Source organism: Corynebacterium sp. MSK310 (assembly GCF_030227355.1).
Classification (GTDB): domain Bacteria; phylum Actinomycetota; class Actinomycetes; order Mycobacteriales; family Mycobacteriaceae; genus Corynebacterium; species Corynebacterium rhinophilum.
The window spans coordinates 1-57140 of sequence record NZ_JASPFZ010000012.1 but is presented as its reverse complement, the minus strand read 5'-3'; the positions used below and the strand labels follow the sequence as shown (position 1 = coordinate 57140).

Here is a 57140-nt window from a genome sequence, read left to right as displayed (position 1 = left end):
ATCGCGCACCGGCAGCCCCATCTTGGCGCCGGCCCGCTTCGCATAGTTGAAGGAGGTGGGGCAGTTTTCCCCGATTACCCGCGTTGGATTGAAGCGGTCCTTCAAGTATTCCCCGCCGTTCGGATCCGCCATGACCGAGTCACCGAAGGAAACGAGATTGCGCTCTGCCGCGCTAGCCTGCGGCGCCGCTACCGCCACGCCCACCACCGCAATCGCGGAAGCGACGACCGAAAATGCCTTGAGTTTTATAGATTTCATTGAGAGACCTTTTCTTCACACCTTGTAACTTAAGTGTATATTAGTCACTCTGGTAACATTTTTCGAGTTAAAAGCAACACTATCTTTTCTTCTGACGATATCGTTCGTAGTTATATTTTCGTTATCTTCTCTTTTCGGAGCTTTCTCTTCCATGAAATTGTCTGATGTTCCCTTCCACGCCTCCGCGCTCAGCCAGTTCTTTCCTGCCCTCTTCAAGTCAGGGCTTATCACCCGGCAAGGCGGGCTTGGCGGGCAGCTCAAGCTCCTGCCCAACCTCGCGCGTTACCGCTTCACCACGGCGCGCGAAATCGAGCAGGCCTATTTAACCTGCCCCGATCGCCTCGCGCTTATCGATGACGATGGCACCCTCACCTACCACCAGCTGCGATCCCACGCGCAGAATTTCGCCCGCTACCTAGAGTCCTTGGAGCTGCCGGAAATCCGGCTCGGCGTCATGGCCCGCAACGGCCGCGGCATCATCATTCCTTTGGGCGCCAAGGGCTACGCCGGTGCCGGGATCTACCTACTCAATGTCGGTTCTTCCCCAGAGCAGCTCGCCGGCTGCATCGAAGAAAATGGCATTAACGTCCTCGTCATCGATGATGAATTCATCGATCGCGTCGATCCCAACCTCGATATTCCGGTCATTATCGCCCACGATACGGGGGCGAGCGATCTACCCACGCTCGATAAGATCGTGAAGAATCCCATGGATATCGTGCTGCCCGCCTTTCCCAAGCACGGCCCCATCGTGCTGATGTCCTCCGGCACGACCGGCATCCCCAAGGGCATCGTGCGCCCCGAGCCGACCTTGCCGGTCGTACTCGCCTCCATCGTGGGCAATATCCCGTGGCGCGCCGATCAGCGCGTGCAGATGACGGCCTCCATCTTCCACACCTGGGGCTGGGCCTGCATCAATATCGCCTTGGGGCTGCGCAATACCATCGTCACCCGCCGCGTTTTTGAACCGGAGCAGGTGCTTGATGATGTCCAACGCTACCGCCTCGACGGCATGCTCTCCTCCCCCATCTTTTTCAAGCGCTTGGTGGATCACGATCCCGAGGGCGCTTTCGATACCTCGAGCCTGAACTTCATAGCCTCTGCCGGCAATGCCCTTACCCCGCAGGTGGTCAAGGACACCAATGCGCGCTTCGGCCCCATCCTCTGCAATGTTTATGGTTCCACGGAGCTGGCGCTTGCCTCAACGGCCACGATGGAACAGGTCGCAGAAAACCCCGATGTGGTGGGCAAGGTGGCCAATGGCACCAAGCTGCGCATCCTCGATAAGGAGGGCCACCCCGTTCCCCGCGGCGAGGTGGGCGAAATCTACCTCACCAATTCCACCGCCATGACCGGCTATACCAACCCCAAGCTCAAGCTCAATCGGGTCGATGGGTTGCTGTCGATCGGCGATCTGGGGTACATCGACAAGCAGGGCTTCCTCCACGTCGTGGGCCGGGCCGATGACATGATCATCGTGGGCGGCGAGAATGTCCACCCCCAGTCCGTGACCGAGGTGCTCGAAGCCATGCCCGGCATCGATGAGGTGCATGCGTGTGGCGTGGAGGATAGCGAGACCTTCAGCCGCATCGCCGTCTGGGCGGTGCCTACTGCCGATGCCGCCGGCCGCGATCTGACTGCCGATGCCATCCGCGCCTGGGTGCACGATAAGCTCGCCGAGCACTCCGTGCCCCGCGACGTGCATTTCCTATCCAAGCTGCCGCGCAATGCCACCGGCAAGGTGGTTCCGCGCCTGCTTAAGCACGGCGACTAAATTTTTCAATGCCCCACCACATCGGTGGGGTAAAGAGCACGGCAACAAGCCAATAAATCAACCAGAAGCTGCCGTCTAGCCCTACCACCGCGATGCTAACTATAAGGATCGCAGCCGTCACCGCACTGGCATATACGGATTTTCTTAAATTATTATCGGACTGATTCCCAGACTCGGTTTTCGACTTCCCGCTGAGTTTCCGATCAACTGCGCGTATGATATCGCCGCCAAAGACCAGCGAAAATGCGATATAAAAAGCTGCGAAACCGTGCATGAATCCCGCTTCGCCATCATTATGCATGGTGAAAAATGAGAAAATTAACAGGACTATGTCAATAATTGGCGTAGCGATAAAAAATGCCAGTCCAATTCTTGGGGCCTTAACGATGTAGCGGAGAACACCACCCAGAATGAGGCACGCCCAAAAGAGAATTTCTGCTGCGACGGTAGCAATAAGCAATGTATCGTCTGCTCCCTCATCAAGGCCATATGGCCTGCTTCAATTGAAAGAGAGTTTACATTAAGGAAGAAACCCGCACAGATAAAAATGGAGCCGCCTGCGAGAATCGAACTCGCGACCTTTTCATTACGAGTGAAATGCTCTACCGACTGAGCTAAGGCGGCGCGCTACTTAAGCAGCACTGGCGATTCTATCGCAGGGGTGGCGCGGAAAAGAAATCGGTGCCTAGGCCTGGTTTTTGGCGGGCCGGTGTTAAACTCCGGCCCGATACTAGCGACGGTCCCGGTACTAGACAGCCCCCAGCGCTAAAGGCAGGCCCGCCGCAGCCTGCCCACCAAGCCGTCGAAGGCAATCTGCGTACCTACGTTCTGGGTCAGCTGCTCGCGGCAATAAGAAATGGCGGACTGGCATTCCAAGAGGCCCTCCTCGTTCACCCGCTGCGCCAGCTCGCCAGATAGCCCCGCGAAATCCGGGTGGGTCATCTCCACCTGCGCGCCCACCTTTGTCATCAGCGCGTCGCGGTAAATTCCGGAGAGATCGACGAGCACTAGGTCGAGGTTATCGATGACCCGTCGCTTCGCCCGCTTCTTGTGCTGTTCTTGTAGGTCCTTGATGGCGGAGCGGGCATCACGCTGCGCCTTCGCCGCGCCCTTGCCCTTCGCGCCCACGCCAAAGGTATTTTCCAGCTTGGCCAGCTCCGCTTCTTCTTCCTCCTTGTGCGATTCCTTCGCGTCCGCATCCACCAGCTTGAGAAGCGAGGTCACCGCCTGAAAGCCCTGGGATTCGTGGAAGATGTCCTCGGCCAGGTTGATGGCCACAGCGCGGCGTTTTTGCACCGTCGGCTCTGCCACCAAGTGGCGCGCCCTGCCCACGTGGCGCAGGGAAGTGACGGCGGCGAGGCGGGCATCGTGATCCGAGGCACCTTCGCTCACCAGCTGGGCAACGATATTGTCCACCGACGGCGAGGGGATGTACAGGTGCCGGCAGCGCGAGCGCAGGGTCTGGGAGAAATCCTCGGGGGCATCGGAAGGCGCGCACATGATAATCACGGTGCGCTCCGGCGGCTCCTCCACCGTCTTGAGCAGCGCGTTGGCACCATTATTGTTGAGGCGATCCGCGTTATTGAAGATCACCACGCGCCACGGGGCGACCGTGGGCAGGCTCGCGGCACGCCCGATGACCTCGCGCACCGTATCCACCGAGATGATGACCTCCTGCGGGTCCACCAAGACCAGGTCCGTGTGCTGCTTGGTGCCTAGCACGGCGCGGCAGGCCTCGCATTTTCCGCAGCCCGGTTCCTCCGGATCCGTGCACATGAGCGCGGCCGCGAAATCGATTGCGGCCAAGGAACGCCCCGAACCGGGCGGGCCGGTAAAGAGCCAGGAATGGCTCATCGCCCGCGGATCTGCCCCCGGCATCCCCCGCGCCGCCCGCGCGGCACCCAAGATAGTGCGGGCCACACCTGGGGTATCTGCCAATCGTTGCGCAACGCTTCCCGTATTCACTCGCTCTAGCCTACTGGTCTTACTACAGTAAGTAGTTATGAACAGACTATTGCGTGGCGCTCGTTGGCTTATGGGAACCCAATGGCCGGTATACGCTGCCTTGGTCTTGGGCGCCAATATCATCGGCGCCATCGCGATCATGACCTTCATCCTCTATTTCCTGCCCATGCCGGAAATTGACGACTTTGCCGCCGAGCTGCCCAACCTGAAGGGAGTGGCGGCGGTCTACCTCATCTTTGCCGTCATCATCGGCATCGCCGCTACCCTGCTGCTCTTCCGCCCCGTGCTGGACTGGCAGCGCAATCCCGATGCGCACGATCCAAATATGGTGCGCACCCTCGTACTGCGCATCCCCGTGTACCAATCCCTAGTCGCGGCCGCGGTCTGGCTCATCGGCATCATCTTGACGGTGGCTATCTCCAGCGGGCAATCCGGGCGGCTCGGGCTCGTCGTGGGCATCTCCACCACCCTGGCGGGCCTGGTGGTCATCATCTTGACCTACCTGCAGGCAGAGCGCCTCGTGCGGCCCGTCGCCGCGCAGGCCGTCGCCCGCCGCTTTGAAGATTCCACCGTCGAACCGCCCATCAAGTATCGCCTCTTTTCCACCTGGCTGATGACCTCCGGGGTGCCGCTACTCGGCATCGTGCTGGTGCTATTGGGGCAGCACACTGGGCTCTTTTCTGGCGATGCCAGCGAGATCATCCCGGCCATCGTGGCGCTCGCGCTTACCGCCCTGGCCACCGGGTTTATCGGCACCAGCTTCGCCATCATGAGCGTGGTCGATCCCATCGTGGAATTGCAGGATGCGATTAACCGCGTGCGCCGCGGCGAGGCCGATGCCGAGGTCGATATCTACGATGGTTCCGAGCTCGGCGTCCTCCAGGCTGGTTTCAATGAGATGATGCGCGGGCTGCGCGAGCGCCAGCGCGTCCGCGATATCTTCGGCCGCTACGTGGGCACCGAGGTGGCCCAGCGCGCCCTTGAAGAGCGCCCCGAATTGGGCGGCGAGGACCGCAAAGTCGCGGTGCTGTTTATCGATGTCATCGGTTCCACCACCTTCGCGGTCAACCACTCCCCCGAAGAAGTGGTCACGGAGCTCAATAAATTCTTCGAGCACGTCGTGACGGTGGTGCACCGCAATAAGGGCATCATTAACAAGTTCCAGGGCGATGCCGCCCTCGCCGTCTTTGGCGCGCCGCTCAACGTGTACGACTCGACTTCGATGGCGCTGCAGGCCGCCCGCGAGCTGCGCGGGGAATTGCGCGGGCTCGAGCTGCAGGCCGGCATCGGCGTCGCCTCCGGCCACGTGGTGGCAGGCCACATCGGCGGCGCGGATCGCTTCGAGTACACCGTCATCGGCGATGCCGTTAACGAGGCCGCCCGCCTGACCGAAATGGCCAAGGACACCCCCGGCCAGGTCCTGACCAACGCTGCTACCTTAAAGACCGCCAACGAGGCCGAGCAGGCCCGCTGGACCGTCATGAAATCCATCGAGCTGCGCGGGCGCCGCCGCATGACCCAGCTGGCGCGCCCCATCCGCGCCAGCCTGGCAGAAAGGTGCGAAATCTAATGGCCAGCACCCGCCTCATCGTGCCCGATGCTGCGCGCGGAATGGCGCTTTTAGGCATCGCGATAGCGAATATGACCACCGCGTGGATCATCACCGAGGACCGCCCGGGCGCGTATTTCGGCGGCATCCTCAATGACAGCGTGCTCGATAAAATCGCCGTCGTCTTCGGCGCTTTCTTCGTGCACAACCGCGGCCTACCCATGTTTTCGACCCTGCTGGGCTTCGGCGTGGGGCTTATTGCGATGAGCCTGTGGCGGCGGGGATTTCCGCTGGGGGAGGCAAGGAGGGTCATCGCCAAGCGCTATGGCTTCCTCGCGCTGTTGGGCGCGGTGCACATGGTGCTGCTGTTTTGGGGCGATATCATGTTTGTCTACGGCATTGCGGGCATAGTCATTGCCCTGCTGCTCACGCTGCATAATTCTACGCTGCGCAAGATTTCTTATATCGCGCTCGGGGTGCTGACGATGCTCGGCATCGCCGCGTTTATTTTCTCCGCGGTGGACGGCGGGCTCGATATCCCCGTCGATGCCATTGGCACGGTGAATTCCTACGGTGACCTGCTGCTCAGCCAGCTTCTCACCCTGGGCGCGCAGATCATCTCCGCCCCACTCATCGTGCTGATGTACCTGCCGGTCATGCTGGTGGGCTTTGTGTAGGCGCGCGAGGGCGTGCTTGCCGATGTCCCCTCTCACCGCCCCCAACTCCTGCGCTGGGTGGCCATCGCCGCCGCCGTAACGCTGGTCATTGGCACGCTGTGGTCTTTGGGCACCCTCGGGGTCATTGATGAGCGTTGGGCGAACGCCGCCAGTAGCGCCAATTCCACCCTCGGCGTGCTAACCGGGCCGGGAATCCTCGCCGGGCTCGCCCTTATCTTGCAGCCCGTGCAAGAGCGCCTAGCAACCGGTGCCTCCGTGCCCGCGCTCTTGTGGCCCTTCGTCGCGCTGGGGAAACGATCCATGAGTGGTTATGTGGGCCAGTCGATGCTGTTTTTCCTTATCGTGCACCCCTTCACGCTGGACTACGGCCACGACTTAGGAGCCTTCGGCCAAGCCGGGCTCGCCTGCGGCGTGTGGCTGGTCACCGTGATTGGCGCGTGCGTGCTCGAAGCGCTGGGCCTGCGCGGGCCCTTCGAGGTGGTGCACCGCCGGCTGTCTTATGGCCCGAGCATGCAGCCGGAGCGGAGCTTGCCTAGGCAGGGCCTTACCTAGACAGGGCATCGACTAGCAGGAAGTGCCCGAGGGCCAAGGCACCAGCCTCCGCCGCGCCCACTGCTCTGGCCGCCTTCGAGGGCTTGGCATGTTTCTTGTCCTTCTGAGACCCGGCTGCTGCTATTCGCGCTCGCAGCGCAGTCAGGCCTTCCGCCGCGACCAAGAGATTGGCGCCGTGGCTCAAGCCCTTCGTCGCATCGGTGCGCAGGCGCGGATCGCCCGCCAGCGCCGAGGTGGTCAGCACCGCCGCGCCGCCCACCGCTACCGCGGTCCGAGTGGGCTGCTTGCGCGTGGCGACGAGCGCCGCCGCCCACGCCATGGCGCGCAGGCCCCAACCGCGGGCATCGTTGCGCGCGCCGCGCCGATAAAGCACCCACGAATACGCCGCGTGGCTAGCGGTAACGCCTGCCACCCCAAGGAGGGAGGGGCGGTGCAAGCGGCGCGACTTTTCCACCTGGCCCACCGCGCCGGCCAGCAGTGCGGGGCTCAGGGTGGGGTTTTGCGCCTCCGCCGCCAAAAGGGGCAAAAGCGGCGCGCTTGTGATGGTGTGGGCCTTCTTCCAGCCAAAGAGGCGGGCCCATACCGTGGATTCACCAAGCGCCAGGTACGCGAAACGCCGCCAGCCCCGCGGCGTGCGCCGGGCTGGGTCGGTGACATCGGCAAAGGTTTCGGACACCGCGCGGGTCAAGGCCGCGGCGCCTTCCTCGGTGCGGGCAAGAAAATCATTCATGCCCGCCACCTTACTAATTTCTTCGCTTATTTCTTCCGCGAGCCGGCCTTCACCACGTTCTTCGTGCCGGGCGAAGGCTTCGAGCTGGATTTCTTAGCCGCCTTCTTCGCGCCCTTCTTAGTGGCCTTCTTGCTGGACTTCTTGGTCGCCTTCTTCGTCGATTTCTTGGTCGACTTCTTTGTGCTCTTCTTAGAAGACTTCTTCTTCGTCTCCCCAGAGGCCTCTTTGGCGCGGCGCTCGGAAAGGAGCTCGTTGGCGCGGGCATCGGTAAGCTGCTCCGGATCGTCGCCGCGGCGCAGGGACGCATTGGTGGTGCCGTCCGTAACGTACGGGCCGAAGCGGCCATCCTTAACGGTCATAGGCTTGCCCGAGACGTCATTATCGCCGAGTTGCTTGAGCGGCGGCTGTGCGGCCGCGCGGCCACGGCGCTTCGGCTCCGCATAAATGCGGCGGGCCTCATCCAAGGTGATGCTAAAGATCTGCTCTTCCTTAGCCAGCGAGCGCGAATCCGATCCCTTCTTCAGGTAGGGGCCGTAGCGGCCGTTTTGGGCAGTGATCATCTCCCCGTCGTCCACGCCCACCTCGCGCGGCAGGGACAGCAGCTCAAGGGCCTGTTCCAGCGTGACGGTCAGCGGCTCCATCGAGCTAAAGAGCGAGGCCGTGCCCGGCTTCAGCTTCTCATCAATGTAGTCATTGATGCGCTTTTCCTTTTGCTTCGCGGCCGTCTTGGTCTCCCAATTCTTGGCGCGCTTGCCTTCCTCGGCGCGCTGCTTATCCTCTTCTGCGCGCTCCTTCGCGACGATCTCCAAGGCCTCCGCCTCGGCCTTTTCCCGCTCATCATCGCGGACGACCTCGGTGACATAGGGGCCAAAGCGGCCTTCCTTCGCCACCACCATGCGGCCGTTTTCGGGATTCTCGCCCAGCTGGCGCCCGCCCTGCGAGGTGGCGAAGAGCTTTTCCGCCAGCTGTTCATTCAGCCCGTCCGGGGTCACGGTTTCAGAGAGGTTGGCGCGCTGATATTCCACGCTGCCGTCCTCGTTGGTGCCGATCGCGCGCTCGATATAGGGCCCGTAGCGGCCGACGCGCACGAAGACCTCGCGGCCCTCCGAATCGGTATAGAGCTTCAGCGAGTTGACCTTGCGGGCATCGATGGCCTCGAGGTTGACATCGATAAGCGATTTCAGCCCGCCATGCCGCGCGATGGAGGCCGCCTTGTGCTCGTTGGCCTCAGCGTTGCCAAAGTAAAAGCCGTTCAGCCAGTCCGTGCCATCCTCCGTTCCGGTGGCAATCGAGTCCAGCTCATCTTCCATGGACGAGGTGAAGTCATAATCCACCAGCTCGGTGAAGTTTTCTTCCAAGAGGCCCACGACGGCGAAGGCTACCCACGAAGGCACTAGGGCGTTGCCGCGCGAGACCACGTAACCGCGGTCTTGGATGGTCTTGATGATGGAGGCATACGTCGACGGGCGCCCGATGCCCAAGTCTTCCATCTTTTTCACCAGGCTCGCTTCTGTATAGCGCGCCGGCGGGTTGGTGGAGTGGCCTTCTGCCGATACCTCTTCGGCCTTCAGATCGCGGCCCTCCTCCAGGTGCGGCAGGCGGTTCTCGCTCTTCTTGCTCGTATCCTCGTCGGCGCCGTAAGCCTTCAAGAAACCCGGGAAGGTAATGGTGCGGCCGGTTGCGGAGAACTCGACGTCATAGGTGCCGTTATCCGTGGTCGCGGTGCCAGCCACGGCCACCTTCATGGAGGTGCCCTTAGCATCGGCCATCTGCGAGGCCACGGTGCGCTTCCAAATCAGGTCATAGAGCTTAAATTCCTCCGCATCCAGCTGGCTAGACAGCTGGCCCGGGGTGGCAAAGGACTCACCGGCCGGGCGGATAGCCTCGTGCGCCTCCTGCGAGTTCTTCACGCGGCGGTCATAGACGCGCGGCGAATCCGAGACGTATTCTTCGCCATAAATGCTGGTCGCGGAGCTACGCGCGGCGTTCAAGCCCTGCTGAGACAGCGAAGAGGAGTCCGTACGCATATACGTAATGTGGCCGTTTTCGTAGAGGCGCTGCGCAATGCGCATCGTGCGCTCAGAGGTAAAGTGCAGGCGCCGGCCCGCCTCCTGCTGCAGCGTCGAGGTCATAAACGGTGCATAAGGCTTGCGGGTATAAGGCTTGTGCTCTACCCCGGCCACTGTCATGCCCGCGCCCTGCAGGGCCTTTTCCAAGGCTTCTGCCTGCGGCTGGGTGATGACGATGACGTCCTTGGTCTTCACGTTTCCGCGATCGTCGAAATCGCGGCCCAAAGCCACGCGCTTGCCATTGACGGCGGTCAGGCGCGCGTCAAAGGCCGACGGGCCCTCGCCGCTGCCAGCGCCCGCGTCCAAGGTGGCGAGCAAATCCCAGTAATCGGCGGAGATAAATGCCATGCGCTCGCGCTCACGCTCGACGATGACCCGCGTGGCCACCGACTGCACGCGCCCGGCCGAAAGCCGCGGCATGACCTTCTTCCACAGCACGGGCGAGACTTCGTAGCCGTAGAGGCGGTCGAGGATGCGGCGGGTTTCTTGGGCATCAATAAGGTCATAGTCCAAGTCGCGGGTGTTTTCCGCCGCCTCCAAGATGGCGGACTTGGTGATCTCATTAAAGACCATGCGGCGCACCGGCACCTTCGGCTTTAAGACCTCCAACAGGTGCCAAGCAATGGCCTCGCCCTCGCGGTCCGGGTCTGTTGCCAGCAAGAGGTTATCGCACTGCTTCAGCTTGGATTTGAGGTCGGCGACCTTTTTCTTCTTATCCGGGCTAACGACGTAGAGCGGGGCGAAGTCATCTTCCGGGTTAACACCCAAGCGGGCCCAAGATTCTTTCTTGAACTTCGCCGGCACGTCGGCAGCTCCCCGCGGGAGATCGCGGATATGCCCCACGGAGGCCTCCACGATGTAGTTATCTCCCAGGTACGGCTGGATCTTTTTCGCCTTAGTTGCCGACTCCACAATCACTAAAGTTTTGCCCGGCTCGGCCGCTTCTGCCACTTCGACTTCATCCCTTTCGATGATGCGAACATTAAAATTTGTGCGCTTTCAGCAATCGCCCCTAGCGTACACAGGTGGTTTATACCGTTCTTCGCACCATATACTCGGTAAGACCAAAAGGCTGTGTAGGGGGCGCTTCGCACCCCCACCGAACCGGTCTATACTGACCTTTTTAGAAAGTCCAGCAGCTGTGAAAGCATTGTTGGGGACGATAGCACACCCACAACACACCCCGTGGAGGATTAGATGGTTGACACAGTAACCATGTGGATTGAAGCCATCATGGGCACGGAGTGGGTTTATCCCATCGTGGGCCTGCTCATTTTCGGGGACTGTTTCTTTCCAGTGCTCCCCTCTGAAATCCCGCTGAATATGGTCGGCGCTTGGTCCGGTTCGCAGGGATTTCCGCACCTGCCCACCATGTTCTTTGTGGCGCTCGTAGCAGCCATGTTGGGCGATAACCTGTGCTTTTTGCTGGGCACGCGGTTCATGCCGCTGCTTAACCGCATTCAAAAAGGAACAAAGGCCTACGAGGCCCTCTCCTGGGTAAAACGCAATGTGCGCCGCGGCGGTGGAGCGGCCATTATCATTGCCCGCTTTATCCCCTCGGCCAGGCTCTTTATGACCATTTTGCTAGGGTCAATGCGCTTTCCCTGGCCGGTCTTCCTCTTCTTCGACACCATTGGCGTGATGCTCTGGGTATTCCAGGCCCTGGCCATTGGTTATGTCGGCGGCATGGCGTTTTCCGATACCCCACTATTTGCGATGGTCATCAGCATTATCGCCGCCATCTTCATCGGCTTGGGACTGCAAAAGGCCCAAAACAGCATCATGGAGTGGTGGGATACCCGCCGCGGCTACGCCGAAACGCCCTACGGCGCTTAAAAACCCTAGAGAATTTTAGAGAATGGAAACGGCCTGCGCCTGGTCGCCCTTCGGGCCGGATCCAACCTCGAAGCTGACCTTCTGGTTTTCTTCCAAGGTGCGGAAACCGCTGCCCTGAATTTCGGAGTAATGCACGAAGATGTCTCCGCCGCCGTCCTCGCGCTCGATGAAGCCGTATCCCTTTTCGGAGTTAAACCACTTAACGGTTCCTTGTGTCATGGTGAACTGAGTTCCTTTTCTTAAAGAGGTAGCGCGGATTGCCGCGCCGGTAGTTATTCGGTAAATGGGTCCTCGAGCAGTACCGTGAAGTATAAAACCGCACCAAGACAACATTGGCCTGTCAACAGTGTGACACGTTCCACGCCAAAGCGATAGATTTAACTCACAAGGGGGTAAAAATTGTCTCACCCGGCTGGCGATAACCCCATTGGTGAAGAGCTCCTAGAACTCATCCAGCGGCGCCTTTCTGAGTCCACCCTGACGTTTCACACCACGCTCCCGGCAAAGCGGGCGCGCTACGCCGATTGGCCGGAGTGGGTGCTGCCGGGGTTGAAGGAGGAGGTGATGGATGGGGGCATCGGCAAGCTCTATGCGCACCAAGCCGAGCTCGCCGAATGCGCGTGGCAGGGCCGCGACGCCGTGATTTCTACCGGCACCTCGTCCGGCAAATCCTTGGGCTACCAGCTGCCCATCCTCACCCGGCTGGCAGAGGATCAGACCGCGTGCGCGCTCTACCTCACCCCCACCAAGGCCCTGGGATCGGACCAGCTGCAATCCGCAATCGAGCTGTGCCGAGGGATTCCGGAGCTCAAGAACGTGGTGCCCGCGCCCTATGACGGCGATACGCCCCAGGAGTCGCGGACGGGCGTGCGCGATCATTCGCGCCTGGTGTTTTCCAATCCCGATATGGTGCACATGTCCATGCTGGCCGCGCACGCGCGGTGGGCGCGGGTGCTGCGCCACCTGGAGTTCATCGTCATCGATGAATGCCACTCCTACCGGGGCGTATTCGGCGCCAATGTGGCCCTGGTTCTGCGCCGCTTGCTCCGCCTGTGCCGGCATTATGGATCGCGTCCCACCATCATTTATGCCTCCGCGACCATGAATGATCCGGCGCGGCATGCCGAGCGCCTCACCGGCCGCCCGGCGCACGCCATTACTGAAGATTCCGCCCCCACCGGCGCGCGCACGGTCGCGCTCTGGGAGCCTGGGTTCCTGGAGGGCGCGGAGGGCGAGCACGGCGCCCCCGTGCGGCGCGCGGCCACCACCGAGTCCGCCGAGATGATGGCGACCTTCATAGCGGAAGGCGCCCGGACCATGACTTTCGTGCGCTCCCGCCGCTCCGCCGAGGTCGTGGCGATGGTAGCCGCCGAGACCCTCTCCGGCAGCTTGGGCCGGCCTGATTTCGCGCAGCGCATCGCCGCCTACCGCGCCGGCTATCTGGCCGAGGACCGCCGCAGGTTGGAGCAGGCGCTTGACGATGCCTCCTTATTAGGCGTTGCCACCACCTCCGCCCTCGAGCTGGGCATCGACGTCGGCGGGCTCGATGCCGTGGTCACCGCAGGGTTTCCGGGCACCGTAGCCAGTTTTTGGCAGCAGGCCGGGCGCGCAGGCCGGCGCGGGCAAGGCTCGCTCGTAGTGCTCGTCGCCCGCGATGAACCCATGGACACCTACCTGGTGCACCACCCCGATGCGCTACTGGGAAAACCGGTGGAAGCAAGCGTCTTTAACCCCACGAACCCCTATATTCTCTTCGGTCACCTCTACTGCGCGGCGGTGGAAAAACCGCTGGATGATACCACCATTGCTGAGTGGGGTGCCAGCGAGGTCATCCACCAGCTTGCGGAGCAGGGCCTCGTGCGCCGCCGCGAGCGCGGGTGGTTTGCCGTACCCATTCCCGCCTCCAGCGCGGAAGAGCTCTCCCCGGAGACCGCCCACTCGGCGGTATCGCTGCGCGGCGGGGCGGGCGAGGAGGTCATGATCGTGGATGCCTCCGATGGGCGGCTACTGGGCACCATCGATGCAGCGCGCGCGACCAGCCAGGTCCACCCCGGCGCGGTCTACCTGCACCAGGGCGAAAGTTTTGTCATCGAGGAGCTCCTCCTATCCGATTATGTGGCACTCGCCCGCCCGGAGACCCCCGAGTATTCGACCACCCCGCGCTCTACTACGGATATTCGCATCGTGCGCGAGGCCGATAACCTGGTCAATTATTCCCCGGGCCTGTGGGTGGCGGACGTGGAGGTCGAGGTCACCGACCGCGTCACCGGGTACCAGGTGCGGCTTGCCAATGGCACCATCGGCGACGATATCCCCCTCGATCTCCCCGAACAGCGGCTGACCACCCGCGCCGTGGCTTATACCATCGACCCGCTGGCGCTTTCTGCGATGGGCATTACCGCCGCCGATATCCCCGGCACCCTCCATGCGGCCGAACACGCCGCCATTGGGCTGTTGCCGCTTATCGCTACCTGCGACCGCTGGGATATCGGCGGCGTATCCACCGCATTGCACGCGGATACGCAGCTTCCCACCGTCTTTGTCTACGACGGCCACCCCGGCGGCGCCGGGTTTGCCGAAGAAGGCTTTCGCCGCTTCCCCGAGTGGATCGCGGCCACCTTTGAGGCGGTGCGCTCCTGCCCCTGCGAGGCCGGGTGCCCATCGTGCGTGCAATCGCCCAAGTGCGGCAACGGCAATAACCCACTAAGCAAGGACGGTGCCATCAAGCTGCTCGGCGAGCTCGTCACCATGACGCAGGAGTCCGCGGTTTAAACAGGGCCCGCCTTGGCCGTGGCGCTCTGGCCGCGCACCGCGGCAACGGCGATGATATCGGGCGCATTGTCGGTGCATTCCTCGAGGCTCGCGCCGTTATCCCGCGCGGTGCTTTCTGCGGCCGCACACGCATCCTTGCCGGTGGCCAAGGCCCACGCGCCGGCCACGGCGGCAAGGTCCGCGGCTACCTGCGCTTCGTAGCGCGCGGTCACGCGTGATCCTACCGCCGCGATGACCAGCAATAAGCTGATGATGGCGACGATGATTCCGGTGGCGGCGATGGTGGCGTACCCGTCCTCACCGCGGAGTTTGCTAGTCATTGCCGGCCACCTCCGCGGGAAAGACCGCTTCCGCGCTCATGGTGCCGATGGGAGCATCGACGCTTACCGATGCCCTGATAAGCCCCGCGCTTTCCTGCACGCTTACCCGGGCATCCTCTCGCGCTGGTTGGTACTCGACGCCGATGGCGTGCGACCTCGCCGCCGCGCCCGCCATGTCCACCGCCGCGATATAGGACGCCATCGTCGCGATCGCACCGATAATGCCCGCCGCCACGAGGACGAGGGAGCTTAATGCCAGGGCGGCTTCGATGGTCACGGAACCATCGTCATCGACTACCGTGCGCATGATTCCTCCTTTCTTGTGTTCTAGTGCGCCCGGTTAGCTCGGGGTATTCGACAGCGCATCGGTGATGATTCCCTCGATGGCATCGACCACGCCGCCGCCGTTGATGACCATGTACAGCACGCCGGCAAGTGCCGCAGCCGCAAGCGATCCCATGGCGTATTCAATGGTGCTCATCCCCTCATCGTTGCGGACGAGGGCGCGGGTGAGCTGGGAGTACTTAATAAATAGTGCAGACATAATGGGAAGTCCTTTCTTATAAGGTGTGGTGGTTGAGTAGAAGTGAAAAATGGTGCATCTAGAAAAGCTGCGCGCCCAAGCTGATCACTACGGGCGCGAGGCCTAGAACGATGAATGCTGGCAGGAAGCACACCGCCAGCGGGAGGGCAATGAATACTCCTGCGCGCTCTGCTTTAGCCGTAGCGTGAGCAGATGCTTCGGCGCGCAAAGAAGTACAGATTCGCGTGCATCCGGCGGCTATGGTGGCGCCGGATTGGCCCGATAAGATGACAAGCCCCGCCACGTCCTCTAGTCCCGCATGGCCCTTCATGTGGTCCCATGCAGATTCCGTGGGCACGCCAACTCCCAGGAGCGCGGATACCGTCTCCCACAGGTGCTGGGTATCGGCCTCTGCCGTACGCGCGACCGCCGTAGCAGCGGCGTGCACCGTCAGGCCCGCACTCAGGCAAGCTGCGAAAAGTTCGATATCCCCGGCCACGAGGAGTGGATCCACGGTGGTAGAGGGCTGGAGTTTGCTCATCAATCCCCCGCGCACTGTTGCGCCATCGCGCTTTCTTGGGCCGGCGCGCGGGGTCTTCGCCGTGTGCTGTGCTGTGTTCTGTGCCGTAGCCGGTCCCAGCCGCCCCTTGGTGGCCGGCAGCCCAACGAGCACGGCCAGCGCCAGGCAGATAAAGGCCATCATGGTGCCGCCTTCCTGATGATGACGCGGGACCAGGCAAAGCCGCTGCAGGCAAGCCCCACCCCAATGACCAGCAGGATTCCGCCCACTCCCCCGCCGAGCAAAAAGCCCAGCGAATTGGCCCCCATCGCCCCGCCCATGGCGATGCCCGCAATGGGAAGACACGCCAAGACCGTCGCCGTAGCTTGGGGTCCCTGCAGCCCGGCTGCGGTGGATTGGTGGTGGCGGCGCAGCGCATCCATCTGGCTTTGGGCCTGCTCAAAGAGGCTGGCTACCCCGATGCCATGCTGAGTAGATAATTCGAGCAGGTGGCCTAACCGGGTAAGTTCTGCATCCGCATGGGCGCCAGAGAGCGCCACGTGTGGGGGCGCGCCGCGGGCCGCCGCGGTAGCGGTGGATTCTAAGGCCGCGCTCATATCCCGCGGCGTCGTCGAGGGAAGGGACTCCGCCCCGCGCGATAGCGCGCTTGCGAGGGTCGCCCCGGCGCGCAGGTCAGCGGTCACGACACCGAAGTATCCGACTAGGGCCTCGCGGCCGCGCCGGCGCGTGCGGGCGGCCATGACGTCCTTGATATACCACGACACGCACCAGGCGATGATCGCCGCCGCGACCGCAATGCTTATCCGCCCAACCGAGAAGAAGACCAAGCTGCCGCAGAATACGGCACCCAAAATGACCAAGGAGCTGGCCTTTATCCGGCTGTCCTTGCCAGCAATGCGGGATGCGCTCGAGGGCGCAGACAGCAAGAGGGCTGCGGCGAGCAATAAGAAGCTAAGCATCCGCCTGACCTCCTGCTTCTTCGCGCTGTTCCTCCAACAGCGCGGCCGAGAATCCCGCAAAGCCAGGCGCGGGCCCCTTGGTTGCACTCCAGACAATGCGCGGGGTGACCGGATTGCCCTCTAAGACGCCGATATGAGCCAGGCGCCGGCCATGTGGCGTGCGCTCCATGGTGAGCACCACGTTGACGGCAGCCGCCAATTGCGAGTGCAGGGCGCTGCGGTCCAGGCCGCCGAGTGCGCCGAGGGCCTCCATGCGGGCGGGTACCTCAAAGAGGGAATTGGCGTGCAAGGTACCCGCACCGCCATCGTGGCCCGTATTCAGCGCGGCGAGGAGATCGACTACCTCTGGGCCGCGAATCTCACCGACGACGATGCGGTCTGGGCGCATGCGCAGCGCTTGCCGCAGCAATTGCGCCATGGTGATTTCCCCGCTGCCTTCAGCGTTTGCCCGGCGCGAGACGATGCTCACGCAATGCGGGTGGTGGGGTGATAGCTCCGCCGTATCTTCGATGACCACGATGCGCTCGCGCTCGGATACGGTTCCCAATAGCGCCGAGAGCAGCGTCGTCTTGCCAGAACCGGTACCTCCGATAACGAGGAAGGACAATCGCTTGTCCACCATCGCGGCAAGCAGCTGGCCGATGTCCTCCGGCACGGTGCCATTGGCCACCAACTGCGGCAGGGTGGTCTGCGCCTGCCGCAATACGCGCAGGCTAATGCACGTTCCGCCCACTGCGGGTGGGCTTAAAAGGGCATGCACGCGGAGCACGACGCCATCGGGGCGCGTGACGCGGCCATCGGCAAAAGGCTGGGCATCATCAAGCCGCGTGCCCGATGCCGCGGCCAACCGAGAGGCAAGCTGGCGCACCTCCCCATCGTTGCGAAAGGTGATATCGCTGCGCTCTAGCCCCTCTCCTCGGTCCATAAAGACGTGTTCAGGCCCGTTGACCACGACATCGGTCACGCCCTGCCGGGCCAATAAGGCATCCAGTGGCCCCATGCCGGTGGCATCTTGGCGCAAGCGCCGGAGCAGATCCACCACGGCGACATCACTGATAACCCCTGCTTCCTCGCGGATCCGCCGGGCCAAGCTAGGGGCGTCGTGCACCAGATCCGGCTCGGCGGCAATGACCCGCTGCATCTTCTCCATGGTCTTTTCCATGGTCTCGGCCGAGCTATCCATCGCTGCGCTCATACCCCTACCTCCTCGCGCACCGCACGGACGGTTTTGGCGAGCGCCGCGGGAAGCCGGGCTGGGAGTCCACCGATCTCTATGCTGCGGGTGAGCCCGCGCACGCTGGGCAATTGGGCACTGACTCGGTGGTGGATAATGTCTTCTACCTCGGGTGCGCTGAGAGCCGCCCACTGCCGTTGGCGCAGGACCACCACGATGTCGCGCCGCGCCTCATCCAGTCGCAGGATAAGTTGTGCGGCCGCCGCTGCCGATCGCACCTCCGCGGCCACCACCAGCACCACGTGCGTGCAGGCAGCCGGGATGTTTTCCGCCGTGCAATCCACAACGCATAGGCCCTCGCCCGCATGCGCCGCAGACGTCACCGCCGCCAAGAGCGTGGCATCTAGCGTGAAGGTATCTTTGACCGTACTGCGCGCTGCGGATAGCACCGCTATGCCATCGGAGGTAGAGGGCAAGGCGCGGTAGAGATCGGCGGCATCGATGCTGCCATCGCCAATATTGAGCTCCGGCCAGCGGGCACCCGGCGCCGTTTCCACGCCGAGGAGGAGATCGAGGCCGCCGGAGTGCGCGGTGGCATCGATAAGCAGCGCCCGCGCCTGCTCACCCGCCATGCAGTGGGAACGCGCCAGGGCCGCTGCAAAGGTAGAGGCTCCTACCCCACCGCTGGCGCCCACCACCGCGATGGTGGCGCTACCGGGGCGATCTTCTGGTGGGTGCGCGGCCTGTGCAATAGCCGCCAGCAGGTCTTTAATCTCCGCGGGGATAATAAAGGCGCGGTCCGCATGGCAGGCAAGTGCCGCCTCGTAATCAATGGGCCCCGGATCTGCGGCGAGGAAAAGCACCGGGGCGGGCGTTGCCTGTGCGGCTTGGGCAGAGGCGATAACGCGCGCCATGAGCGCATCGACCAGAACCGTATAGGCCCCGGGAAGGCTACGCGGAATATCGCGGGGATCGGTCACCGCAATGACCTCGTGGCTGGTCGCGACGGCGGCATGGACCGCCTCAGCGCGCAAGGCTTCCTCGCCTATGGCAACGACGATGGTGGAACGAGAGTGTGCTGTATTCATGCCCCTAGCCTGAAGCACCTGTGCCACCTGCACTAGAGGCGTGACTTCCCGCCTGTGGATAAATGCGCGAAGGTTACCACTTAGCGCTCGGTTAGTTGCATTTTCAACAAAGTCTTGTGGATAACCGTAGATATAGGTGACGGCCCGCGCATCGGGGGTGCGCGCGGGCCGTCAGTAACCCGGCCTCGGGGGGCGAGCCGGGGCAGGCCGCACAGTATATCGGGGCCTTGCACCGATTATTATGACACGTTCATTACCCGATCACAACAGCTAAGAAAAATAATCTACCTGCACGGCCCTGACCTGCACCGAATAAGTGTTCACCACCCACCGGGTACGGGCGTACGGTTAGGCCGCGCGGGCGATGGCATCGGCTTCTTTGCCACCTACCTCCCAGGCGGAGAGGTGGAAAAGCACCACCTCACCAGGCTTGTCGCGGTAGTTCGCGCGGCACTCGCGGTAGGCCTTGGAATGGCGGTGAAAATACACCTCTGGCACGGCAAACCCGCGAGGATCAAAGCCGGTATGTATGGCGGCAAGGCGGGCCGCAACGCGCGCTACCACGCCGCTGCGCGGGCCAAAGAATTCACCGGCCGCGATTTCGGCGTGCACGACGCTCGGCAAAAGGTCGCGGAACGCAGGGCCGCTGCCCTGCGCAATCAGGCGCGCGAGGCCCTGCAAGCGCGCGCTATCGCCGCTGGGGATCCCGTTTCCGCCGGCGGCGACGTCGATGCGCGCGAACACTTGCAGCGGCGCGCGGGCAAAGGAGCGGACGGTGGAATCTACCACCTCAGGTGCTGCCACGGAATACGCGCTGACCGCGCCGGCGAGCGGCCCGCTTTCCACATCGCCTGGGCCAGGATGCGGGGGGATGGCGTGCCCATCCAAGGCCACGCTGGCGCGCGCCCCGCGCATCAAGGACTCCGCGGAGATGACCTCATACCTGCGCAGCCCGGCGGGCCTGCGGTGGGCGCGCGCGATGGCAGCCGCGGCCTTTTCCGCACCTTCTTTCACCCCCGGGAGGCGAAATAGCGGGGATAACGGGTCATTTTCTGGCATATACATTAGGATAGCCCTAGACGCCCCGAGCCCCGAAGGCCCCTACCTTTTGGCGTGGCACCGTAAAACCGCGCTGTATCTATTATCATTGGGGCCGTTACAAGGTTTAGATGAAAAACGAGGAGAATTAATCGTGAGCAACGATGGATTATTTACTGACGGCACCGATCAATTCGCACCAAAGGTTAATTCGATTCCTTTGAGCGATGTTGATGCATCGTCCTCCGAAACCTCCATCGGCAAGTTGGTCTCCAATGCCACCGAGCAGATGTCCCAGCTCGTGCGCTCTGAGGTAGAGCTGGCCAAGACGGAGCTGGCGCAGTCCGCAAAGAAGGGCGGCATCGGTGCCGGCTTCTTCGGTGCGGCCGGCACCATCGCGCTGTACAGCTCGTTCTTCTTTTTCTTCTTCCTCGCTGAGCTCCTCGCGCTCTGGCTGGAGCGCTGGGCTGCCTTCTTGATCGTCTTCCTCGTGATGATCGTGGCTGCCGGTGTCCTCGCCCTGCTCGGCGTCAAGAACGTCAAGAAGGTCAAGGCGCCGCAGAAGACCATAGATTCCACCAAGGAACTCAAGAACCTGATTCCGGGCAAGGCGCAGAAGTCGCTGGACCGGAAGGATACTCACGGCCTGTATACCTAAACCGCACGCACTATTAGATCCGCCTCAGCCTTTCCTGGGGCGGATTTTCTGTACACATAGAAAGGCGCCTTGTCCTCCATGGCCTTAGCACCACTTCCCCCCTCCACGGTTGAGCTGGAAGGACCCTTTGCACACGAGTTTGTCCACACCCGGGGCATCCGCCTGCACGTGGCCATAGCGGGCGATAGCGCCGATCCCCTCGTTGTTTTTATTCACGGCGCATTCGGCGGCTGGTTCGATTTCCAGGAGGTCATTGGGCCCCTCGCCCAGAGCGGGTACCACGTCGCCGCGGTGGATATGCGCGGCTTTGGCATGTCCGATAAGCCGCCCATCGATCCCGGCCAGGATATCCGCACCTTGGTCGGGGATCTGGATGGCCTCATCCAGGCATTGGGCCACGATGATGCCTATATCGTCGGCGCCGATACCGGTGGCGCGGTGGCGTGGTGCCTAGCCGCCGAGCGCCCCAATCGCGTCCGTGGCTTGGTCTCCGTCTCGGCCGCGCACCCCGTGGATATCCGCCGCGCCATCGCCGCCCGCCCCTGGGACTTTGGGTGGATGATCCTGCGTTCCCTCCTCTGCCATCTGCCAAAGGTCACCCGCGCGAATTCCCTGCTGCTCAGCCCCCGGGCCTACCGCAAGGAGCTCAGCCTGGATACGGGGCCCGCGCTTGCCGATGCCACCCTAGAGTCCATCCTTGCCCTGCGCCTGCGCGCCTCTCAGATTGGCAAAGTGCGCCGCGGGATCCTGTGGAATCACCGGATGCGCACCGCCGTGGTGCCCTTGAACTGGTCCGAATTAAGCGTCAAGCGCCCCGTCCTTTTCATCCACGCCCAACAGCGCTTGTGGAACCCCGTCATCCAGCGAGCCTCCCTCCGCGCTCGCGCCGGATTTAGCGCCACCTCGATTCCAGGTGCCAAGAACCTGCCCTTCCTCGAGGCCCCCGAGCAGTTCGTCGACGAGCTGCTCCGCTGGCTCGACGCATAGGGCGCGTGGGGCGCGTAGGACGGCGCGTGGGGAGACATACCCCACGCGGATCTAATACGAAGGCTAGTGCGCCACGCACTCGCCCGTTTCTACCGGGCGTTTCAACTGGGTGACATCCCCAATGTGGCCGATGACCTCGTCTGCGGTCAGCGCGTATCCGGTCTCAGAATCATCCACTGAGGCGCCGAAGATAACGCCCAAGACCTCGCCCGCGGTATTGACCAGGGGGCCGCCTGAGTTGCCCTGTTGGATATTGCCGCGCACCGTATAGGAATCGCGCTCTACCCGGCCTTGGGAGTAGATATCTGGCCCGGCGATGGTGATGCGATCGCGCACGCGGGCCATTTCCGCATTAAAGGGGCCGGAGTGTGGGAAACCCATGACCATGGCATCGTCGCCGGTCTGGGCCGGCTGCTGCGCCCACGGCAAGGGCTGGATGCCCAAATCCGGCGCGTGCAAGACGGCGATATCGACCTCTGGGTTGTAGTAGACCACCGTGGCGTCTTTCAACCCCAGCTTCGTATCCAGCCTCACTGTTTGGGTGCCGGCCACCACGTGGGCATTGGTGACCACATAGTCATTGTCCACCACAAAACCGGAGCCCATGAGGCGGCGGGAGCACTCTTCGGCATCGCCAAGCACATGAATGATAGACGGTCGGATGCTGCGCACCAGCTCCGGATCCTGCACATCTGGGGCGGGGTCCTCGACGTCCTTGCCGCTGATGGAGGTTTCCCACGGCGAGACCAAGGGCGGAAGCCCCGATTCATTGAGCATCGCCGCCACGCCATTGGGAAAGGAAGCCAGGCGCGTCGGGGCGGCCGCGTTGAGGTTGCTCAGGATGCGGGAATCGCGCAGCCCCTGCCCCGCAGATCCGCCCAGATTGGTGGCCACGGGGATAGAAATCATCCAGATGACGATGAGCGCGATGAAGGACTGAAAGACCGCGCCGAATAGCGAATCTATCCGCTGGGTGGTGCGCGCCTTCATGCGGTCGCGCACGCTGGTGCCCAAGGAGGAACCAATGATCTGCCCAATACCCACCAGCAAAACTAGGATTCCCACGAGCAGGAGCAGGCGCAGCGAAGGCTCGTCCACTGTGCGCAATACGCTGGGGGCTACGGCGATGCCCACCACGAGGCCCGCGCCCACGCCGATGGCGGAGAGCACCGCGGCGAGCGCACCATTGCGCCAACCACTGAGCAATGCTGCTAACACGGCAAGCACAATCAGGCCGTCAACAATGAGCGCAGCAGTCATGGCTTTGGTTCTTTCTCTATCGAAATCTCGTGCGTCCCCCGGCGCCTTAAGCGCGCGGGCAATTAGGACATCTTCTCATTATTGCGGGACTTTTTGAGGGTGTCACGCAGGTCTATGACCGAATTGTTATCCCACGGTACGCTCCACCCAGAATGATCCAATAATGCTGCCAGCACCCCGGCAGTAAACCCCCAAATCACGTAGTCATTGGCATAAAACGCCGGCCCTTGCCATTGCTTGAAGCCCACCAGCAGGCGGTTGCGGGGGTCAATGAGCTCCCTAATCGGGACGAAGAACACATCATCGGTCTCCGCCGGGCTCGCGGGATAGACCTCGCCCGGCTGCTTCCAGTGGGCCAAAATCGGGCTTACCGGATTTCCCGTGGCGCGAATGTGCAGCTGCTCCCACTGTTCTAAGGGCGTGACCGTATGGCGCTGCAGGGCGGTTTCCTCCCATGCCTCCCGCAGCGCGGTATCAACCAGCGACGTATCGCCCGGATCCCGCCGGCCGCCCGGGAAAGCAATCTGGCCGGAGTGCGAGCGCATGGACGGCGAGCGGTGCGTGAGCAGAATTTCGCCATCCTCCACGCTGTTCCCGCTCAGCAGCATCAGCACCGCGGCTTCCCGCTTGGTGGGCACCTCTTCCTCCGAGCCATTGAGCTGCGAGGCCTGCCGCTTACCAATGAGCTCTTGCACCTGACTCGTATCGACGCCCAGCGCGGGTTTTATCCACTCGGGCGTGTATTCGGGCCACACTTTACTCATCCGGCAAGCGCCTCCTTGACCGTCTTTTCAATCTCGTCCGCAGAGGTAAACGGCTGGGCCGCCTGTTTGATCACTTCGCCATCGCGGAGAATGACGGTCACGGGAACCACGCCTGGCAGGCCCAGCGTGCCCGCGAAGCTATTATCCGGATCCTGGAAGCTCGGCAGGTCTACCCCCACGTCATTGAGGAACGCGGCCCCGTTGGCGGCGTTTTTATCCGCGTGCACCCCAATGACCTTCCAGTCAGGGTGGGATTCTGCTACCTCGTCCAGGTGGGGCAATTCCGCGCGGCACGGCTCGCACCACCACGCCCACACGTTGGCGATGGTAATGCCCTCATCCGCCTTGTCTCCTTCGCCTGCGTCATCGCCGCCCAGGCATTCCAGATCCACCCCGGCGATGGGCCCCGCGGGGCAATCTGGGCGCTCGGCTACGTCCTGGTCACCCGCCGCGCCCGATTCCATGCCAGGGGCCTGCGCCGATTCACCCGCGCCGGTGTCATCCCCACGCAGCTGCATGACCCCCACTACCACGAGGACAGCGATGACAATGGCCGCAATGACGGTGCCGAAGACGTATTTTTTCATACCGCTAGCTTAATGCAGCCGGGCACAGATCCCGCACCACGCAATCCCCACACTCCGGGTTCCGGGCGTGGCAGACCCGCCGGCCGTGAAAAATGACGCGATGGGAAAACATCGTCCACTGTTCCTCTGCAATGAGCTTGGCGATGTCCCTTTCTATCTTCACCGGCGTCTTCTCTCCCGTCAGCTCCAGGCGCTGCATCAGCCGGCTAAAGTGCGTATCCACGGTAAGGCCGGGCACCCCGAAGGCATCGCCCAGCACCACCAGCGCCGTCTTGCGGCCCACCCCAGGCAGGGAGGTCAGTTCCTTTACGGTCTGTGGCACCTCGCCGTCGAATTCAGAAACGAGGCGCTCGCCGATGCCCATAAGATGCCCCGCCTTCGCCCGCTGAAACCCCAGCGGTCGCAGGATTGCCTCAAGGTCCTCCCGCCTGGCCGCCGCATAATCGGCCGCCGTGGGATAGGTGCGGAAAAGCTCAGGAGTCACCGAGTTCACGCGCGCATCCGTGCACTGCGCGGAGAGCACCGTGGCCACCAAGAGCTGGAGGGGAGAGTCAAAATCGAGCTCGCACTGCGCATCGGGGTGTTCGCGTGCCAATCGCTCATTAATGACGGGCGCTCTCTTGCTCGGGGCCGCGGTGGCCGACAGTGATGAACTCATGCCGCCAAGCTTAGTAGGATAGGAATACATGATTTCACTTGTTATTTTCGTTCCGCTTGGCATCGCCCTTTTTGCGCTCCTCATGGAAAAATTGGAAGCGATTGTCTTCGCAGATTAATAGAAAACGCGCTGGCTGTAACGCTGGGGGCGTAAGTGATCCCATTTCTGTTATGTAAACGAAACTAGGGCAGTACCCAAAAGTGACGAACTGCACTGTAAAATGGGGTACGCTAAAAATTGACCCCGCTTGTTCCGCATTAGCGTGCCTCCCTGGAGCCCGCAAAAGGATGTGGCCCAAGCACTTTAGTGACTTACCGCAGTCGACATCCAAGGAGTAAAACGTGGAAGGCGTACAGGACACCCTCTCCCGCGCCGGAATCTTCCAAGGCGTTGATCCCGTAGCAGTGCAGAATCTTCTCGAGCAGATGGAGACAGTGCGCTTCCCGCGCGGTACCACCATCTTCGATGAAGGTGAGCCCGGTGACCGTTTGTATATCATCACCTCCGGCAAGATTAAGCTCGCCCGTCACGCCCCGGATGGCCGCGAAAACCTCCTGACCGTGATGGGCCCGTCCGATATGTTCGGCGAGCTCTCCATCTTCGATCCAGGCCCACGTACCTCGTCCGCCGTCTGCGTGACTGAGGTCCAGGCCGCCACCATGAACTCCGAGCTGCTGGATAAGTGGGTTAGCGATCACCCCGCCATCGCCCAGCAGCTGCTGCGCGTGCTGGCCCGCCGCCTGCGCCGCACCAACGCCAACCTGGCGGACCTCATCTTCACCGATGTGCCCGGCCGCGTTGCCAAGACCCTGCTACAACTGGCTAACCGCTTCGGCGTCCAGGAAGGCAGCGCACTGCGCGTCAACCACGATCTCACCCAGGAAGAGATTGCCCAGTTGGTCGGCGCTTCCCGCGAGACCGTCAACAAGGCCCTGGCTACATTCGCCCACCGCGGCTGGATTCGCCTCGAGGGCAAGTCCGTGCTCATCGTCGATACCGAGCACCTCGCCCGCCGCGCGCGATAAAACCAAAAATCCCCTCCGCCCCCGTGCATAAGCACTAAGGGTGGAGGGAATATGCGTTTTAGCAGGCTTCCTGCCGCGCCGCGCGTTAGCTGTCGGTACCGTCGAGGTACTTCAACGCGGTGCGCGTAGATTGCTCGGCGGCATGGCGCAGCACCGGATCCACATCGTCATACATTTCATTGACCAAGGTGGTCAGGTCCACGTCATCGCCCAGCCGGGAGCGGATTTCCCGGATCTGATCCAAGCGGTAATGGCGGCGGTCAATGTACTTGCGCGCCACCTGCGAGGTATCCTCCAAATCCGGCCCGTGGCCCGGGAAGAGCGGAACATCCTTGCCGCGAGATTCCAGCACATCCAGGGCATGCAGGTAATCGGCCAAATCGCCGTCCGTTTCTGAAAGCAAAACGGTGTGGCGCCCCGCAATGGTATCGCCGGTAACGATGCCTTCTAGCCGGGAATTTTCCACCTCCCCGCTCCACACAAAGAAGGACGTGGAGTCCGCGGTGTGGCCCGGTGTATGCAGGACCTCCAGTTGCGGGGTGATGCCCTCCAAAGTCAGGATTTCGCCCTTCTGCAACGCCTCCGCGCCATTGCAATAGCTAGGATCAAAGGCACGGATAGGTGCGCCGGTCATCTGCCGGAGCCGTTGCGCGCCCGAAGCGTGGTCATCGTGGCGGTGGGTAAGCAGAATTAAAGCCACCTCACCGGCATGGCGATGCACAACGTTGAGGTGGCCTTCATCCTCCGGCCCCGGGTCTACGACGATCGACCGAGAGTCTTCAGCGGCGCTGATAATCCAGGTATTCGTGCCCTCGAGGGCGGTATAGCTGGGATTATCACAAAGAACTACGCCGACGGATTGGCTTACGGGACGCAATTGACTGTATGCGGGGTGCTCCATGCCTACCAGCCTAACCGATCACTCAGCGATCTCTACGATCAATTCGATCTCCACCGGGGCATTCTTGGGCAAGGCGGCAACGCCGACTGCAGAACGCGCGTGCGTGCCAGCCTCGCCGAATACTTCCCCGATGAAATCCGATGCCCCGTTAACCACCGCGGGCTGTTCTTCGTAGCTGGGATCCGAGGCCACGAAGCCAACGATCTTGATCACGCGGGAGATATTGTCCAGCCCGATCTCTGCATCAACGGCCGCCAGGGCGTTGAGGACGGCGGTGCGGGCCTGTTCTTGGGCCTGCTCCGTGGTGACTTCAGCGCCGACCTTGCCGGTCACCGGCAGGGAGCCATCCACCAAGGGAAGCTGGCCAGAGGTCCATACCTGGTTGCCCACGCGCAGTGCGGGCACATAGGAAGCCAGAGGCTTAGCGACGCCTGGCAGCTCCACCCCTAGCTCTTTCAAGCGAGCGGAAAAGCTCATTTACTCTGCCACCTCGCGCTTGAAGTAGGCCACCACGTTCTCCGGGTTGGGGCCAGGGGTGATGGAGACCAATTCCCATCCGTCTTCGCCCCAAGAGTCAAGGATCTGCTTGGTGGCGTGGGTCAGTACTGGTGCGGTTGCGTATTCCCATTTAGTCATGGGGTTTATTCTAGCGATTTAATACGACTTATGCCGCCCCTATTCCGCAGCGCTGTCGCCGCTGCGAGGACAGTCACACCCCCTGACCGCCTTAAATGCCGACGAGTTCGCCACCCTTAGCCAGGTAATTGGCCCAGTCCGTGATGTGGGGGTTCTTGCGCAGGAGCGCGCGGCGCTGACGCTCGGTCAACCCGCCCCACACGCCAAATTCCACGCGGTTATCAAGGGCATCTGCACGGCATTCCGTTAATACGGGGCAGTGGCGGCAAATGACGGCGGCTTTGCGCTGTTCAGCGCCGCGCACGAATAATGCGTCTGGGTCCTCATTGCGGCACTTTGCTTGAGTGACCCACTCACCACGCTCGGGATTTCGGGCTGTTTTGGACATCCCCGCAGTCTTCACTCGAACGGTCATGGGTGAGTGTTCTCCTTCCCAGACGGAATACTATGTACCGAGGCCTGAGTCTATTCACTAGAACGCGAGATTGTCTACGAGGTCACACTTTAGGGGGTGCAGGTCACCTTCCCCATTGCTAGGCAGACCACGTAGGGTATTGGGCGTGACTGTCTTCAAATCTTTGTCCAAGATAGCCCTGTCCACGGTCTTGGTAGCCGCGCTCATCGCGCTCGCGCTTGCCCCCTTCGCGGGCATTTCCGGCGTAGCGATCGCCCGCACCAACCAGACCATGCAATCGGACCTGCAAGACCTAACAGCGGGCAATATCCCTGGTGTTACCACGGTGCAGGATGCCTCAGGCAAAGATATGGCCTATGTCTATAGCCAACGCCGCCACCCCGTAGATGCTGACGAGATTTCGGACGCGATGAAAAACGCCATCGTTTCCATTGAAGACGAGCGTTTTTACGAGCACGGCGGCGTTGATCTCCAAGGCAATTTCCGCGCCCTGTGGACCAACCTCACCTCCGGCGGGGTATCCCAGGGTGCGTCCACCATTGACCAGCAATACGTCAAGAACTACCTCCTGCTCGTCTCCGCGCAGACCGATGAAGAACGGGCCGCGGCGACCGAGCAATCCGTCACCCGCAAGTTGCGTGAAATGCGCATGGCAACGCAGATGAATGAGGAATTGGATAAGAAGGAAATCCTCACCAATTACCTCAACTTGGTCTCTTTTGGTAACCATGCCTACGGCGTGGAGGCCGCCGCGCGGACCTACTTTGATAGCCACGCCGCGGACCTCACGGTGCCGCAGGCGGCGATGCTGGCGGGCATGGTGCAGTCCTCAGAGCGCCTCAACCCCTATACCAATGAGGAAGAGGTACTTGACCGCCGCAACGTCGTGCTGCAGTCCATGGTGGATAACGGCTATCTGGAGCAGGCGGAAGCGGATGAGTATAAGGGGGAAGAATTGGGCGTCGGCAAGCGGCCCAATACCTTGGACAATGGCTGCATCGGCGCAGCTGATCGCGGCTTTTTCTGCGATTTTGTGCTGCAGTACCTTGAGGAAAAGGGTATGGACCAAGCTCAGCTTGCCAACGGTGGATATACCGTAAAGACCACGTTGGACCCGCAGGTGCAGGATACGGCGCTATCTGCGGTGCAGTCGCGCACCAACCCGAATGCTCAGGGCGTCGCCGAGGTGATGGACGTTATCGAACCGGGCACGTCAGACCGCAAGGTCTTGGCCATGGTCTCTTCCCGTGCGTACGGGCTGGACCAAGATAATAATGAAACCCTGCTGCCGCAGACCAACTCCTTGGTGGGCAATGGCGCCGGCTCGGTTTTTAAGGCCTTTACCGCCGCGGCCGCCCTCGAGGCTGGCTACGGCATTAAGAATACGGTGGATGTGCCCACCCGCTATGAGGCCGAAGGCCTTGGCCACGGCGGCGCCGATAACTGCCCCGCCAACCGCTACTGTGTGGAAAACGCGGGCAACTATAAGGCCACGATGACGCTGCAAGAGGCCTTGGCCCACTCGCCCAATACGCCATTTATCAAGCTCACCGAACAGGTTGGCGTGGCACCCATCGTAGATATGGCGGTGCGCCTCGGCCTGCGCTCCTACGACGAAAAGGGCACCTTTGATAAGGACACTTCCATTGCGCAGCGCACAAAGGACGCCAATTCCGGTTCCTTTACCCTGGGCCCCAACCCGGTAAATCCGCTGGAACTATCCAATGTCGGCGCAACGATTGCCTCCAATGGCCGGTGGTGCGAGCCCAATCCCATTGACGAGGTCCTGGACAAGAACGGCAACGAGGTCTACCTCAAGGAGACCCCGTGCGAGCAGGCGGTAGACCAGGATGTAGCCCACGCCCTGGCCAATGCGCTGTCTGAAGATGCCACACAGGGAACCGCCAAGGATGCCGCCCAGGCTGCTGGCTTTAGCTCCCCCATCGCCGCCAAGACCGGTACCACCGAGTCCAACCAGTCCTCGGCATTTTTGGGATTCAACGACGGACTCGCCGCCGCTCCTTATATTTATAACGACGGCACCGATACCCAGCCGCTGTGTACCTCACCCGTGCGCCAGTGCACCGGCTCCGGCAACCTCTTTGGTGGCTTAGAGCCCGCGCAGACATTTTTCACCATGGCATCGCAGCTGCCGCAGGCTACCCAGGGCGGGCTGCCCAACTACAACAAAAAATACGATGACGGCACCACCGGGGATAAGTTGCTCGATAGCTTGCGCGGGAAAAACGAGTCACAGGCCCGCAGCACCCTTGAGGCCAAGGGGTACGTGGTAAAAACCTCCCGCGTTGTCGGCGGGGATGTTCCCTACGGCCGTGTGGTGCGCGCGATTACCGGCAAGGATGGCAAGAAGGACGGCGCCGAGATTACCCTGCAGCTTTCCGATGGCACCTCTGCCACCCAATCCCCCTCCAGCGGCGTAGGCAGTGCGAATACGACCGGCGCACAAAATAACACCGGCAGCGGGAACACTGCCGGCGTGAGCAACTGGGGAGGAAATAACGGCGGCGGATTGAACCTCAGCCCAGAGGACTTTGGAATCCGCCAGGAAGATATCGATAACTTCCGCAACGATATCCGCAATCTCCTCGGCCGCTAAAGATTAGTTAAGCTGGCCTTTTACCTCTGCGGAAAGGCGCTTGCCGTCGGCTTGGCCGGCGGCTTTTGCATTGGCAACCTTCATGACCGCACCCATCTGCTTCATAGTGGGTGCTTCGCCGTTTTCTTTTTCTACCTCAGCAATTGCTTCTTCTACCAAAGCCTTAAGCTCCGCATCATCGAGCTGGCGCGGCTGGTAGGCCTCGAAGAAGGGGACATCGACAAGCTCAGCCTCTGCCAATTCCGGGCGGCCATTTTCTTCATAGACCTCTGCGGACTCGCGGCGCTTTTTAATCTCGCGCGCGATAACCTTGAGGATATCTTCATCCTCCAGCTCGTGGCGGGAGCCAGTGGTTTCTTCGGCCTGGATTGCCGCGAGCAGCGCGCGAATGGCGCTGGTGCGCTGCTTTTCCTTGGCCTTCATCGACGTTTTCAGATCTGCTCGGATAGTATCTTTTAGCTCGCTCATGCCTTTCAATATACGTCCATTTAAGGCAGGTAGTGTAGAAGCTGTGAAACTTCAACGGATTCTTGGCGGCGTCGCCGCAGGCCTAGGTGTTGCTGCTTGGGGCTTTAGCGAGCTCACGAAATTCGAGCTCAAGGAATTTACCCTTCCACTCCTTCCCAAGGGCACCCTGCGCGGCGAAGAAGAGTTCCGCCTGCTGCACATTTCTGACCTGCACATGATCCCGGGACAGCAGACCAAGATCGATTGGGTCTCCGCCCTCGATGCGCTGGAGCCAGACCTCGTGGTCAATACCGGCGACAACCTCTCCGATAAGCAGGCCGTGCCCGATACCCTGCGCGCGCTCGGCCCGCTGCTCGCCCGGCCCGGCGTCTTCGTGTTTGGCACCAATGATTATTGGGCGCCGCGCCCGGTCAACCCCTTCAAATACCTACTGGGTAAAAAGCGCGAGCCCTCCTACGTTGACCTTCCTTGGCGCGGCATGCGCGCGGCCTTCGTGGAGCACGGTTGGTACGACGGCAACCAGGCACGTCACGAGTTCAAGGTGGGCAATGTTCGCCTTGCCGTGGCCGGAGTGGACGATCCGCACCACGACTTGGACGATTATTCCGAAATCGCCGGCCCACCCCACGAGGATGCCGATCTATCGCTTGCCCTGCTCCACGCCCCCGAGCCGCGCGTGCTCGAAAAGTTCGCCGCCGATGGTTACCAGCTCTCCCTTTCCGGCCATACCCACGGTGGGCAGGTGTGCCTGCCCGGTTCGCGCGCCATCGTGACCAATTGCGGCATCGACCGCCCGCGCGCACAGGGCCTGCATGATTTCGGCCCTATGAAGATGCACGTCTCCAATGGCTTGGGCACGTCCAAATTCGCCCCGGTGCGTTTATTCTGCCGCCCCTCGGCCACCCTGCTGAGGATCACTGAGGTGGACTAGACCTGCCGTTTTGCCGATCGCATTCACCGTGCGTTAAAGTATTTCAGTACTGCTTTTAAGCAGTAGACCGGGATATGGCGCAGGTTGGTAGCGCGCTTCGTTCGGGACGAAGAGGTCGCAGGTTCAAATCCTGTTATCCCGACAGTAGCCCGCAGGAAACTGCGGGCTTTTTCCATGCCTACAAGGCCCTGGATTCCAGAGCCCGCTTAGGCCAGCATTCCGGTAAAGAAGACGATGGCGACGAGGATGATGGAAAATACCCATGCGATGGGGAAGGCTATCTTGAGGTACTTGCCCATCTGACCGTCCGCCAGTCCCAGCGCCAGCCACAGTGCTGGCGAAAATGGGGAGACGAAGGTTCCCACCACGTTGCCGATAATGAGAGCGCTCGCAGCGCCCATACCGCTGACGCCGAAGGACTCCACCGTGCCCTGGACGATGGGCAGTACCGAGAAGTAATACGCATCCGTGGAGGTCAACAGATCTAGCGGAACCCCAAAGAATCCCACGATGACGTGCAGATACGGTGCCACCCCTTCCGGACCCCGCCGTGAATATATACCTTTGGGTAAAAACGGGAAACGACGCGGCGCCCCTACAGCACCGCGTCGCCCCTATTCCCTATCACTCACAACGGCGCAAGCCGTTCGCCTACCCCCTAAGTAGGCGGTGTGAGCACTAGTAAGAATAACACTCCTCGTATTCCAGCCATAGCGCTGGCAAACCATTGCCAGCTTTATACAAACTTTTGGCCATTTAAGTATTAAATTTCAGACTTTAGCGGCTGTTTTTGGGTTCTCCCCGGCAGGCACGAGCCATTTCACTGCACTCAGACCTACAAGAGTGATAGCGCCCAAAACGGCAAGGCCGGTCCACAGCACCACTGCCTCACCATCGTTGCCCGCCACGGTGACGGCGGCCGTTGTCCAGTTGAGCGGCAAAAGGTTAGCTACTACCTGCCATACCTTGTCCACCCCGGCGATGGCCGCGGATTTCCACAGCCACCCCACCAACGCGGTCTGCCCAATGCCAAAGATCGCGGCGAGGATCGATCCCACGGTCATGCCACACAGTTCGAGCAAGCCACGCACGATAAGCGCGGAGGACAGGGCACCCAAGAACAGGGCTCCTCCGGCGGCCACGGCGGCGATGGGGGTAAGGCCGATGGACAAGACGAAGAGCAGGATCTCCCCGATAGCCACCGCTGCCAGCGATCCGCCGAGAACCATCAGCCACGGGCGGAATCCCAATTTCCACGCCACCCCGGCCGCGGATCCAGCCAAGAGGACGAGCGCGGAAATGAGCATGGCGATGACCGGGCTCAGCTGGCGCGCATCTTCCTCTGCAGCCACGTGCGCGGGAGGCAGGGCGCGCTGCACCTCCCCCAGGTTCGATTGGTTTTGTTCGGCCATGCCGGTGAGCTTGCCGGCGCCATCGTCAAGCTGGCCCACCCCATCGAGCGCCTCATCCACGCGGCTATTGAGCTCCGCGATGGACTGGTTGAGCTGCTGCGCGCCTGCCACAGCCTGGTTGATGCCATCGTGATAGGCATAGCCGCTTACCGCCAGCTGATTGGAGAGATCGCGCGAGCCATCCTTCAGCTTTTTCAACTCCCCGGTCAGGGATTCATCGAGGCGGAAGTTTTCCACCTGCTTGCGCAGATCTCCCAGCTGGGAGCGGACTTGTTTCGCTTCCTTGGAATCATTTCCCTCCAGGTCGCGCACCGTACCATCGATGGCTTCCAAGATTTGGCCTTGGACGGCCCCCAGGCCCACGACCTGGTCGACGGCCCCGCCGACGGTATTGGCCAGCTCCGTCGCCCCTCCGCCGAGGGTATTGGTCCCGGACTGCAGCTGGTTAAGGCCCGAGACCAGCTCTTGCGAGCCGCCGGCGAGCTTTTCGACGCCCTCGCCTAATTCCCCAGCACCCTTATCCAGCTCACTAGTACCCTTGTTCAAGCGATCCGCGCCGGATTTCAGGATGCTGGCCTGCGCTTGGGCGCGGCTGGCGGCCTCGGCGGCTTCCTTAAGCTCCGGCGATGCCGAATTCGCCTGTGGTGCGCCATAAGGCTGCGCGGCGCTCGACCACGCATGCGCCGGTTCCCACTGCGCCCAGGCCGCCACTGCGGTACCAACGATAAGCGGTACGGCGAGCAATACGAGCAGGAAGAAATTGCGCCACCGCGAAGAGCTCGCGGACGCGGTGGGCGCGGTCGAGGCAAGGCGTTTGGTCATGCTAGTAACCTATCGCTGCAGGTCATTCCCTTTCCGCAGGCGCGCCGATCCCCACGCATAACAAAGAGAATCTACTATTAAGACATGCCTATCCCCCTGAAACCCCCGTTCTCCCGCACGCTAGCGTGCGCGGCCGCGTTTCCGCTGTGCATGGCATTGGTGTCCTGCGCCGATGATGCCGATACCTCCGCCCACCCCAGTGAGCCCCAGTTTTCTGATGCCGTGGCGCAATCCAGTTCCGGATCTGCAAGCTCCGCGGAAGGCACGGCAGCCACTACAACCGATGCCCCTGCGACCTCACCCAAAAAGACGCAGGCACAACAACCCACTCCAAAGGAAGTCACGGTCACCACAACCACCACGCAGGCCAAGGGCGATTGCTCCCCCGCGTCCTTTGCTCCCATTGTCCCCAAAATGGACAACATTGTGGTTATAGATTGTGACGGTGCCTGGGCTCACTTTGGCAAAGACCAAACAGATTGGACCGTATGGGCGCGATTTAGCGAAGGCGAGTGGACAAATATTGAGCCAATCGGTGTAGCTACTTCTGGAATGAGCGAACCGTGTTATGACGTGGACAAATGGATCAAGCAGGGCGCTCCTAGCTTTGTCTCAGACAATATGCGCCGCTGCGATTAATACCGCCTAACGTACAGGCCGCCTTCGACCAACTGTCTCCGCTGCACCCAACTCACAGCAACTCGCTGTGGGTTGAGGACGTGGGGTTGGTCGAAGGCGGCCTGTATTTTATGCCTCTAAGAAGCAGTACAACCGCAGTGGCGGGCTACTTCTTTTCGGCAAAGACCTCGCGCACGCGCTGGCCCAGATCCGGGTGGACGTTGGTCCAGTACTGGTACACGCGCTCTTCGGTTTCCTCGGACACGCCGGCCATCGCGTTGGTGATATTGGTGACCAAGCGCTCCTTGGCGCCGTCGTCGTAGACGTTTTCGTACAGGTCGCGCGCTTGGACGAAGTCATCGTCTTCCGCATGGCGTACGTACGGCGCGCGGACCAAGTCCTGACCGTGGGGATCCGGGTTCACGTAGAGGTCCGCCGCAGTGGTGGTCTCTAGGTCCTCGCGGTTGTTGACGGAGGCATCATCAAGCACGCCCGTACCCTTCGCATGGCGGTTGGGCGAGTACACCGGATCCTCTGGTGCATTGTAGAAGTACTGCATTGGACCCTCGTGCTCGTAGGTATTGACCTTCTCCGCATTACGAGGCTGGTTGACCGGCAAGTGCTTGTAATTCGGCCCGATGCGATAGCGCTGCTGATCTGCATAGGCAAAGACGCGGGCCTGAAGCATCTTATCCGGAGATAGGCCAACACCCGGCACGATATTGGAGGGATCGAGTGCAACCTGCTCGATCTGGGCAAAGAAATTGCGCGGGTTGCGGTTGAGCTCAAAGTAGCCCACATCGTGCAGCGGGTAGTCCTTCTTGGACCAGACCTTGGTCAGATCGAAGGGATTGAAGCGGTAGTCCTCTGCCTCCGCAAGCGGCATGATCTGCACCTTGACATCCCAGATGGGGTAGTTGCCCTCTTCGATGGCGTTGTAGAGATCCGCGCGGTGGCTATCCGGGTTCTGGCCAGCTTCCACGGTGGCCTCTTCATCAGTGAAGTTCTCTACACCCTGGCGGGAGATGAAGTGGTACTTCACCCAGAATGCCTCGCCGTCTTCGTTGACCCACTGGAAGGTGTGGGAACCGTAGCCATTTTGGTGGCGGGTGGTCTTCGGGGTGCCGCGGTCACCCATCAGGTAGGTCACCTGGTGGGCGGATTCCGGGTTGCGGGTCCAGAAATCCCACTGCATATCGGCATCGCGCAGGCCATTGGAACCCAGGCGCTTTTGGGAGTGGATGAAGTCTGGGAACTTCATGCCATCGCGCAGGAAGAATACCGGGGTGTTATTGCCCACGATGTCGAAGTTGCCGTCTTCGGTGTAGAAGCGCAGGGCAAAGCCGTGCACGTCGCGCCAGGTATCCGGGGAGCCCTGCTCGCCAGCGACGGTGGAAAAACGGCCCATCATCGGGGTGACGGTGCCCTTCTGGAAGACCTTAGCCTTGGTGTAGGCGGACACATCTTCGGTGATGTGCAGCTCACCGTAGGCGCCGTGGCCCTTGGCGTGCGGGGTACGCTCGGGCACGCGCTCGCGGTTGAAGTGGGCGAGCTTTTCAATGAGGTGAATATCGTTAAGCGCGACCGAACCCTGGGGTCCGGCGGTCACGGACGTGTTCTCAGAAGGAACGGGCTGGCCGGAAGGGCGGGTCGTGGTGCCCTTGCCTGCGGGACGCTGTCCCTTGTTCAAGATGTCATCAGCGGTGGAATCAGTCATGGTATGTCTTTGCCTCCTGGCAATCAGTCGATAATTTGGGGTCAATTATCAATCACGGACAACCCATAGCTTACTACGTATAACGGCGCTGCGCTACTTTTCCCGCGCATAAGCCGCTTGCTTTTGCCCCAGCCACCGCAACCTTGGATAAGAAATCCAGGGGCTACTGGTAGATTCATTCAGGTGACACACCACTCCGCAGCAGACGACGCCCGCGTCACCGAGCTCGCCCTCCGGGCTGGGCGCGGCGACCGAGCAGCGCTTACGGAGTTCATCAAGGCCACCCAGGATGATGTCTGGCGCCTGCTCGCCCACCTGGGCGGCCCCGAAATCGCCGACGACCTCACCCAGGAGACCTACCTGCGCGTCATTGGCGCCTTGCCGCGCTTTGCCGCCCGCTCTTCCGCGCGCACCTGGTTGCTCTCGCTGGCCCGGCGCGTGTGGGTGGATAATATCCGCCACGATATGGCCCGGCCCCGCAAGTCCGCCACGCAATACGAGGACGCCATGAGCTCCACCGCGGAAAACTCCGGTTCCTGGAGCGATTGGATTGATGCCCGTACGCTTATCGATGCCCTGCCGGCCGACCGCCGCGAAGCCCTCATCCTCACCCAGGTGCTGGGCTATACCTATGAGGAAGCGGCCAAGATTGCCGGGGTGCGCGTTGGCACCATCCGCTCCCGCGTGGCGCGCGCCCGCAAGGACCTCATCGAGGGCGCAAATTAATACCCCCGAATGTTCGAGCGCTTGGACGCATACTTTCGCCGCAATACTTATCAAAGTGCAGGTACTTAGGGCAGTGCAGCGGGATCCTGCGGGCCTAGGGCGGGGTAGAAAAATACTAAAGTGACACGATTTCAGCTGTGAAGTCACGGGTGAAATGTGATTCTATTAGATACACACACGTGATAAATCGACCGTCGATCCGGGCCCGCGCGTTCCCAAAGCCGGGCCCGGCGAGTGTGAGTAAGAGAGTTTCTCCCCTCATGATTAAACGCGCAATCGGAATCTCCATGGCGTTTATTGGCGTCGTGGTGGGCGCAGGCTTTGCCTCGGGCCAAGAAGCCATGCAGTACTTCGTAGCTTTCGGTGAATGGGGCCTGTGGGGCATCGCCCTCGCCGCCGCCCTCATGATGGTCACCGGCGTGTCCATCCTGCAGCTGGGCTCCTATTTCCAGGCGGTGGAGCACACCGCTGTCTACAACAAGATCGCTTCACCAGTCACCGCCAAGATCTTGGACTGGTCCACGCTGATTACGCTGTTTTCCATCGGCTTCGTCATGTTCGCCGGTGGTGGCTCCAATATCAACCAGCAATTCCCCAGCATCCCCGTGTGGGTCGGCGGCACCGTCATGCTGATCCTCGTGCTGCTGGTGGGCCTTATGGACGTGGACCGCGTTACCCGCGTCATCGGTACCATCACCCCGTTCATCATCATCTTCGTGGTGCTGGCCACCGGCTACACCATCCTTACGGCCGATGTGGACTTCGCGTCCCTGAATACCTGGGCCATCGATAACGTCAATACCTCGCTGCCTAACTGGTGGCTTTCTGCGCTGAACTACACCGGCCTGAACGTCATGACGGCCGTATCCATGTCCATCGTCATCGGCGGCAACTTCCTGGATAACCGCGCCGTGGGCATCGGCGGCCTCATCGGTGGTTTCCTTTACCTCATCTTGCTGGCCCTGCTCGTCTTCGCCCTCTTCTTCGAGGCTAAGGACGTCAACGGCGAGGACATGCCGGTACTGAAGCTGATTACGGGCATCCACCCGGTTCTCGGCATCTTGATGACCTTCGTTATCTACGGCATGGTCTTTAACACTGCCATCGGTATGTTCTACGCCCTGGGCAAGCGCCTGACCCGCAATAACCCACAGCGCTTCTACCCCGTATACGCCGCATCCTGCATCATCGGCTTCATCCTGTCCTTCATCGGCTTCCAGTCCTTGGTCAGCAACGTCTACCCCATCCTGGGTTACCTCGGCCTGCTGATGATTGTCGTGATGGTTTATAACCGCATTAAAAACCGCGGCATGCTTGCCGATGAATCCGATCGCCGCATGCGCGCCCACGATCTCGTCGCCCGCAAGCTGGACCCGCGCGAGCGCTTTACCAAGAAGAATGAGCGCGAGCTGCGCATGCTAGCCGCAGCATCCAATATGGGGACGCAGGAATTTATCGATCACCTCGCCGAGGATATCCACGAGGAGCTCGAAGAGGACGATGAAATCGACTATGACCGCGAGTCACCCGCACCTTCCGTCACCTACGTCCAGCACACGAAGCCGGAAGTACCTTCCGTTGATAGTGACTTGGACTTTGGCAAGAAAGACGAAGACTAAGGCTTAAGCTTTAGAAGCCACACGCAATTCGGCTCCTCGCTTCCCATTACAGGAAGGAGGAGCCGAATTTTTATGCGCCGGGCACGGCTTCGCAGCTCTGCCCGGCGCAGTGGTGCCTTGCGGCTATACCAGCAGCTCTGCGATCTGAATGGTATTGAGCGCAGCGCCCTTGCGGAGGTTATCGCCAGAGACGACGAGGACGAGGCCCTTATTGTCATCTACCGTCTGATCCTGGCGGATGCGCCCGACCAAGGAATCGTCCTTGCCGGCGGCGGCGAGGGGGGTGGGGACATCGGCAAGCGTCACACCTGGGGCATCGCTTAGAAGCTCGGTGGCCTGCTCGGGGGTGATGGGCTTGTCGAACTCCGCGTGGATGGTCAGGGTGTGACCGGTAAAGACGGGAATGCGCACGCAGGTGCCGGCAACCTTGAGGTCCGGCAGGCCGAGAATCTTGCGGGATTCATTGCGCAGCTTCTGTTCTTCGTTGGTCTCGTTGCTGCCGTCATCGACGAGGTTACCGGCAAAGGGCAGCGCGTTATAAGCAATGGGCGCGACGAAAGGTCCCAGGTCCTCATCATCGAGGGCAGAACCATCGTGGACTAGGTTCACGTTGTGATCGCCCACGCTGTAGACCTGCGCGGCCAGCGTCTGCACGCCCGCCAGGCCGGAACCGGATACCGCCTGATAGGACGATACGTGCAGCTTGTTGAGGCCGGCGGCATCGTGCAGAACCTTCAGCACCGGCATGGCGGCCATGGTGGTGCAGTTCGGATTGGCGATAATGCCCTTCGGCGGGTTCTTCGCCTCCTCAGGGTTTACCTCAGATACCACGAGCGGGACCTCCGGGTCCTTGCGGTAGGCCGAAGAATTATCCACCACGGTAGCGCCCGCGGCGGCAAAGACCGGGGCCCACTTCTCAGAGGTGGAACCGCCCGCGGAAAATACCGCGATATCGACATCGGCCACGGATTCTTCGGTGACCTCGGCCAAGTCCTCCACTTCAATCTGCTCGCCGCGGAATTCCAGCTCGGTGCCTGCGGAACGGGCGGAGGCGAAAAAGCGCACCTTATCCGCCGGGAAATTACGTTCTTCCAAAATGGAGCGCATCACGCGGCCGACCTGGCCGGTGGCGCCGACGACTGCAACGGTAGTCATTGTCTTCCTTTTTACTGCTCTGTAGTGCTCTGGTTTATCGTCCGGTTCCAGCATAGACGGTGGCTTCTTCCTCGCCGCCGAGCTGGAACTTATCGTGCAGGGCGCGCGCCGCCTTTTCCAAGTCTGCCTCGCGCGTCAACATGGAGATGCGGATTTCGGAGGTGGAAATAAGCTCCATATTCACTCCCACATCGCGCAGGGCCTCGGTAAAGTCCGCCGTCACGCCGGGGTGGGACTTCATGCCGGCGCCGACGAGGGAGACCTTGCCCACCTGGTCATCGTAAAGCACATTGGACCAGCCGCCCTCAGACTGCAGCTTGCTCAATAGCTCCATCGCGCGGGGGCCATCGGCGCGCGGGCAGGTGAAGGTGATGTCGGTGGTGCCATCCTCCAGGGAGGAGACGTTTTGCAGCACCATATCGATATTGATCTCCGCATCGGCGATGACGCGGAAAAGCTTCGCGGCCTCGCCCGGGCGATCTGGGATGCCCAGCACGGTTACCTTCGCCTCGGATTTATCAGTTGCTACACCAGTAAGTACTGCTTCTTCCACGGGGATATCCTCCATTGAGCCGGTCACCAACGTGCCGGGGTCATTTGAATAAGACGAGCGAACTCGCAACGGAACATTGAAAGCGCGGGCGTATTCCACGCTGCGCAGGACCAGAATCTTGGATCCTACGGCGGCCATTTCCAGCATCTCTTCAAAAGAGAGCTTTTCTAGCTTTTGCGCATCCGGGACGATGCGCGGATCGGCGGTATAGACGCCATCGACATCGGAGTAGATTTCGCACACATCCGCCTTGAGCGCCGCCGCCAGGGCGACCGCGGTGGTATCGGACCCGCCGCGGCCCAGCGTGGTCACATCGCGCGAGTCCTTATTCACGCCCTGGAATCCGGCGACGATGCAGATCTGTCCATCCTCTAAGGCCTCGGTCAGGCGGCCGGGGGTGACGTCAACGATGCGCGCATTGCCGTGGCGCTCGGTCGTCAGCACGCCCGCCTGGGAGCCGGTAAAAGACTGGGCCTTCGCGCCCAGGGACTCCACCGCCATGGCCACTAGCGCATTGGAGATGCGCTCGCCGGCGGTAAGGAGCATATCCATTTCGCGCTGCGGGGGAACGGGATTGACTTGCGCTGCAAGGTCAAGAAGCTCATCGGTGGTATCCCCCATAGCGGAGCACACCACGACGACATCATTGCCCTGCTTTTTAGTGGCCACAATCCGCTCCGCTACCGCGCGGATGCGATCTGCGGATTCGAGGGAGGAGCCGCCGTATTTTTGAACGATCAGGGCCACGGTGTGGTTGCCACCTTTCGTTTTAAAAGGCACCCCTGCGCGCAGACGCGCCACAGAAATACCTGTCGGACACTAGTCAAATTCCTATGCTACCCCGCAAGGCGCTACACCTCATCATAATTCCGAGACAATACTTTTATTTTATTCACATACACCCCCGTGCGCGCGCTAGGCGCCGGGCCGGGGGCGGCATCGATAAGCAAAATGCATCTCCGTCACTTTTTTACTAGCGTTGAGCGGGTGTTAAGCAACCTCCTCGCCGTATTCTTCGCGCTCGCCTCCGCGCTTACGGTTGCTTGGGGCACGGTCGTTCGCCACCGCATCGCCCTTGAAGCAGACGATTCAGTCATGCGCTCCGCTATGACCAACCCACTGTGGTGGGTCGGCACTGGCGCAGCCATCCTCGCCTATGGCCTCCAGGTCGTCGCCCTGGGCTTTGGTACCTTGCTGGTAGTCCAGCCCATTTTGGTCCTCTCGCTCATGTTTACCCTGCCGCTTTCGGCCTGGTATGCCAAGCGCCCCATGCCCGTGCACGAGACGTTCTGGTCCATTGCGCTCACGGTGGCGGTCGGCGTGATGGTGGTCTACGGCCGCCCCGTTGCCGGCAATCCCCGGCCGGAGTGGAGCCAGTGGTGGCCCGCCCTGCTATTGGGCCTGGCCACCCTGGTCGCGTTGGGCGTGGCCGGCCATAAATTCCGCGAGCAGCGCCCGCTCGCCCTGGGCACGGCCTGCGGCGTCATCTACGGTTTCGTCGCCCTGCTTTCCAAGGCCGTGGTCGATATCTTCACCCACGAAGGCTTGAGCGTCCTGGTGGGCAGCTGGCAGTTCTACGGCCTCATCGGCCTCGCCCTGACCGGCACCGTAGTGCAGCAATACTCCTTTAACGCCGGCCCGCTGGCGCAGTCGCTGCCGGCCATGACCATCTTCGAGCCCATCGTCGCCTTCGGCCTGGGCTATATGGTCTTGGGCGAAAAGTTCCTCATTGATTCCACCGCCGGCTGGCTCGTCATGGTGGCCGCGCTCGGCGTCATGATTGCCGCGACCATCATTTTGTCCCGCAACCCGGTCAGCCAGCGCAGCTAGATCGCCCACTCGAATACGGTCAGCATATAGGCCGAAAACCAGGCTCCGAAGAGCACCCAGGCACCCACGCTTGCCGATGCCCCCTTCTTGCCCACCCACGGCACCAATACCACCGCTGCGGGCAGTAAGAGGCGGGGGCGGGAGTGCATGATGCCATCGGAAAGCAGCACATTGGCCATCAGCACCGCGGCAAAGAGCCAGGCTGGCAGCGGCAGGCGCCCCCAGGCCAGCAGCAGGCAGATGGGGGCGGCGATGATGACTGCGGCGCTGAGCAAATACCCACCATTCGTGGCGCTAGACAGCGTCTCTGCTACCCAGGACACCGTCGCCCGGCCACCATCGAAACCGGAATTCCAGTGCTTTTCCTGCAGGCCAAAGTAGCCGCCGGCGCCGGGTAAATGGCGATTGGCCCACCAGATATAGCCAGCTAAGGGCAGCGCCGATACCGCCACGCTCAGCCAAGCCCACCAGGTGCGCCGCGCCTTGCAGAGCACCATGAGCGCGAAGACCACGATGAGATCTACCACGGTGAGGCGGACGAAAGAGGCAAGAAAGATCAGCACCCCGGCCGCGATCCAGCGCTGATCATGCAACATCACCACGGCCCAGATCGCGAGCGCGCCGAAGAGCGCCTCCGTATAGGGCATGGCAAAAACGATGCTCATGGGCGCGCTGGTGACCACCGTCGCGCCGAGCACCTGGCCGCGCACCCCCAGCCCCATCTGCCTAGCCAGCGCCATGACGCCCGCTGCCAAGGCGATGGTGAAAAAGAGGTTGAGGACCATCGCCGTGCCTGCAACGTCCGTGCCCAGCAGGTTGCTAACTGCCCGCACCACCAGCGGGAAGCCGGGAAAGAACGCAAGGGTCGTTTCATCCGCCGGGGCATAGCCCGCGCGGGCGATATCCACGTAGTAGTTGGCGTCCCATTTATTCAGCAGCCCCCAGAGGGAATCGCCCTGCGCCGCGGCCAGCGCCGCGAGCACGCTGAGGCGAATCGCCGTTCCCGCAACCGCCACTAGTGCAGCATAAAACCAGCAGCGCAGCGCGGGCGCGGCTGCGGGGCGGCGGGTGGTAGGAACAGTAGGCACATCAGTATGGTACGCCACGGGCCCGCGCGTCCCGCTGAATGAAATATGTTGCCACACCGTGAGATCCTCTGTAGTGTGACCGGTATGACATTGCGGAACGACCTACTCCTTATCTGCCGCGGCGGGATTTCGGCCTAAACCTACGGCCAGCGCCCCGTCGCGGAGTCTGGCAATCCTTAGCCCAGCTGGCCGTCGCACTTCCCGACACCAAACACATTAAGGACACCGCACCCCCATGTCTCCCAACGATTCCTTCATTAGCGCACCCCGCGAAATCACCACCCCTGCAGGCCCTCCCCGCGAGGGACAGCCTGCGTGGAATAAGCAGCGCGGCTCCTCCATGCCCTTCGAGCGCTACCAACCCTTCGCCGTAGAGGTCGAGGACATCGACCTGCCGGACCGCACCTGGCCGGGAAAGAAGATCACCCACGCCCCGCAGTGGTGCGCCGTGGACCTGCGCGACGGCAACCAGGCACTGATCGATCCCATGAGCCCCGAGCGCAAGCACCGCATGTTCGACCTGCTGGTGCAGATGGGCTACAAGGAAATCGAGGTCGGCTTCCCGTCCGCCTCCCAGACGGACTTCAACTTCGTCCGCGAAATCATCGAGGGCGATAAGATTCCAGAGGACGTGACCATCCAGGTCCTCGTCCAAGCCCGCGAACACCTGATCCGCCGCACCTTCGAGGCCTGCGCCGGCGCCAAGAACGTCATCGTGCACTTTTATAACTCCACCTCGAAGCTGCAGCGCCGCGTGGTCTTCCGCAAGGACAAGCCGGCAATCAAGAAGCTGGCTACCGATGCCGCCGAGCTCATCAAATCCATCGCCGCCGACTACCCCGATACCAACTGGCGCTGGGAATACTCCCCCGAGTCCTTTACCGGCACCGAGCTGGATTTCGCCCGCGAGGTCTGCGATGACGTGGTCGCCATCATGGATCCCAGCCCCGAGAACCCAATGATCATCAACCTGCCGTCCACGGTGGAGATGATTTCGCCGAATGTCTACGCCGATTCCATCGAGTGGATGGACCGCAACCTGGCCCGGCGCGATTCCATCTTGATTTCGCTGCACCCCCACAATGACCGCGGCGAGGGCGTTGCCGCCGCCGAGCTGGGCTATATGGCCGGCGCCGACCGCATTGAGGGCTGCCTGTTTGGCAATGGCGAGCGCACCGGCAACGTGGACCTGGTGACCTTGGGCCTGAACATGCTCACTCAGGGCGTTGACCCCCAGATCGATTTCACCGATCTGCCCAAGATCCGCGAAACCGTGGAGTACTGTAACCAGCTGCGTGTCCCGGAGCGCCACCCCTACGGCGGTGAACTGGTCTTTACCGCGTTCTCCGGCTCGCACCAGGATGCCATCAATAAGGGCTTGGACGCGCTGGCCGCAACGGTGCGTCCGGAGGCCAATTCCACCGACGTCAGCTGGGAAGAGCTGCGCGATGCCATCTGGGAGGTGCCCTACCTGCCCATCGACCCGAAGGACGTGGGCCGCGATTACCAGGCCGTTATCCGCGTCAACTCCCAGTCCGGCAAGGGCGGCGTCGCCTACATCATGAAGACCGACCACGGCATCAATATGCCGCGCGCCATGCAGGCGGAGTTTTCCACCGTCGTGCAGGAAATCACCGATACCGAAGGCGGCGAGGTCAACTCCAAGAATATGTGGGACATCTTCGCCACCGAATTCTTGGACCGCACCACCCCGTTGCACCTGGAATCGTTTGAGATCGACAATATTTCCGCCGATGATACCGATGCCACCGTGACCGCCACCGTGACTTATAACGGCAAGGAATCCGAGGTCACCGGCACCGGCAACGGCCCCATTGCCGCCTACGCCAATGCGCTGGAGTCCTTGGGCATCGATTTCGATGTCATCGACTACTCCCAGCAATCGCGCTCGGCCGGCGATGATGCCGAGGCCGCCTGCTACATTGCCGCCGACGTCAACCAGAACAAGGTCTGGGGCGCAGGCATCGCCGCTTCCACGACCCGCGCCTCCATCAACGCGATTACCTCCGCAGTAAACCGCGCGTTGGCATAACGCGGGCGCGGGCCGACATGGTAGAAGATCGACTATGCCTTCTTCTACCTACCTCATCCCCCACCGCGGCCTCGGCGCGGTGCAGGCCTTGCCCATTCACGGCGCATCGGTGAAGGGCACGGAGGATTTTACCGTCACCCTGGCTCCCAGCCAGGAGGGCGGTTTAAGCGTGGAAGCACAGGGCCAGATCGGCACCATCAGCGCCGCGGACCGCACGGAATACCCCGAGATCGACCTCCTTTTCCGCGCCGGTCTCACCCCAGCCGCCACAGCCCAGCCGCATGCCGATGGCCACGTCGCCCTCCTGCTTCCCCGCCCCGGGCTCTGCCTGCCGGCGAATAATCCGCCCGGCGGGCCCTATACGATGCTCGGCTATGCCCCGCCCATCGATATCACCGATCTCCCCGCAGATCTCGATATCCCGGCCCAGGCCCGGATGCACGTGCTAGTCAACCTGGTGCCTTCCACCGACGCCGTCGATGTCTTCTTCGGCCCTAAATTCCTCACCACCCTGTCCCCGGGTCCCTCGCTGCCCCCGCTTGCCGATGCCCCCATCCTCGCCCACGCCTACCACGCCCCGCGCGGCAACGATCGCGTGCTGAGCATCTACGCCGGCGATCCGCTGCCCGCTTCCAACGAAGACTCCGTGGCCGTTGCCACCCCGACCACGCAGGCGGCGACCGAGACCTTCGAAACCAGCAGCTTTCGCGCCGTCACCGCCACCCCGGAGCCCACGCGCCGCACTGGGTGGTGGGTCACGGCCATTGCCGTGGTCGCCGTCGTGGCGCTGGTGACCGTATTCATCGTCGCGGTTTAGTGTCCACTAAACCGGATTAGGCAACGAAAAGGTCCGGCGCGCCCTGTCCCGCCACAGGAATTCCGGGATACTAGACTAAGGCTGATGAATAACACACCTGGCCCCTCCCCACAGTCGCCGCAGGCTCCCTCGCCGGCGACTATGGCGTCCCAGCATGCGGCTAGGACCCACGCCCAGGCGTCCCCTCACTCCGCAGCCAACTCCGCCGCCCAACCGGAGACCAAGGCTGCGGCACAGCAGCGCAAGCCGGGCCCCAACTCCCAAAGCGAATCCAGCACCAGCGTCCCCAACAGCACAGGTATGGCCAAACCAGGCCCGCGCCGGCCTCGGCCGCGCCGCGCCGTCCGCCCCTCCGGCGGGCCGGCGACACTGAAAACCCCAGCCGACCCCGCTGCTTCAGCTGCTCCGTCCGCATCCAGCGCGGACAGCGCACCGCAAAAGCAGCCGGACAAGGCCGAGACCGTCACCAAGCACCCCTACGTAGCCCTCACGCTGCAGACCACGGGCATCCACCCGTCGACCGGGCGCATCGTCACCATTGATGCGGTGGCCTTTGATAACGCCGGCGATATTGGCCAGCGCTTCCACGCCGTGCTCAAGCCGGATATCGATGCTGGCCCACACCACCTCCACGGGCTGACCGTCGCGGATATTGAGCAGGCCCCTGCCTTTAGCAGAGTCCTCAAATCGCTGGATAAGCTTATCGATGGCCGCACCCTCGTCGTTCACGATATCCCCTATACCTGGGGCTTTATCGTCGCCGAGGCCCGCCGCGCCATGATGACCGCCGCACGTCAAAACCGCGCGCGCAACCGCGGTCGCAATAAAGGCAAGCGCCGCCGCCAAAAGGTGGGCCACATGCCCGCGCCCGTGCGCATCATCGATACCTTGGCCACCTCGTATGCGCAGGGCGTGCGGTCGAATGATGTGCGGCTGAGGGGCGTCGCTAAGCAGAATGGCTTGGATGCTGATCCTAAGGCGACGGTGGAACGCGCCCGGCGTCCAGAGCAGGAGACCTCGCGCGAGGAGACGGAGCTGCTCATCCAGCTCTACCAGCACCAACAGCGCGGCCCGGTGCGCAGCTATGCCCCAGACGATGTCCGCGCCGACCGCTTTGGCCTGCAACGCTCGCACGTGCGCGTCGATGCCGCCGAGGCCCCCGTGCAGCACCACAACCCCGGAAAATACGAGCCCGGCAAGGAACTGCGCCGCGGCATGGAAATTGTCGTGGCCCCCGAAATCCTAGAGGACCCGGATACGATTATCTCCGCCCTCATGCGCGAGGAGCTGAACTATTCGGAAAAGCTCACCCGCGAGGCATCGCTTGTCGTGTGCAATGTCACCACGGATCTCGTGGGCAAGGCCATGCACGCCCAGCGCAAGGGCATCCCGCTGATGTCTGATGCCGCGTTTCTCGATGCCCTCACCCGCATCGAAGACCCCACCACTGCGCGGCGCCAGCCCCCGCAGATGAGCGGCGGAAATAACCAGAGCAAGAGCCAGAAACGGCGGCGTAGGCGCGGCGGGCGCGGCCGGGGGCGGCGAAATTCTGGCGGCTCGGCGCCCAAGAACAACGCCTAGCCCACTTCCCCGGCTACCCTAGAGGGCATGAGTTTTTCAGTCCCGGGTGCCTTGAAGAAGTTGCGCACCACCGCCGCGACATCCGCCGCGAAGCTGGCCACCACCGCTTCCCGCGCCACCGGCCGGGGCGCCGGCGGAATGATCGGCGGCCTTATCGCCAATGCCATTGACCCCTCCATCATGACCAACCTGGGCGGCGGGCGCCCGGCCGTGCTGGTCACCGGCACCAACGGCAAGTCCACCACCACCCGCATGCTCGCCGCCGCGGTCCGCGCCGAACACCAGGTCGCCACCAATGACGGCGGCGATAACATGGACGCCGGCATCATCTCCGCGCTCATGGCGGGCAAGGACGCCTCACACCTCGTCCTCGAGGTCGACGAGCTGCACGTGCCGCACGTCGCCGATAACCTCAACCCGCAGGCGCTTGTGCTGCTCAACCTCACCCGCGATCAGCTCGACCGCGTCGGCGAGATCAACAAGATCGAGCGCGCTCTCCGCGGCGCCGTGGAGGCCCACCCGGACATGTTGGTCATCGCCAATTGCGATGACGTGCTCATGACCTCGGTTGCCTACGACGCCAAGAACGTCATCTGGGTTTCTGCCGGTGCCGGCTGGCTCGGCGATTCCGTCACCTGCCCGCGCACCGGCGGCCACGTCGTGCGCACCGAGGATGACTGGTACGCAGTAAAGCCGCTTGCCGATGGCCGCGAGTTCCGCCGCCCGCAGCCGACGTGGGGCATCGACAAGCATGGCGTTATTACCCCCACCGCAAAGCGCCCGCTGAACCTGGCGCTGCCGGGCCGTGCCAACCGCGGTAACGCGGCGCAGGCCATCGCCGCGGCTGTCGAGGGCTTCGGCGTGGACTTGGATCGCGCTATTGCCGCGGCAGAAAGCATCGATGACGTCGCCGGCCGGTATTCCACCATCCACTGGAAGGGCCGCGAGATTCGCCTGCTGCTGGCCAAGAACCCCGCCGGCTGGCAAGAGGCCCTGTCCATGGTGGACCGCAGCGCCGATGGGCTGGTCATCGCCACGAACGGGCAGGTTGCCGATGGCATCGACATGTCCTGGCTCTGGGACGTAAAATTCGAGGGCTTTAACGGGCTCAGCGTCAAGGCCGCCGGCGAGCGCGGAACCGACCTTGCCGTCCGCCTCGTCTACGCGGATATCACCCACCAGCTCATCCCAGACCCCATGGATGCGCTCGCCGCCTGCCCCGAGGGCCGCATCGAGGTCCTTGCCAATTACACCGCCTTCCGCGATCTGAAAAAGGCCCTGTCCAAGGAGGCTAATAATGCTTAATATCGGCCTAGTGCTTCCCGATGTCCTCGGTACCTACGGCGATGACGGCAACGCCCTCGTGCTGCGCCAACGCGCCCGCATGCGCGGCCTCGACGCCGAAATTCACCCCATCCGGCTTGGCGAACCCGTGCCCGAGACGCTGGATATTTATACCATCGGCGGCGGCGAAGACACCGCGCAGATTCTTGCCGCAGAACACCTCATTGCCGATGGCGGGCTAACCCGCGCCGCCACGTCCGGCCGCCCCATCTTGGCCATTTGCGCCGGCTTGCAGGTCCTGGGCGAGTCCTTCCGCGCTTCCGGCCGGGTTATCGATGGCGTCGGGCTTATCGATGCCACCACCGCCGGCATGCAAGACCGCGCCATCGGCGAGGTATCTTCCACCCCTACCGGCGCCGGCGTGACCGCAGATCTCACCGAGCCGCTCACCGGCTTCGAAAACCACTTGGGCGCGACCATCCTCGGCCCGTCCGCCCAACCGCTGGGAACCCTCACCCGCGGCAATGGCAACGCCGACCAAGCCGCCACCGCAGACCTCGCCGACGGCTCCACCCAACGCACCTACGAAGGCGCCGTGCAGGGCAGCGTCATCGCCACCTATATGCACGGCCCCGCCCTGGCCCGCAACCCGCAGCTCGCGGATCTGCTCCTCGCCCAAGCCATGGGTGTCCCGCTCGCCGATCTCGATCCGCTGGATATCCCCGCCGTCGACCGCCTGCGCACCGAGCGCTTCAACGCCGCCGAGCCACCGCGCTCCCAGCGCTAAGCCTGTGGATAACTTCGCCAATTCTCGGCCCTCACGACCCAAAAGGGCCGATTTGAGCCAAGTTATCCACAGGCCGGGCGCGGCCGCCTTGTAGCTCCCAGGCCCCAACCCTAGGCTGCGGGGCATGACGTTATTGGAGCAGCTGGGGGACATCGCCAAGCGCGGCGTAGACCTGATTGAAGAAGCCTACGCCGCCGCTGACCTGCCCCTGCCTGCGGACCACGCGCGCGAGCTGCGCCGCACTGCCGAGGCTTTCCTCGCGCCCACCAGCCACTCGCGCTATCAACGCCGCACCCTTGCCGCCGCGCGCCGCAACCAGCACAGCCTGGCCACGCTCGCGCTCATCGCCCGCCGTTCCCAGCGAGTGAAAAATCCCACCGAGCGCTGGCGCTTCCGCGAAACCCTGTGCGCTACCGCCGGGACCACCGCCGAAGTGTCCCGCGCCGCCACACGCCTGCTGCGCGAAATCGCCCCACCGCCCGAGCGCGAAGACGGCGGGCGCCGCATCCTGCACGGCGAGAAAACCACGCTGAGCTTTACCGGCCCCGCCGCCGAAATGGCCGATATCTGGGCCACCGCGAAGGATAATCCCCTCGCCTGGCTCACCGGCTCCCGTGCCGTCGCGCCGGCCAGCGTGACCACCAATGTCATCATCGAGCTGCCGGATTACCTGAAAATCCTGCGCGGCGAGGGCTCAGAAGTCCGCCTCGCCATGACCAACGGTGCCACCATCACCGGCGCTGATCTCCTCCGTCGCACGCTCGCCGGCGCCGGGCTTTTTACCCTCATCCACCCCGCGGAAGGCCCCGTCAACCTCTACCGTGCCCGCCACGCCTCCGCCAAGCAGCGCCGCATGCTCGAGGCCGAAGGCGCGCGCTGCGCCTGGCCCGCTTGCAGGCGCCCCGCCGCTGAATGCCAAGCCCACCACATCTTCGAATACGCCCGCGGTGGCCACACCCACCCGGCGAATATGTGCCTTTTGTGCCCGTACCACAATTCCATCAACGGCCTTCCGGGGCGGGGGCGGATGGCGCGCATCAACGGGCGCATCGCCTGGCTGCCGCCGCATCCGCGCCACGCGGGCCGCCCCGCCCCGTCATCAGACCCTCCGGGTTCCGCTGCACGGCCGCACTCGGCCTCGCCACCGGAGCCGAATGCGCCTCCCCCAGTCTTTACTGGCCGCGCGCCACGCGGGCCCACCGCCAACGTGCCCTAAACCCCAAGAAACCAAAAGTCCCGGGCCGGTGCTGCGGACACCTAGATAGTCAAGCGCCCCGAAAGCGCACGGGACAAGGTGAGCTCGTCCACGAACTCCAAATCGCCTCCGAGCGGCATGCCGGAGGCCAATCTAGTGATCTTTAAATCGGGAAAATCCCGCAATAACCGCACCAGGTATGCCGCGGTGGCCTCGCCCTCCGTATTCGGATCTGTGGCGAGGATGACCTCGCGGATGGTGGGGGTGTCGTCGTAAAGCGGGGCCTCTGGCGTGGAATCCGCCAACTCCCTATCCGGCAGCACCCCGCCCAGCCGCTGGAGGAGCGTGGAAATATTCAAATCCTTCGGCCCAACATTGGCCAGCGGGTCCAACGCACCGCCGAGGACGTGGTAGCGGCCCTCGTACTCACCCGTACGCTCGATAACCTGGATGTCCTTCGGCTCCTCCACGACGCAAATGGTGGAGGCGTCGCGCTGCGAATTGATGCAAATCCGGCAGACATCCTCGCGCGAAATATTGCAACAAATGCGGCAGAAAGTAACGCCGTCGCGCACGCCGCCTAAGGCATTTTGCAGGCGCTCAATATCCTCCGGTTCCATGTGCAACACATGAAACGCGATACGCTGCGCCGACTTCGGGCCGATGCCCGGCAGGCGCGAAAACTCATCGATGAGGTCCTGCAGAGGTCCTTCAAACACCACAACTCCCAAAATTACGTCAAGGCCGCGACCCCATCATCGGGGCAACGGCCTTTGTAGAATATCGCGCAGCTAGAAGCCGCCGAACATGTCATCCATCGACGGTCCACCCTGGCCGCCCATGCCCTGCGACAGGGGACCAATCTTTTCCTGTGCCAACTTGCCCGCAGCGGCGTGGGCATCCTTAAACGCGCCCATCACCAGGTCCTGCAGCGTATCGATGTCCTCAGGGTCAACCACGGACTTATCAATCTGCAGGTCTACCAGCTCGGCGCCACCGGTCATGGTCACCTTAACCAGGCCATTGCCCGCGCTTCCCTCAACATTGGTGGCCAGGATTTCTTCCTGCGCCTTCTGCAGCTCGGCCTGCACCTGCGCTGCCTGCGCGATGAGGTCGTTCATGTCGTTGGGTTGTGGGGTGGAATCTTGTTCAGCCATAGCTTTCGTCCTTTCTCAATAGCTTTGCTACCGCCCGAGTCTACCGTGCCACAGTCCTAAACACGGCGTGCGCCTAGTTCCTTTTCCACGAGCTCCATCGCCACCTCGGTGGCGCTGCGGTGGTCCATTTCGCCTGCGGACTGCGCGGCTTCGACCATGTCGCGTTCTTCGTCATCGCGGGTATAGGCCGGCGGTTCTTCCGGCGGCGGTTCGTCCGCGGGGCCCTCCGGCTCGGGCGGCAGCGGCACCCCGTTGCTAAATTGCGGCGTGCGCGCAATTTCGTCATCGCGTTGCTTCGCCGCCTCGGTTGCCTTGGCGATGCGCGAGCGCCACCCGGGCTTACTCTCTGCCTCCTTGTCGTCGCTCGGCTCGCGTTCGGGCGCGTTGGGGTTCCATTCGGGTTTGCTTTGCGGCGCCCGCGGCGCATCGAACCCGGCGGTCTTTGGGTCCGTGCCCACCACGCAGTTGACCTGAATATCGCGTTGGAATTCTTCCCGTAGCACGTCCACGATGACGGAATTATTCGCCGGCGCATTGATGCGTTCTGCCAGCGCACCTGTGGTATGCCCCAGCGTCAGCGTGTTATCGCGGAATCCGAGCACGCGGGCTTCGGCAAGCATGATTTCAGCGACCTTATTCCGCTTGCCGACGCTCCCCCTCAGCTCCACCCATTTCCTCTTCACTGCCTCCACGAAGTCACCGTCATCGCCGCTTGCCGATGCCCCTTGCTGTTGCGGTTGTTCTGCCTGGGCTTGTTGCTGCCCCTCCGACTGCTCTGTCGCCGCCGGCACCGGTTTCTCCAGTGGTTCCGCCTGGCCGTTGCCGCGGGCTGGCGCATTCTGCGGAACCTGGCGCTCCTGGCCCCATGGATCCGCGCCGACGTCAGTTTTTACGTCGCCGCTTCCCTCGGTAGCCGAAGCGTCCTTTTCAGGCACATCGCTAGACTGCGAATCCGCGGACTGCTGCCCCGGCTGCATATATTCTGCGCTCGGTTGCGCAAGCCGTGAGACAGATCGCTCCTCATTCCCATCCCCTGCCGGCTGCGCCGATTGCTCAGCCGGGGTGGCCTGCGCAGACTGCGCTGCGTCCTCATGTCCGGCCCGCGAATGCTGCGCCGTTGCCTCCGGTTGCTCAGGTGTCTGCTCAGGCTGAGACGGCGATGACAGTGCTGACGGTGATGTCGATTCCGGTGCCGGAGCCGGTGCCCCGGTGCCCGCGGCGGTCTGGTTTTGTTGTTGCTGCGGTGCCGACGGTGCATCGGAGCTCGACCCGGCCTGGTTTTGCGGCGCCTGGGACTTTGCACGGCGCCGCGCGATGATGGCAGCCGCTGCCGACTGCGGATCTTGGGCGCCCGAAAAGGCTGGCCCGTTTCCCGCAGAAGGTGCCGCCTGACCCGATTGTGCAGACTGTGCGCCTTGGCCAGCATGGTTGGGCTGGCCGGCTTGTGCGGATTGCGGGGCGCCGCTGGGTTGGGCAGGCTGGGCTGCGGATGCCGCACCAAGGGCGGCACTCGGCGCCGCGCTCGGTGCCACGCTGGACGAGGTACCAATGAGCAAGTGGGCGCACATGATCTCGAGCAACAGGCGCGGCGAGGTGGCCCCGGTCAGATCGCTGATGCGGTCATTGACCGTCGAGGCAAGATAGGTCAGCTGGGGGCCGGAAAAACGCTGTGCTTGGGAGGTGAGCACCTCGGCGCGGTCGGTGGGCGCGGAAACCAGGCCGGCATCGATAGCCCCCGGCACGGCCTGCAGGATCATCAGGTCGCGCAAACGGTCGAGCAGATCCACCGCAAACCGGCGCGGGTCGTGGCCGGCCTCGATGACGTTGTCGATCTGTGCGAAAAGGCCGGCCTTGTCGTTCTCGGCGAGGGTGGCGATGGTGTCATCGAGAAGCGTGACGTCCGTAACGCCCAGCAGCGGGCGCGCGAGGTCATAGGTCAGGCCATCGGGCCCCGCACCAGCCAAAAGCTGGTCCAGTAGCGACAAGGTATCGCGCGGGGAACCGCCGCCTGCCTCAATGACCATGGGATAGACGGCGTCTTCAACCTGCACGCCCTCGGAAGCCACGGTCTTTTGCAGCAGCCCCTTCATCGCGGGCGGGGTAAGCAGGCGGAAGGGATAGTGGTGCGTACGGGAGCGAATGGTGCCGATGATCTTTTCCGGCTCCGTCGTCGCAAAGATGAAAATCACGTGCTCGGGCGGCTCTTCAACCACCTTGAGCAGCGCATTGGCGCCGGACGGGGAAATCATATGCGCCTCGTCGATAATGAAGATGCGGTAGCGCGATTCCGCCGGCGCATAGTAGGCGCGGTCGCGCAGCTCGCGCATGTCCTCCACGCCATTGTGCGAGGCAGCGTCGAGCTCCGTCACGTCCAGGTTGCCCGGGCCGCCGGGCGCGAGCGACACACACGAATCGCACTTGCCGCACGGCGTCGAGGTGGGCCCGTGCTCGCAGTTGAGCGAGCGGGCCATAATCCGCGCCGAAGACGTCTTACCGCAGCCGCGCGGGCCGGAAAAGAGGTAGGCGTGGTTGATGCGCCCCGCGTCGAGGGCGGCAGATAGCGGCGTGGTGACCTGCTCTTGCCCCACGACCTCGGCAAACGTTGCTGGACGGTATTTCCGGTATAAAGCCACGGTTAGCCAGTTTACCGGCTAACCCTCGCGCGACCAGTCCAGCAGGTCAATGCCCTGCTCGGCCACGGCTTCCTGCAGCTTGCCGACGCCCTCTTCCACCCCAAACGCATATTCCGCATCCATCAGCATGACCAGCTGCAGCACGAGCGTCAGGCGGTTCTCCTCGCGGTATTGCGGCGTCTGCCCGCCCCAGAGGTACGGGGCGATGAGCAGCCCGTGGTGCACGGTCTGCTCGCCGGGGAGATCCAAAAGTGACGGCAGCAAGACACCGGGTTGCGCGGGCAAGAGGCCGCCCGCCTTCTCCAACTTCGCGGCCGCAGCCCCCACGGCGGCGGCGACTTCGGGCTGGCCCACGCGCGCCACAGTGACGAGTTCGCAGCGCACATCTAGGCCTTCGGCATCGCTGCGCAGGCCGGTATCGACGTCGTTGAAGGTGGTGGTGAGGGCGAGGGATTGGGCATCGGCAAGCGTGGCTAAACCCAGCCTGCGCCCGTCGACGTACCGGAACTCCAGCGGGGCCGGGATGACCTCGCTGAGCCACACGGCGGATTCATCGGCGTTGATTTTAGCCCTCCGCCTTTTCGATGGCCGCCAGGAGCACGCAGGTGGCAACGCCGTCGATGGCTTCCTCGATTTCCTCCTGCGGCGGCAGCGACACCGCAAGGCGGATATTGCGGTCATTCTCATCGCGTCCGTGCGGGTAGGCCGCGCCCGCCTTGGTGAGCACGATGCCGGCGTCCTTGGCCAGCTCCCACACGCGGGTGGCGGTGCCGTCGACGACGTCCATGGAGATGAAGTAGCCGCCCTCCGGGTCGGTCCATTCCGCGACGCCGTACTCACCTAGGCGCTCATCCAGGATGCGGCGCGCGGCGGCAAACTTCGGCGCCAACAGCTCGGCGTGGCGGTGCATCAGCTCGCGCACGCCGTCCGCGGACCCGAAGAACTCGGCGTGGGCGAACTGGTTAATCTTGTTCGGCCCAATGCCGCGGATGCCCGCGTGCTCCAAGTACCAGTCGAGGTTCTCTGCCGAGGACCCGAAAAAGCTCACGCCAGAGCCCGCGAAGGTGACCTTGGAGCTCGAGGACATGGCCCAGAAGCGGTTGGGGTGCCCGCCCTGCTTGGCGATGTCCAGCACCGGCAAGACTTCCGGAAACTCGTCTGTCAGCGTGTGCACGGCATAGGCGTTATCCCACACAATGCGGAAGTCGGGCGCCGCGGTGTCCATTTCCGCCAGGCGGCGGGTCTTGTCCTCCGAGATGAGTACGCCGGTGGGGTTGGAGAACATGGGAATGAGCCACATGCCCTTGACCTGCGGGTCTTGGGTGAGCTTCGCGATGGCCTCGACATCTGGGCCGTCGTCTTCCATCGGCACCGTCACCAACTCGAAGCCGAAGAGTTCCGTGATGGCGAAGTGGCGGTCATAGCCAGGCACGGGGCAGATCCACTTGACGTTTTCTTCCTCGCTCCACGGGCGCGGCGAATCGTTGGTACCGAAGGTATAGGCCCAAGAAATGAGGTCGAACATGATGTTGAGCGAGGAGCTATCGCCGGCCAGCAAGAGCTCCGGGTCAATATTGGTAAGCTCGCCCCACAGCTCGCGCAGCTTCTTTACGCCCTTCAGGTTGCCGTAGTTGCGCAGGTCAGCGCCTTCAGAATCAGTGTAGTTTCCCTCACCTGGCAGCGACAACAGCGCATTGGAGAGATCGAGCTGCGCCTTCGACGGCTTGCCACGGGTCAGATCCAGCTTGAGACCCTTTGCTTTCAGGTCCGCGTATTCTTCGCGGACTTTCGCGGCAAGTTCTGCCAAGGCGGACGATTCCAGAGTAAGAAGCGACATTAGTATGTCTACCTTCCGTAGTGTGGTGCGACGTTTAGCCACCAATACTAACGCACCCTGCATAAAAAAGGGACCCCGCGCACCCGTCAGAGCCTCCTGACCCTTGCTGCATTCCTGCCCTGGGGGAGTTCAGAGGATGGACGCCACGCGGAATCCTGCCTTTACTCTAACGCCCGCGGGCCACATTAGCCAAATACGCGTCTCTCGGAGCGAGACGGAGGCTGCGGGCGGCATCGGTAAGCGGCAGCAGTACGGTAAGCGCGCCACCCTGCCCCACCGAAGCCCAATAATTGCCCAGAAATTACGTCTGACCAGGCGATTGGCATTCTAATTGCCACGGCTGCTAATGTTTCTTCTCGGAGGATTCGACTAGCGGCCTATGTCACACGCCTGGAACGCGTGCGGGGTTCACGCCCCTCGTGGGTTCAAATCCCACATCCTCCGCCATTGTCATGAGTCGCGACATGTTTGACAGGTCAGTCGCGACATCGTTGACAAACCGGCATCTCAGTCGTTTTTGTTCTGGGGTGCCGGTTTTTCGTGTT

General features: G+C 62.4%; 54 protein-coding genes, 3 tRNA genes, 1 other RNA gene and 1 pseudogene (1 of these 59 running past the window's edge). 23 read left to right on the top strand and 36 right to left on the bottom strand.

Going from position 1 to position 57140, the window contains the following annotated elements:
- Positions 1 to 258, bottom strand: partial view of a GDSL-type esterase/lipase family protein gene (locus QP891_RS09225; protein ID WP_284770762.1) — the 5' portion only. Its footprint begins 591 nt before the window's first position; 258 of the gene's 849 nt are visible here — the first part of the coding sequence; the start codon lies at positions 256 to 258; its stop codon lies off the left edge, out of view.
- Positions 259 to 409: 151 nt separating this feature from the next.
- Between QP891_RS09225 and QP891_RS09220 the strand changes: the two genes are divergently transcribed.
- Positions 410 to 2032, top strand: a complete 1623-nt coding sequence (locus QP891_RS09220; protein ID WP_284770761.1) for an AMP-binding protein — start codon at positions 410 to 412, stop codon at positions 2030 to 2032.
- On the opposite strand, the gene QP891_RS09215 is transcribed toward QP891_RS09220, so the two are convergent.
- From QP891_RS09215 to QP891_RS09205, 3 genes are all read right to left on the bottom strand, one after another.
- Entirely contained in the window at positions 2016 to 2492 is a 477-nt protein-coding gene (locus QP891_RS09215) for a hypothetical protein (protein WP_284770760.1), read from the bottom strand. The two genes, QP891_RS09220 and QP891_RS09215, sit on opposite strands and share 17 nt — an antisense overlap.
- 88 nt (positions 2493 to 2580) lie before the next feature.
- Positions 2581 to 2656: transfer RNA gene (locus QP891_RS09210), tRNA-Thr, on the bottom strand.
- Between the two features lie 141 nt (positions 2657 to 2797).
- Positions 2798 to 3997 (bottom strand): DNA polymerase III subunit delta', encoded by a 1200-nt coding sequence (locus QP891_RS09205; protein ID WP_284770759.1) that lies wholly within the window; start codon positions 3995 to 3997, stop codon positions 2798 to 2800.
- A gap of 37 nt (positions 3998 to 4034) precedes the next feature.
- Between QP891_RS09205 and QP891_RS09200 the strand changes: the two genes are divergently transcribed.
- The 3 genes from QP891_RS09200 to QP891_RS09190 are packed head-to-tail and all read left to right on the top strand — an operon-like array spanning position 4035 to position 6775.
- A complete protein-coding gene (locus tag QP891_RS09200; RefSeq protein WP_284770758.1) occupies positions 4035 to 5567 on the top strand; it encodes an adenylate/guanylate cyclase domain-containing protein in 1533 nt (510 codons plus the stop codon).
- Positions 5567 to 6223: a DUF418 domain-containing protein gene (locus QP891_RS09195; RefSeq protein ID WP_284770757.1), complete on the top strand. Its 657-nt coding sequence runs from the start codon at positions 5567 to 5569 to the stop codon at positions 6221 to 6223. Before QP891_RS09200 ends, QP891_RS09195 begins: the two co-directional genes overlap by 1 nt.
- Before the next feature lie 12 nt (positions 6224 to 6235).
- Positions 6236 to 6775, top strand: a complete 540-nt coding sequence (locus QP891_RS09190) for a DUF418 domain-containing protein (RefSeq protein ID WP_284770756.1) — start codon at positions 6236 to 6238, stop codon at positions 6773 to 6775.
- Here QP891_RS09190 and QP891_RS09185 read toward each other — a convergent pair.
- The gene (locus QP891_RS09185) at positions 6768 to 7505 is read right to left on the bottom strand and encodes a hypothetical protein (RefSeq protein ID WP_284770755.1); all 738 of its coding nucleotides are present in this window, start codon (positions 7503 to 7505) and stop codon (positions 6768 to 6770) included. The genes QP891_RS09190 and QP891_RS09185 overlap by 8 nt on opposite strands.
- A gap of 26 nt (positions 7506 to 7531) precedes the next feature.
- A complete protein-coding gene (topA, locus tag QP891_RS09180; RefSeq protein ID WP_284770754.1) occupies positions 7532 to 10525 on the bottom strand; it encodes a type I DNA topoisomerase in 2994 nt (997 codons plus the stop codon).
- Positions 10526 to 10771: 246 nt separating this feature from the next.
- On the opposite strand from topA, the gene QP891_RS09175 reads away from it, so the two are divergent.
- Complete coding sequence (locus QP891_RS09175) at positions 10772 to 11410, top strand: DedA family protein (protein ID WP_023016600.1); 639 nt, start codon at positions 10772 to 10774, stop codon at positions 11408 to 11410.
- A gap of 15 nt (positions 11411 to 11425) precedes the next feature.
- Here QP891_RS09175 and QP891_RS09170 read toward each other — a convergent pair whose 3' ends face one another.
- The gene (locus QP891_RS09170) at positions 11426 to 11629 is read right to left on the bottom strand and encodes a cold-shock protein (RefSeq protein WP_005276524.1); all 204 of its coding nucleotides are present in this window, start codon (positions 11627 to 11629) and stop codon (positions 11426 to 11428) included.
- Positions 11630 to 11809: 180 nt separating this feature from the next.
- Between QP891_RS09170 and QP891_RS09165 the strand changes: the two genes are divergently transcribed.
- The gene (locus QP891_RS09165) at positions 11810 to 14182 is read left to right on the top strand and encodes a DEAD/DEAH box helicase (protein WP_284805931.1); all 2373 of its coding nucleotides are present in this window, start codon (positions 11810 to 11812) and stop codon (positions 14180 to 14182) included.
- Here the strand turns inward: QP891_RS09165 and QP891_RS09160 are convergent.
- The 8 genes from QP891_RS09160 to QP891_RS09125 all read right to left on the bottom strand — a co-directional run bounded on the left by QP891_RS09160 (position 14179) and on the right by QP891_RS09125 (position 19831).
- Positions 14179 to 14502, bottom strand: a complete 324-nt coding sequence (locus QP891_RS09160; protein ID WP_284770752.1) for an Rv3654c family TadE-like protein — start codon at positions 14500 to 14502, stop codon at positions 14179 to 14181. The two genes, QP891_RS09165 and QP891_RS09160, sit on opposite strands and share 4 nt — an antisense overlap.
- The gene (locus tag QP891_RS09155; RefSeq protein WP_023016597.1) at positions 14495 to 14809 is read right to left on the bottom strand and encodes a hypothetical protein; all 315 of its coding nucleotides are present in this window, start codon (positions 14807 to 14809) and stop codon (positions 14495 to 14497) included. The genes QP891_RS09160 and QP891_RS09155 overlap by 8 nt, the downstream gene beginning before the upstream one ends.
- Before the next feature lie 33 nt (positions 14810 to 14842).
- Entirely contained in the window at positions 14843 to 15046 is a 204-nt protein-coding gene (locus tag QP891_RS09150; RefSeq protein WP_005276515.1) for a DUF4244 domain-containing protein, read from the bottom strand.
- Between the two features lie 58 nt (positions 15047 to 15104).
- Complete coding sequence (locus QP891_RS09145; protein WP_284770751.1) at positions 15105 to 15728, bottom strand: type II secretion system F family protein; 624 nt, start codon at positions 15726 to 15728, stop codon at positions 15105 to 15107.
- Positions 15725 to 16504 (bottom strand): type II secretion system F family protein, encoded by a 780-nt coding sequence (locus tag QP891_RS09140; protein WP_284805930.1) that lies wholly within the window; start codon positions 16502 to 16504, stop codon positions 15725 to 15727. The genes QP891_RS09145 and QP891_RS09140 overlap by 4 nt, the downstream gene beginning before the upstream one ends.
- Positions 16497 to 17699 (bottom strand): TadA family conjugal transfer-associated ATPase, encoded by a 1203-nt coding sequence (locus QP891_RS09135; protein WP_284783213.1) that lies wholly within the window; start codon positions 17697 to 17699, stop codon positions 16497 to 16499. Before QP891_RS09135 ends, QP891_RS09140 begins: the two co-directional genes overlap by 8 nt.
- The gene (ssd, locus tag QP891_RS09130) at positions 17696 to 18766 is read right to left on the bottom strand and encodes a septum site-determining protein Ssd (RefSeq protein WP_284770748.1); all 1071 of its coding nucleotides are present in this window, start codon (positions 18764 to 18766) and stop codon (positions 17696 to 17698) included. Before ssd ends, QP891_RS09135 begins: the two co-directional genes overlap by 4 nt.
- Before the next feature lie 348 nt (positions 18767 to 19114).
- A complete protein-coding gene (locus QP891_RS09125; protein ID WP_284770747.1) occupies positions 19115 to 19831 on the bottom strand; it encodes an oxidoreductase in 717 nt (238 codons plus the stop codon).
- Between the two features lie 127 nt (positions 19832 to 19958).
- Between QP891_RS09125 and QP891_RS09120 the strand changes: the two genes are divergently transcribed.
- On the top strand, positions 19959 to 20462 hold the full coding sequence (locus tag QP891_RS09120; RefSeq protein WP_410757377.1) for a phage holin family protein: 504 nt from the start codon (positions 19959 to 19961) through the stop codon (positions 20460 to 20462).
- Positions 20463 to 20540: 78 nt separating this feature from the next.
- Positions 20541 to 21449 (top strand): alpha/beta fold hydrolase, encoded by a 909-nt coding sequence (locus tag QP891_RS09115; protein ID WP_284770746.1) that lies wholly within the window; start codon positions 20541 to 20543, stop codon positions 21447 to 21449.
- Positions 21450 to 21512: 63 nt separating this feature from the next.
- Here the strand turns inward: QP891_RS09115 and QP891_RS09110 are convergent, their stop codons facing one another.
- The 4 genes from QP891_RS09110 to nth form a co-directional block, all read right to left on the bottom strand.
- Positions 21513 to 22709, bottom strand: a complete 1197-nt coding sequence (locus tag QP891_RS09110) for a MarP family serine protease (protein ID WP_284770745.1) — start codon at positions 22707 to 22709, stop codon at positions 21513 to 21515.
- Between the two features lie 62 nt (positions 22710 to 22771).
- Positions 22772 to 23473 (bottom strand): NUDIX hydrolase, encoded by a 702-nt coding sequence (locus tag QP891_RS09105; protein WP_284817042.1) that lies wholly within the window; start codon positions 23471 to 23473, stop codon positions 22772 to 22774.
- A complete protein-coding gene (locus tag QP891_RS09100; RefSeq protein WP_284770744.1) occupies positions 23470 to 24060 on the bottom strand; it encodes a TlpA family protein disulfide reductase in 591 nt (196 codons plus the stop codon). Before QP891_RS09100 ends, QP891_RS09105 begins: the two co-directional genes overlap by 4 nt.
- 4 nt (positions 24061 to 24064) lie before the next feature.
- On the bottom strand, positions 24065 to 24718 hold the full coding sequence (gene nth / locus QP891_RS09095) for an endonuclease III (protein WP_284770743.1): 654 nt from the start codon (positions 24716 to 24718) through the stop codon (positions 24065 to 24067).
- 341 nt (positions 24719 to 25059) lie between these two features.
- Between nth and glxR the strand changes: the two genes are divergently transcribed.
- On the top strand, positions 25060 to 25743 hold the full coding sequence (gene glxR, locus QP891_RS09090; protein WP_005276495.1) for a CRP-like cAMP-activated global transcriptional regulator GlxR: 684 nt from the start codon (positions 25060 to 25062) through the stop codon (positions 25741 to 25743).
- Positions 25744 to 25828: 85 nt separating this feature from the next.
- Here glxR and QP891_RS09085 read toward each other — a convergent pair whose 3' ends face one another.
- The 4 genes from QP891_RS09085 to QP891_RS09070 form a co-directional block, all read right to left on the bottom strand.
- Positions 25829 to 26644, bottom strand: coding sequence for an MBL fold metallo-hydrolase (locus QP891_RS09085; RefSeq protein WP_284770742.1), 816 nt, complete (start codon positions 26642 to 26644; stop codon positions 25829 to 25831).
- An 18-nt stretch (positions 26645 to 26662) separates the two neighbouring features.
- Positions 26663 to 27121: a RidA family protein gene (locus QP891_RS09080; protein ID WP_284770741.1), complete on the bottom strand. Its 459-nt coding sequence runs from the start codon at positions 27119 to 27121 to the stop codon at positions 26663 to 26665.
- Positions 27122 to 27280, bottom strand: coding sequence for a Sp36 family protein (gene sp36, locus QP891_RS09075; protein ID WP_126318073.1), 159 nt, complete (start codon positions 27278 to 27280; stop codon positions 27122 to 27124).
- A gap of 91 nt (positions 27281 to 27371) precedes the next feature.
- Complete coding sequence (locus tag QP891_RS09070; protein WP_284770740.1) at positions 27372 to 27695, bottom strand: WhiB family transcriptional regulator; 324 nt, start codon at positions 27693 to 27695, stop codon at positions 27372 to 27374.
- Positions 27696 to 27840: 145 nt separating this feature from the next.
- Between QP891_RS09070 and QP891_RS09065 the strand changes: the two genes are divergently transcribed.
- Entirely contained in the window at positions 27841 to 30312 is a 2472-nt protein-coding gene (locus tag QP891_RS09065; RefSeq protein WP_284770739.1) for a transglycosylase domain-containing protein, read from the top strand.
- A gap of 3 nt (positions 30313 to 30315) precedes the next feature.
- Here the strand turns inward: QP891_RS09065 and QP891_RS09060 are convergent, their stop codons facing one another.
- Entirely contained in the window at positions 30316 to 30780 is a 465-nt protein-coding gene (locus QP891_RS09060; RefSeq protein ID WP_005276488.1) for a GatB/YqeY domain-containing protein, read from the bottom strand.
- A gap of 43 nt (positions 30781 to 30823) precedes the next feature.
- On the opposite strand from QP891_RS09060, the gene QP891_RS09055 reads away from it, so the two are divergent.
- Both QP891_RS09055 and QP891_RS09050 read left to right on the top strand, forming a co-directional pair.
- Positions 30824 to 31711, top strand: a complete 888-nt coding sequence (locus QP891_RS09055) for a metallophosphoesterase (RefSeq protein WP_284770738.1) — start codon at positions 30824 to 30826, stop codon at positions 31709 to 31711.
- A gap of 68 nt (positions 31712 to 31779) precedes the next feature.
- Positions 31780 to 31853 (top strand) — tRNA-Pro (locus tag QP891_RS09050).
- A 64-nt stretch (positions 31854 to 31917) separates the two neighbouring features.
- Here the strand turns inward: QP891_RS09050 and QP891_RS09045 are convergent.
- Both QP891_RS09045 and QP891_RS09040 read right to left on the bottom strand, forming a co-directional pair.
- Positions 31918 to 32253, bottom strand: a pseudogene (locus QP891_RS09045) (citrate transporter); the annotation flags it as partial.
- Positions 32254 to 32481: 228 nt separating this feature from the next.
- Positions 32482 to 33945 carry a hypothetical protein gene (locus QP891_RS09040; protein ID WP_284770737.1) on the bottom strand — a complete coding sequence of 488 codons (1464 nt, stop codon included), beginning with the start codon at positions 33943 to 33945 and terminating at the stop codon, positions 32482 to 32484.
- An 84-nt stretch (positions 33946 to 34029) separates the two neighbouring features.
- Here QP891_RS09040 and QP891_RS09035 point away from each other — a divergent pair, with 84 nt between their 5' ends.
- On the top strand, positions 34030 to 34584 hold the full coding sequence (locus QP891_RS09035; protein ID WP_284770736.1) for a hypothetical protein: 555 nt from the start codon (positions 34030 to 34032) through the stop codon (positions 34582 to 34584).
- A gap of 145 nt (positions 34585 to 34729) precedes the next feature.
- On the opposite strand, the gene QP891_RS09030 is transcribed toward QP891_RS09035, so the two are convergent.
- On the bottom strand, positions 34730 to 36280 hold the full coding sequence (locus QP891_RS09030) for a catalase (protein WP_284770735.1): 1551 nt from the start codon (positions 36278 to 36280) through the stop codon (positions 34730 to 34732).
- Between the two features lie 183 nt (positions 36281 to 36463).
- Here QP891_RS09030 and QP891_RS09025 point away from each other — a divergent pair, with 183 nt between their 5' ends.
- The gene (locus QP891_RS09025; protein ID WP_284770734.1) at positions 36464 to 37006 is read left to right on the top strand and encodes an RNA polymerase sigma factor; all 543 of its coding nucleotides are present in this window, start codon (positions 36464 to 36466) and stop codon (positions 37004 to 37006) included.
- Between the two features lie 260 nt (positions 37007 to 37266).
- On the top strand, positions 37267 to 38625 hold the full coding sequence (locus tag QP891_RS09020) for a YkvI family membrane protein (RefSeq protein WP_284770733.1): 1359 nt from the start codon (positions 37267 to 37269) through the stop codon (positions 38623 to 38625).
- Positions 38626 to 38748: 123 nt separating this feature from the next.
- Here QP891_RS09020 and QP891_RS09015 read toward each other — a convergent pair whose 3' ends face one another.
- Entirely contained in the window at positions 38749 to 39780 is a 1032-nt protein-coding gene (locus QP891_RS09015) for an aspartate-semialdehyde dehydrogenase (RefSeq protein ID WP_284770732.1), read from the bottom strand.
- A gap of 34 nt (positions 39781 to 39814) precedes the next feature.
- Positions 39815 to 41080 carry an aspartate kinase gene (locus QP891_RS09010; protein ID WP_023016575.1) on the bottom strand — a complete coding sequence of 422 codons (1266 nt, stop codon included), beginning with the start codon at positions 41078 to 41080 and terminating at the stop codon, positions 39815 to 39817.
- 240 nt (positions 41081 to 41320) lie between these two features.
- On the opposite strand from QP891_RS09010, the gene QP891_RS09005 reads away from it, so the two are divergent.
- The gene (locus QP891_RS09005) at positions 41321 to 42163 is read left to right on the top strand and encodes a DMT family transporter (protein WP_284770731.1); all 843 of its coding nucleotides are present in this window, start codon (positions 41321 to 41323) and stop codon (positions 42161 to 42163) included.
- Here the strand turns inward: QP891_RS09005 and QP891_RS09000 are convergent.
- Positions 42160 to 43251, bottom strand: coding sequence for a hypothetical protein (locus QP891_RS09000; protein ID WP_284770730.1), 1092 nt, complete (start codon positions 43249 to 43251; stop codon positions 42160 to 42162). The genes QP891_RS09005 and QP891_RS09000 overlap by 4 nt on opposite strands.
- A 235-nt stretch (positions 43252 to 43486) precedes the next feature.
- Between QP891_RS09000 and leuA the strand changes: the two genes are divergently transcribed.
- The 6 genes from leuA to QP891_RS08970 all read left to right on the top strand — a co-directional run bounded on the left by leuA (position 43487) and on the right by QP891_RS08970 (position 50989).
- Positions 43487 to 45304, top strand: coding sequence for a 2-isopropylmalate synthase (gene leuA / locus QP891_RS08995; protein ID WP_284770729.1), 1818 nt, complete (start codon positions 43487 to 43489; stop codon positions 45302 to 45304).
- A gap of 34 nt (positions 45305 to 45338) precedes the next feature.
- Entirely contained in the window at positions 45339 to 46121 is a 783-nt protein-coding gene (locus QP891_RS08990) for a hypothetical protein (RefSeq protein ID WP_284770728.1), read from the top strand.
- A gap of 300 nt (positions 46122 to 46421) precedes the next feature.
- Positions 46422 to 47702, top strand: a complete 1281-nt coding sequence (locus tag QP891_RS08985; protein WP_410763659.1) for an exonuclease domain-containing protein — start codon at positions 46422 to 46424, stop codon at positions 47700 to 47702.
- A 27-nt stretch (positions 47703 to 47729) separates the two neighbouring features.
- Entirely contained in the window at positions 47730 to 49007 is a 1278-nt protein-coding gene (locus tag QP891_RS08980; protein WP_284770726.1) for a Mur ligase family protein, read from the top strand.
- Entirely contained in the window at positions 49000 to 49773 is a 774-nt protein-coding gene (locus QP891_RS08975; protein WP_284612742.1) for a type 1 glutamine amidotransferase, read from the top strand. Before QP891_RS08980 ends, QP891_RS08975 begins: the two co-directional genes overlap by 8 nt.
- 124 nt (positions 49774 to 49897) lie before the next feature.
- Positions 49898 to 50989, top strand: a complete 1092-nt coding sequence (locus tag QP891_RS08970; RefSeq protein WP_284770725.1) for an HNH endonuclease signature motif containing protein — start codon at positions 49898 to 49900, stop codon at positions 50987 to 50989.
- 41 nt (positions 50990 to 51030) lie between these two features.
- Here QP891_RS08970 and QP891_RS08965 read toward each other — a convergent pair whose 3' ends face one another.
- The 6 genes from QP891_RS08965 to ffs all read right to left on the bottom strand — a co-directional run bounded on the left by QP891_RS08965 (position 51031) and on the right by ffs (position 56755).
- On the bottom strand, positions 51031 to 51687 hold the full coding sequence (locus QP891_RS08965; RefSeq protein ID WP_023029977.1) for a recombination mediator RecR: 657 nt from the start codon (positions 51685 to 51687) through the stop codon (positions 51031 to 51033).
- Between the two features lie 72 nt (positions 51688 to 51759).
- Positions 51760 to 52125, bottom strand: coding sequence for a YbaB/EbfC family nucleoid-associated protein (locus QP891_RS08960; RefSeq protein WP_023024999.1), 366 nt, complete (start codon positions 52123 to 52125; stop codon positions 51760 to 51762).
- Between the two features lie 56 nt (positions 52126 to 52181).
- A complete protein-coding gene (locus QP891_RS08955) occupies positions 52182 to 54758 on the bottom strand; it encodes a DNA polymerase III subunit gamma and tau (protein ID WP_284770724.1) in 2577 nt (858 codons plus the stop codon).
- A gap of 18 nt (positions 54759 to 54776) precedes the next feature.
- The gene (locus QP891_RS08950) at positions 54777 to 55370 is read right to left on the bottom strand and encodes a hypothetical protein (RefSeq protein ID WP_284770723.1); all 594 of its coding nucleotides are present in this window, start codon (positions 55368 to 55370) and stop codon (positions 54777 to 54779) included.
- Positions 55324 to 56595 (bottom strand): aspartate aminotransferase type Ic, encoded by a 1272-nt coding sequence (locus QP891_RS08945; RefSeq protein WP_284770722.1) that lies wholly within the window; start codon positions 56593 to 56595, stop codon positions 55324 to 55326. Before QP891_RS08945 ends, QP891_RS08950 begins: the two co-directional genes overlap by 47 nt.
- 63 nt (positions 56596 to 56658) lie before the next feature.
- An RNA gene (gene ffs, locus QP891_RS08940) (signal recognition particle sRNA small type) lies at positions 56659 to 56755 on the bottom strand.
- Positions 56756 to 56953: 198 nt separating this feature from the next.
- Here ffs and QP891_RS08935 point away from each other — a divergent pair.
- A tRNA-Ser gene (locus QP891_RS08935) sits at positions 56954 to 57042 on the top strand.
- The last annotated feature ends 98 nt before the right edge of the window (positions 57043 to 57140 follow it).

Excerpts from the sequence above, each read along its gene's own strand:
- QP891_RS09220 (WP_284770761.1), top strand. The coding sequence starts at position 410 with ATGAAATTGTCTGATGTTCCCTTCCACGCCTCCGCGCTCAGCCAGTTC.
- QP891_RS09200 (WP_284770758.1), top strand. The coding sequence starts at position 4,035 with ATGAACAGACTATTGCGTGGCGCTCGTTGGCTTATGGGAACCCAATGG.
- QP891_RS09195 (WP_284770757.1), top strand. The coding sequence starts at position 5,567 with ATGGCCAGCACCCGCCTCATCGTGCCCGATGCTGCGCGCGGAATGGCG.
- QP891_RS09185 (WP_284770755.1), bottom strand. The coding sequence starts at position 7,505 with ATGAATGATTTTCTTGCCCGCACCGAGGAAGGCGCCGCGGCCTTGACC.
- QP891_RS09175 (WP_023016600.1), top strand. The coding sequence starts at position 10,772 with ATGGTTGACACAGTAACCATGTGGATTGAAGCCATCATGGGCACGGAG.
- QP891_RS09170 (WP_005276524.1), bottom strand. The coding sequence starts at position 11,629 with ATGACACAAGGAACCGTTAAGTGGTTTAACTCCGAAAAGGGATACGGC.
- QP891_RS09160 (WP_284770752.1), bottom strand. The coding sequence starts at position 14,502 with ATGACTAGCAAACTCCGCGGTGAGGACGGGTACGCCACCATCGCCGCC.
- QP891_RS09155 (WP_023016597.1), bottom strand. The coding sequence starts at position 14,809 with ATGCGCACGGTAGTCGATGACGATGGTTCCGTGACCATCGAAGCCGCC.
- QP891_RS09150 (WP_005276515.1), bottom strand. The coding sequence starts at position 15,046 with ATGTCTGCACTATTTATTAAGTACTCCCAGCTCACCCGCGCCCTCGTC.
- QP891_RS09145 (WP_284770751.1), bottom strand. The coding sequence starts at position 15,728 with ATGATGGCCTTTATCTGCCTGGCGCTGGCCGTGCTCGTTGGGCTGCCG.
- QP891_RS09140 (WP_284805930.1), bottom strand. The coding sequence starts at position 16,504 with ATGCTTAGCTTCTTATTGCTCGCCGCAGCCCTCTTGCTGTCTGCGCCC.
- QP891_RS09135 (WP_284783213.1), bottom strand. The coding sequence starts at position 17,699 with ATGAGCGCAGCGATGGATAGCTCGGCCGAGACCATGGAAAAGACCATG.
- ssd (WP_284770748.1), bottom strand. The coding sequence starts at position 18,766 with ATGAATACAGCACACTCTCGTTCCACCATCGTCGTTGCCATAGGCGAG.
- QP891_RS09125 (WP_284770747.1), bottom strand. The coding sequence starts at position 19,831 with ATGTATATGCCAGAAAATGACCCGTTATCCCCGCTATTTCGCCTCCCG.
- QP891_RS09115 (WP_284770746.1), top strand. The coding sequence starts at position 20,541 with ATGGCCTTAGCACCACTTCCCCCCTCCACGGTTGAGCTGGAAGGACCC.
- QP891_RS09110 (WP_284770745.1), bottom strand. The coding sequence starts at position 22,709 with ATGACTGCTGCGCTCATTGTTGACGGCCTGATTGTGCTTGCCGTGTTA.
- QP891_RS09105 (WP_284817042.1), bottom strand. The coding sequence starts at position 23,473 with ATGAGTAAAGTGTGGCCCGAATACACGCCCGAGTGGATAAAACCCGCG.
- QP891_RS09100 (WP_284770744.1), bottom strand. The coding sequence starts at position 24,060 with ATGAAAAAATACGTCTTCGGCACCGTCATTGCGGCCATTGTCATCGCT.
- nth (WP_284770743.1), bottom strand. The coding sequence starts at position 24,718 with ATGAGTTCATCACTGTCGGCCACCGCGGCCCCGAGCAAGAGAGCGCCC.
- QP891_RS09085 (WP_284770742.1), bottom strand. The coding sequence starts at position 26,644 with ATGGAGCACCCCGCATACAGTCAATTGCGTCCCGTAAGCCAATCCGTC.
- QP891_RS09080 (WP_284770741.1), bottom strand. The coding sequence starts at position 27,121 with ATGAGCTTTTCCGCTCGCTTGAAAGAGCTAGGGGTGGAGCTGCCAGGC.
- sp36 (WP_126318073.1), bottom strand. The coding sequence starts at position 27,280 with ATGACTAAATGGGAATACGCAACCGCACCAGTACTGACCCACGCCACC.
- QP891_RS09070 (WP_284770740.1), bottom strand. The coding sequence starts at position 27,695 with ATGACCGTTCGAGTGAAGACTGCGGGGATGTCCAAAACAGCCCGAAAT.
- QP891_RS09060 (WP_005276488.1), bottom strand. The coding sequence starts at position 30,780 with ATGAGCGAGCTAAAAGATACTATCCGAGCAGATCTGAAAACGTCGATG.
- QP891_RS09040 (WP_284770737.1), bottom strand. The coding sequence starts at position 33,945 with ATGACCAAACGCCTTGCCTCGACCGCGCCCACCGCGTCCGCGAGCTCT.
- QP891_RS09035 (WP_284770736.1), top strand. The coding sequence starts at position 34,030 with ATGCCTATCCCCCTGAAACCCCCGTTCTCCCGCACGCTAGCGTGCGCG.
- QP891_RS09030 (WP_284770735.1), bottom strand. The coding sequence starts at position 36,280 with ATGACTGATTCCACCGCTGATGACATCTTGAACAAGGGACAGCGTCCC.
- QP891_RS09020 (WP_284770733.1), top strand. The coding sequence starts at position 37,267 with ATGATTAAACGCGCAATCGGAATCTCCATGGCGTTTATTGGCGTCGTG.
- QP891_RS09015 (WP_284770732.1), bottom strand. The coding sequence starts at position 39,780 with ATGACTACCGTTGCAGTCGTCGGCGCCACCGGCCAGGTCGGCCGCGTG.
- leuA (WP_284770729.1), top strand. The coding sequence starts at position 43,487 with ATGTCTCCCAACGATTCCTTCATTAGCGCACCCCGCGAAATCACCACC.
- QP891_RS08990 (WP_284770728.1), top strand. The coding sequence starts at position 45,339 with ATGCCTTCTTCTACCTACCTCATCCCCCACCGCGGCCTCGGCGCGGTG.
- QP891_RS08985 (WP_410763659.1), top strand. The coding sequence starts at position 46,422 with ATGGCCAAACCAGGCCCGCGCCGGCCTCGGCCGCGCCGCGCCGTCCGC.
- QP891_RS08980 (WP_284770726.1), top strand. The coding sequence starts at position 47,730 with ATGAGTTTTTCAGTCCCGGGTGCCTTGAAGAAGTTGCGCACCACCGCC.
- QP891_RS08975 (WP_284612742.1), top strand. The coding sequence starts at position 49,000 with ATGCTTAATATCGGCCTAGTGCTTCCCGATGTCCTCGGTACCTACGGC.
- QP891_RS08970 (WP_284770725.1), top strand. The coding sequence starts at position 49,898 with ATGACGTTATTGGAGCAGCTGGGGGACATCGCCAAGCGCGGCGTAGAC.
- QP891_RS08960 (WP_023024999.1), bottom strand. The coding sequence starts at position 52,125 with ATGGCTGAACAAGATTCCACCCCACAACCCAACGACATGAACGACCTC.
- QP891_RS08945 (WP_284770722.1), bottom strand. The coding sequence starts at position 56,595 with ATGTCGCTTCTTACTCTGGAATCGTCCGCCTTGGCAGAACTTGCCGCG.